The sequence below is a fragment of the Kitasatospora sp. NPDC052896 genome (genome assembly GCF_044547075.1).
Taxonomy (GTDB): domain Bacteria; phylum Actinomycetota; class Actinomycetes; order Streptomycetales; family Streptomycetaceae; genus Kitasatospora.
The window spans coordinates 1-57,671 of record NZ_JBITZU010000029.1; the positions used below are offsets into that span (position 1 = coordinate 1).

Genomic DNA, 57,671 nt, shown 5'->3' on the forward strand with positions numbered 1-57,671 from the left:
GAAGTAACCACACCCCACCACCCCCACCAGCCACACCCACGCTCAACGAGCCGGTGGCCCCCGCCCCCAAGGCACGGGACCACCGGCTCACCCACGCCCCCAAAAGGACCCGGAACCACCGACCCACCCACAGCACCCAGAGGGAACCACCACCCCACGCACCGCCTCCCCCTCCCTCAACGGACGCGAGCGAGCCCGTTCTCACCCCCGCCCACCACCGCCGCCACCCACCAGGGGTCACCGGCCGGTCACCCAAGCGCTTGATCTCCTGTAGGGATACGATTACCGTACGTATGGTTGCCTTGGGCAACCAGCCCAAGGGGGGTGGGGCATACCGAGGTCCCGCCCGACGTGGCGGCCCGTCACCACAGGCCACCACCAAAGAACATGACGATGGCCGGCGAGCACGGGGAGCGCACGCCGACCACAGAAGGGACCGGCCGTCATGCCCGGCGATACCCAGCAGTTCCGCACCTACGTCGAAGACAGCCTCGACGCCCTCGCACAAAACCCCCACCACGAAGCCGTCGTCCACGAGGACCGGCGCATCAGCGCGGGCGAGCTACGCGACCTCGTCTACCAAATGGCCCACGCCATGCTCGCCCAAGGCCTGGGCCGCACCAAGACCGTCACCCTGCTGAGCGGCAACCTGCCCGAAACGATCGCCGCCCGCTACGCCGCCAACCTCATCGGCTGCACCGTCAACCACCTCTACAACAAACTCTCCGCAGAGGTGCAGGCCGCGATCGTCACCGACGTCGAAACCGCCGCACTCATCGTCGACCCACGCCTGGCCGAACGAGCCGCCGAACTCACCGCCCTCGCCCCCGTCCCCACCATCCTCACCCTCGGGAAAGCGAACATCGGCGACGACCTCCTCACCCTGGCCGCCGAACAACCGACCGACCCCATCGCCACCCTCGCCCACCCCGACGACGTCATCAGCATCCGCCACACCGGCGGCACCACCGGCCACCCCAAGGGCATCTGCAGCACCTTCGGCCAAGCCGCAGCCTTCCGCGGCGGTCTCGAAGACTCCGAACAGACCGAACGCCAACTCGTCTGCACCACCCTCGCCCACGCCGCCGGGCACCTCACCGACCACACCCTAGCCGCCGGCGGCACCGTCGTCCTCCTCGAGGACTTCGACCCCGCCCAGGTCCTCGCCACCATCGAACGCGAACACATCACCCGCCTGTTCGTCCTACCCCCGCTCCTCTACCAACTCCTCGACCACCCCACCCTCCCCACCACCAACACCTCCACCCTGCGCACCCTCATCTACGGCGGCTGCCAGGCCTCCCCCGCCCGCCTCACCGACGCGCTCCACCGCCTCGGCCCCGTCCTCTTCCAGTTCTACGGCCAGAACGAAGCCGGCGGCATCAGCACCCTCGCCACCACCGACCACGACCCCACACGCCCCGACCGACTCCGCTCGGCCGGCAAAATCCTCCCCGGCGTCGAAGTCGAAATCCGCGACCCCCAGGACAACGCCCTGCCCACCGGCGAACTCGGCGAAATCTGCGTACGCTCCCAAACCGTCATGCAAGGCTACTGGAAGCAACCCGAACTCACCGCAGAAGTACTCCGCGACGGCTGGCTCCACACCGGCGACCTCGGCCACCTCGACAAGGACGGCTACCTCACCATCGTCGACCGCCTCAAGGACATGATCATCGTCGTCGGCGGCCACGTCTACACCACCGAACTCGAAGACCTCCTCAACACCCACCCCCACATCCAACAGAGCGCCGTCTTCGGCGTCCCCGACACCGACAACATGGAACAAATCCACGCAGTCATCGTCACCAGCCCCAACACCACCATCAACGAACAAGAACTACGCGAAATGGTCCGCCAACAACGCGGAGCCATGTACGAACCCGCCCACATCACCCAAACCCACACCCTCCCCCTCACCGACGCTGGCAAGCCCGACAAGAAACTCCTCCGCCAGCAGACCCAGAACACCCCCACCAACTAAACACCCGCACCAGCACCCACCCACCCCATCGGTGGCCGATGATGCTGCCGGCGTCCGTGGGTGGAGTGGGAACCGGTGCCCGGTGATCGCCCGGCGGATCCAGACCGACAGGCGAAGTGGGGGTAGGACGCCAGGGCCCGACCGATCACGCCGTGTCCGCCGCGGTCGGGTCGTGGCGTCGCCGGGGTGCGTTCAACGAAACGCCCTCGGTGCCGTGCGGACTCGATATCCGCAGCGAGGAGGGCGTCCGCTGGAAAGGGCGTCCGCTCGCCAGCGCGGCGTAATGCCTCCGACTCGACCGGGTGGAACGGCCTACCTCGCGCTCTCCGGTGTCCAGCGAAGCGTCATGTCGGGCAGGTTCTCCATGTTGCGATCGCCATCGTTGGTGTCGAGGACGGTGAAACCGTGGCGCTCGTAGAACGCGCGGGCCTCGATGTTCTGCTGAAAGACGTGCAGGGACACCCCGTCGGGGCTGTGCCGCCTGACCTCGTCGAGCAGTAGCGTGCCGATTCCCCGCCGACGGACATCCGGACGCAGATAGAGGTGCTCGAGCACGTCACCATCGAGGGCCGCATAGCCGGTGATCTCCGCATCTCGCACGGCGACCCAGGTACGACATTGCTCGAGCAGGACGTCCCGGACCCATCGGGTCACCTGCTCGTGATCGCGCTTCTGCGGGGGCAGATAGGGCATGGTCGCCGACCGGGAGGTCATGTGGATCCGCGCGATCACGGCCGCATCGGCGTCCCCCGCGCATCGGATCCGGGTCTTGCCGTCATCACTCACATCGGGAACCTACAAGGCGGACAAGGACTCGGTCCAGCGGCTGTCCCGGCGAAGCCGTGCGAGTCGCGGCACCGGGGAACGGCTCCCGCCTCCCACCGGTCGGGCGCCACACCCAGCCCCGCACCGAGGTCGCGTGCCGGCCGTCGGCGACGTACGCGATCACGTCTGCTGCCCGTTCCGCCGTCACCTGCCCGAGGACAGCACGGACCGGATCCACCCGGCCACACCGCTCCGGCGAACCACCAGCCATCGCACGACCGTTGGCGCGCGACCGCGGCACCGCTTCAAGGGACACGACCTGCTGACACGCCTAGCAGGTCACCAGCGGTCGATGCCCATCACCTTCGCGGCGTCGTGAATCGCGTTGTAGTGCGGGATCGACATGTCGGACTTCTTGTCCTTCGGTGGCAGATGCCTGTCGGCCGCCCGGAACTCGTCACGTGCCTCGGCGAGCAGGCTGGTTCCGTGGCTGACCGGCACGTCGCCCTTCCCGTGGACCGGGTGCGACTTGGCCGCGGTCTGACTTCCGGCCTTGGCCAGGATGCTTCGCGCCTGGTTGTACGCGGCGGCTTTGATCGTCTTCGGGTTCCGCTTCTCCCCCAGCGCACGCGCGCCGGTCGTCAAGGGGGCGTTCTCGGTGACGGCGGGGGTGACCGCCGGGGCCGAGCCTGTCACAGCGGCGTGGGAGGACGTCGGCACAGCTACCGAGAGCAGGGCGACGGCAACGAAGGTACCCAGGGTGGTGGTGATACGTCGAGCGTTCATGATCTGCTCAACGGTCCGGCAGCAGGCAGGTTACGCCGCGTGGCGGTCTTTACCCCGGTGGCCCCCGGCGGCGACCTCGCGCGCAAGTCCGCGGCGCCGATGCGGCATTCCTGTCATGCGGCGGGATCACGTTCCCGGCGGGCACTGATCGCGCTGGTCCGGGCCCAAGTACCGCATCCGGCTCCGCACCGTCGGCTGGATGCCACGTGCGAGGTCGGAGAAGGCGAGGCGGGGCTGCCGGTCGTCACCGTGTGTCGAGGACGGGGTGGCCGTTTTCAGGAGCGTCGCTTCGCAGGAGCGTCGTCATCGTCACCTGTCACAGCCCTCCGGGCTAACCCGAGTGGCCCCTCCTCCGCCTCTCCCGGAGGATCACTCTCATGGACGTGTACGAAATGCGCGCCGAACACGAAGCCGGAGACCCACACGGCAGAATCCTGCACTGGCACATGGTCAGGGACCACAGCAGTCGGGCCATGTGCGGTCACGAGATCGTCCCTGATGCCGCATCGCAGTCCCCGGACACCTGGGGAACCCCGGCCGCGCAGCCCTTCTGCCACTCCTGCGGGGCCGCCTATCTCCGGCAGGTACCGCAGACCACCGGCAGACCACCGTGACGGACCTCAAGGCGCCGTCCCGCGCCCACTGACCCGGGCGGCCGCACCTCGCCGACCTGCCCGAAGTCAGCGCGGACCGGCGGGGCCGCCCCAGCGGCCACGTGCCGATCCGCACCAGGTGTAACCGACTCAGTGCACGACGAACATCTCGAAGTCGTTGCGCCCGTCGGCGAACGTGTGGATCCGACCGGCCGGCGCGGCCCGGTGGGCCGGTGCCGTGACCGCACGGGTTCGCCGGGTCGCCCGGTCGCGCGGCGAGGAAGCCGAAGCACCACACGGAACACCGACGTCGGGTGGGGGTGACAGCCTGGGCTGCCACCCCCACCCGATCCGCAGCTGGGCGCGGTCACTTCGGGCGGCTATCCGGGCTCGGAACGAGGCCCGGCCGCCCACTCCCCCAGTGCCTAGCCGGCCACCTGGTACAGGCCGCGGCCGACGCGCTGGACGCGGGAGGACTTCACGAGGCGCTCCAGCGAGGTCCGCACGGTGTTCATGCCGGCGGTGCTGTCGGCCCGGCCCAGCGCACCGGCGACCTCACGGACCTTCACCGGACCGGCGACCGCCGCCAGGTGCGCCACGATCGCCTCCGACACGCCGGACGCACGCTGCGCCGGAACCGACACCACGGCCTTGGCCTCGACCACGGCGGTCTTGCGAGGCGAGCGAGTGGCCGCCTTGGCCTTCACCGGTGCGGGCTTGTGCGCACGGGTCTTCTTCACCGCCTTCTCCTTCACCGCCTTCTCCGCCGCCCGGACAGCCTTGACGCCCCCGGTCTTCGGTGCGGCGGCCGGCTTCGGTGCGGCGGCCGGCTTCGCCGCCCGGGCCGTGCGGGTGCGGCCGCGCACGGCCTTCGGTGCCGGCTGCTTCTCGACCTCCGTGGCCACGGCAGCGCTCCCGGCGGCGGTTGCCTGCTGGAGGAAGGAGGCGTCCGTGAGCGATCGCAGACTCGTCAGAGCGGCGCGCGCCGCTTCCAACCGCTCGGAGGCCGCGTTCAACTCCGCCTCCAACCGGCGCTGGTCCTTCTCGAGCAGCGGCAGCTCGCTGTCGAGCAGGGCGATGGTCGTCTCGACACCATCGTGGATCCGGGGCTTGGTTGCCATGTGGCCTCACTTCGTCGTGCCGTCACCGCCACCACGGGCGGACAGCGACGGATCTACGGGGCAAATACCGCGCAAGTGTATAGACCGCCATTGATCCCCCGCTCCACCCGGGCGAGACGATGGGCGGCCCGCGAAACGCGGTGGGCCGCCGACGCGGACCGCGCGGCAGGACCTGGGCCCGGAGCTGCCCGATCGGGCAGCCGGCGACGCGGTGCGCTGCCGAAAATAGCAACGGTCCATTGATTCGGATATTCCAGCCGCTCAATGACCCTCCGTCGGCGAAGAAATCCCCCGTCCGCTTCCGGGTCATCCGGTGGTCACCACCAGGGCATCCTTGGTTCATTCTGACCGCCCTCGGAAGGTTGACGATCACCTGGCGCCTCTGGCAGGGTCTCACCCGTGCTGAAAGGAACCACTCCCGCCGAGAATTATCAATTAGATTCCTTTCTCGGTACCGAGTCACGAATGACGACCTTCCCGTTCGTCATCACTCACCCGGAGCGGACCCAGCCACTTCCGTTACACCCGAGCACCGCCGGCCCAACGGTGACGCGCTCTCACTGAGCTTCGTCCGGCCACCGGTCACACGTCATCAGATCGCCGGCACGAGAGAAGACTTCGCCGTCCGGAGCCCGATCTGTCGGGCGGCCCGTCCTTGGCGCCCCCGCGAGTCCGGTGATGCCGCGACCAGGACATCGAGTGACCCGGCCGCCGGTCGGGCGCAGCCGTGCCGCTCGATCCGACCGCGACGGCGTCAACCTCCGGTCGATCTGTGACGGACCCGTTCCACGCGCCCGCCCCTCGGCGGTGGAACCGCCATCTGCTTTCTTCTTTCGCCACCGTGAAGGGATAGTGACGTGATCTTTACGCGCCAGCCGGGAAATTCCATGGGCGTGACCGTGGAGCAGTTCGACGCCGCCGGGGCCACCGCCGAGGACATCGCGTCGCTCAAGGAGCTCGTGTACCGCGAGCGGATCGTCGTCCTGAAGGGTCAGGACATCTCGGCCGCGGAGTTCGTCGAACTCGGCAGGAGGTTCGGGAAGCCCGAGGTCTACTACGAGCCGATGTACCGCCACCCCGAGCACGAGGAGATCTTCGTCTCCTCGAACGTCGCCACCGCCGACGGCCGGGTCGGGGTCCCCAGGACCGGCGAGTTCTGGCACGCCGACTACCAGTTCATGCCGCGCCCGTTCGGCCTGACCATGGTCTACCCCCAGGTGGTCCCCGCCCAGGAGCGCGGGACGTACTACATCGACATGGCCAAGGCCTACCAGCGGCTCTCACCCGAACTGCGGGAGAAGGTGGACGGCACCGTCGCCCGGCACAGCGCCCGACGGTACTTCAAGATCCGTCCCAGCGACGTCTACCGGCCGATCCAGGACGTGCTGGAGGACATCGAGCGCAAGACGCCGCCGGTGAGCCACCCGACGGTCTTCGAGCACCCGGTCACCGGTGAGCCCGTCCTGTACATCAGCGCCGCGTTCACCTACGCCATCGAAGGGCGCGAGGACGACCTGGTGACGGAGCTGCTGACCGAGAGCGGCCAGCTCGACGCGAGCTTCGAGCGCGAGGACATCCACCTCCAGTTCCTGCACAAGGGCGACCTGTTGATCTGGGACAACCGCGCCCTCGTCCACCGGGCCCGCCACGCGGACACCTCGGAGCCCGCCGCCTCGTACCGGATCACCGTGCACGACGAGCACCCCTTTCACCCCGCTCTCGCCGAGCGCCCGGCCACCGTGGCGCCGTGAGGGGGACGGAGATGACGAACAGCGTCGAGGCGCCGCCCCTGCTCGAGCGGGTGCTCCGGCCCTACAAGCCCGACTGCCGGTACCTGCGGACGGCGGAGGTGGTGAGTCCGGGAGACCTCTTCCAACAGGAACCCTTCGTCCAGCGCTACGAGTTCGGGATCGACGAGTCCTGCTACATCGACGACACCGGGCACTTCAACGCGGTGGAGTTCAACATCTGCTTCAACCAGATGTTCTACCTCGCGGCGGCGACGCTGGTGGCCGACAGCACCCCGGGGCCGTTCGCGCACTGGACCCTGGAGCACTTCTGGGAGCGCCAGTTGCCGAAGATCCTCATCACGGACTTCAGCAGCCGATTCCGCCGGCCGATCGGCGCACGGAGCTTCTCGGGTGAGCTCCGGCTGACCAAGGCGGTCCAGCGCGGTGCCCGTGACGCCAAGCCGGGGATGCTGATCCTCTCCACCGAGTGCCGCTTCTGGGACCTGGGCGGAGGGGCCGCCGAGGGGAAGGTCGGGATCGTCGTGCTCGATCCACCGGCCCTGGAACAGCGGTGAGCGGCGTCGTCCGCGGCGCGACCGAGGACACGGCCGCCGACGCCACCGACGACCGCGGGCGCTTGCGGTCGTTGCCGAGGCCGGACCGCCCGACGGCGCTCCTGGAGATCGTCTGCGCGGAGATCCGGACCGCCCTGCTGATGGACGAGGACGAGTACCTCGCCACGGACCAGAGCATGTTCGAGCTCGGACTGAGCTCGTTGCTCGCCGTCGAGGTGCTGGAGCGGCTGGCGGAGCGGCTCGGGTGCACGGTCAGCAGCACCGCGCTGTTCAGCTACCCGACCGTCGCCGGGTTCTCGGACTTCCTGGGCAGCACGGTCATGCCCGACCTCTTCGGGGCCCGGCCCTGACAACAAGCTTCACGGAAAGGATGTGATCTCGGTGTCGAACAGTCTTCCGGACTGGTCCGAGCCGATCGCGATCGTAGGGGTGGGCCTGCGGTTCCCCGGCGACAACGACACCCTGGAGGGGTTCGGGGAGTTCCTGGCCGCCGGGCGATCCGGCACCGGGCCGATTCCGGAGGACCGCTGGGACGTCGCCGCGCTCTTCTCCGCGGACCCCGCCGATCGCGGCAGCGTCCGGACGGCGGGCGGCGGCTTCCTCAGGGACCTGGCCCGGTTCGACGCGAGGTTCTTCAACATCTCGCCGAAGGAGGCCCAGTTCGTCGACCCGCAGCAGCGTCTCGTGCTGGAGTGCGCCTGGTCCGCGCTGGAGCACGCGAACATCGACCCGGCCGCACTGCGGAACGGGGACGGCGGCGTGTACGTCGGCGTCAGCTGTCTGGACTACGTGCTGGAGCTCGGCGGCCTCGCCCTGGACGAACTGGACGCGGCGATCGGCACGGGCACGGCACACAGCGCGGTGTCCGGTCGGCTCTCCTACTTCCTCGGTCTGACCGGCCCGTCGATCAGCGTGGACACGGCCTGCTCCTCGTCACTGGTCGCCCTGCACATGGCTGCCGAGGGCCTGCGGCGCGGGGAGTGCTCGATCGCGCTGTGCGGCGGAGTGAGCGCGATCCACCAGCCGTTCAGCCACATCGTCCTGTCGAACGCGAACATGCTGGCACCGGACGGCCGGTGCAAGACCTTCGCCGAGGCGGCGGACGGCTACGCCCGCAGCGAGGGTTGCGGGATGATGGTGCTCAAGCGCCTGTCCGACGCGCGGCGGGACGGCGACCGGATCCTCGCCGTGGTGCGCGGCAGCGCCATCCGCCAGGACGGCGCGAGCGGCGGACTGGCCGTCCCCAGCGGTACCTCCCAGGCCGCGGTGATGACCGCGGCGCTGGAGCGCGCCGGTCTCGGGCCGTCCGAGGTCCGGTACGTCGAGGCGCACGGCACCGGCACCGCCCTGGGCGACCCGATCGAGATGGGCGCGATCAACGCGGTCTTCGGCGCGGCCCGCAGTCACCACGATCCGCTCAGGGTGGCCTCGGTGAAGACCAACATCGGGCACATGGAAGCGGCCGCCGGTATGGGCGGCATCATGAAGACCCTGCTCCAACTGCGCGAGGGTGCCTTCTACCCCCACCTCAACCTCGACACGCCCTCACCGCACATCCCCTGGCACGCCTATCCGGTGACGGTGCCGCAGACCGCTGCCCCGTGGCCGGACGAGATCCGGCGCGCGGTGGTCAACTCGTTCGGGTTCGCCGGCACGGTGGCCTCGGTGGTACTGGAGCAGGCACCCGAGCCCCAGCGGGCAACGCCGGAGGACGCCGCGCCCGACGGTGCCCACGTGCTGACCGTCTCGGCGAAGACCGACGGCGCGCTGCGTGCCCTGCTGCACGACTACCGCAGGCACGTCGAGGCGCACCCGGAGCTGTCGGTGCGCGACCTCTGCTACACCGCCAACGTCGGCCGGACCGCCCACGACCTGCGCACGGCCGCGGCGGTCCGCTCGCGCGAGGAGCTGCTCCAGGTCCTCGCGCGGGAGGCCGGCGCGCAGCCCACCACCGGTACCAGGCCGGGCCGGATCGGCCGGACCGCCTTCGTCTTCGCCGGCCAGGGAGTGCCGTACGCGGGTGCCGGCGCCGCGCTCCACGAGGCGTTCCCGGTGTTCCGCCGGCACCTGGACGAGTGCGACCGGCTCTTCTCCCAGGAACTCGGGTTCTCGGTCCGGGAGCTGCTGCTGACGCCGGGCCGGGACGAAGCGGCGGACCGGCGGACGCTGCGCGCCCAGCCGGCGCTCTTCTCCTACGAGTACGCGCTGGCCCGGCTCTGGCTGGACCTGGGGGTCCGGCCCTCGGTGATGATCGGGCACAGCCTCGGCGAGCTGTCCGCCGCCGCGGTCGCCGAGGTCCTCCCGCTGCCGGACGCGGTACGGCTGGTGGCGACCCGGGCACGGATCATGCAGAGCGTCGACGCGGCCGGCGGGATGACCGCGGTGATGGCACCGGCCGAGAAGGTGGCCGAGTTCCTGACGGATGCCCCACGGGTGGCGATCGCGGCCGTCAACTCCCCGCACCAGTGCGTCGTCTCCGGTGCCGCCGACGAGCTCGCCGGTGTGGTCGAGGCGCTGCGCGCCGACGGGGTGGTGACCCGCGACCTGGGAGTCTCGCACGCCTTCCACTCGCCGCTGATGGCCGCGGCGGCCGAGGAGTTCCGGGCCGCGATCGCCGGCTTCACCTTCCGGGAGCCGGTCTTCACGCTGGTCTCGACGGTGACCGCGGAGGTGGCGGACCCGGCCGAGCTGGCCTCGCCCGACTACTGGGCCCGGCAGCTGTGTGCTCCGGTCGACTTCGCCGGTGGCCTGCGCACGATCGACCGGAGGGGCGCACACGCCTTCCTGGAGATCGGGCCGGGAGAGACCATGACCGCGCTGGCCAAGCGGTGCGTCCCGCGCGAACGGCACCGTTGGCTGGGCGGTCCCCGGGCCGCGGACCCGGCCGGTGAGGTGCTGCGGGTGCCCGCGGCCCGTGCCTTCGCGGCGGGCCTGACCGTCGACTGGCAGCGCTTCCACGCCGGCCGGCCGGGTCGGCTGGTGGAGCTGCCGGGCTACGCGTTCGAGCGGCGGCACTACTGGGTGCCGACCTCGAAGACCGCGTTCGGCGGTGGTGGCGGGACCCGGATCGGTCACCCCCTGTTGGGACACGAGGTCACCCCGACGGCGGCGGACCCGGCCGGTGTGCGGGAGTTCGCCGCGGCACTCGGCAGTTCCCGGCCGGAGTACCTGCGTGACCACGTGGTGCTGGGACAGGCCGTCTTCCCCGCGGCCGGGTTCGTCGAGCAGTTCCTCGCCGTGCAGCACGCGGTCTTCGGTGCGACGGACCGTCAGCTCTCGGACCTGGTCATCCATGAGCCGCTCTTCCTGGGCCCCGACGCGGTGACCGACGTGCGGACGCGGCTGCGGACGCGGCCGGACGGTCGGGTGTCCGTCGAGGTCGTGAGCCGGGTCGGGGACGACTTCGAACGGCGCCACGTTTCGGCCGAGCTCCGCGTGCCCGACCAGCACCAGGACCCGCTGCGCTCGCTCGCCCGGGAACTGGAGGAGCAGGCGGCGGCGCTCGACCCGGCCGACTGCACCGAAGCCGGGACGGACCAGGTGTACGCGGTCTTCGCCGAGCTCGGCCTGGAGTACGGCCCGGAGTTCCGACGGCTGACCCGGGTGCGTCGGGCGGGCCGGACCGCGGTGGCCGAGCTGCGCGGCGACCCGCGGCCGGGGCCGGGCCACCTCCCGCCGGGGATCCTGGACAGCGCGCTCCAGGCGACCAACGACGGCCACACCTACCTCCCGCTGAGCATCGGGGAGTTGCGGCTGCTGCGCGAACCGCGCGGCGAGGCACTGCGGACCGTCAGCCGGATCACCGCGGTGGGCGCGGGGCACAGCACGGTCACCGCCGACCTCGTGCTCGCCGACGCGCACGGGCCGGTACTCCTGGTCCACGGCCTGACGGCCAAGCGGGTCGAGCACGATCGCTCGGGCGGTCCGGGGCTGTTCCACGAGGCGCGCTGGGTCGAGCGGGAACCGGCGGACGGCCCCACGGACGGCGGACGGGAGGTGGTCGTGGTCGGCACGGCGCCGGGCGCGTGGGACGAGCTGGTGGCCAGCGCGGCCGGCAGGGGTGTCACGCTGACCCGAGCGGACGGGCCCGAGCACGCGGCCCGGCTGCTGCGCGAGCGGCCGGCGGACCTCTGCTGGTTCTGGCAGGGCACGGATCGGCCTCGGGACGCCGGGCCCGACGTGGCGACGCTTCGGGCGGAGTGCGAGCGCAACTACCGTGAGCTGCTGGCCCTCGTGCAGCTGCTCGCGGCCGACGGGACGGCCCCGGCCGAGCGGTTCTGGCTGGTGACCAGCGGTGCCCGGGCGGGCACGCCGGGCACGCCGGTGCCCGCCGCCGCGACGCTGTGGGGCTTCGGCACCACTCTGCGGACCGAGTACCCGGCGTACGGCGTCACCCTGCTGGATCTCGACCCCGCGACCGACCCCCACCAGGTACTGGCCGACGAGTGGTCGGCGCCGGAGGCGGACGAGTCGCAGATCGCCTACCGGTCCGGCCGACGCCGGGTGCGGCGGATCCTGCCGCTCCAGGACGTGCCGGCCCCGGCCGGCGGGGCCGAGCCGGCGGGGCCGGTGCTGGATCCCGAGCACCTCTACCTGATCACCGGAGGCCTGGGCGGGCTGGGTCTGGCGACGGCCGGGAAGCTGGCCGCGGCCGGGGCGCGTCACCTGGTGCTGGTCGGTCGCCGGGAGGTCCCGGCCGAGGCCCGGGCGGCGCTGCGCGGGCTGCTGGGCGAGGGTGTCACCGCCACGCTGGTGCGGGCGGACATCGGCACCGCCGCGGGCGTCGAGCGGATCATGGCGACGCTGCGCGAGACCGGCCGGCCGCTCGGCGGTGTCATCCACGCGGCCGGCGCGCTCGCCGACGTGCCGATCGTGGGGATGTCCTGGGAGCAGTTGGACACGGTGTTCGAGTCCAAGGTCTACGGCAGCCACCTGCTGCACCAGGCCCTGGAAGGCGCCACCGACCTGCGCTTCTTCGTGGGCTTCTCGTCGCTCTCGGTGGTGATCGGGCCGGTGGGACAGGCCAACTACGCGGCGGGCAACGCGTTCCTGGACGAGCTCATGGTCCGGCGTGTCGAGGAAGGCCGGCCCGGCCTGAGCATCAACTGGGGCCCCTGGGCCGAGATCGGCATGGCGGCCGCGCTCAGTGCCGACCGGCTGGTGGCCCTGGAACGCGGCGGGGTGACTCCGCTCGCTCCCGAGGAGGGGACCGAGGCCCTGGTGGCGCTGCTCGACCGAGCCGGCCCGACCGCCATCGTCGGACGGTGCGACTGGGACCTGCTGGCCGCCGGCCGCCCGGGCCGGGAGGGGCTCTACCAGCGCGTCGCCACCGCCGGTCGGGCTCCGGTCCGGCGGACCGACCTGACCGCGCTGAAGGCCCTGCCGCCGGCCGAACGGCTTGTCTCGATCACCGAGTTGGTGCGTGCCGAGGTGGCCAGGCTGCTGCACTTCGAGCGGGTGGAGGAGGTGGGGACGGAGAGCGGCTTCATCGAGCTCGGCCTGGACTCGCTGGTGGCGATGGAACTCAAGAACGCGCTGGAGTCGGTCTTCCAGCGCCCGATGCCGGCGGCGGTGCTCTTCGAATCGCCCTCGGTGCGCGGAGTCACCGAGTACCTCGCCGCCCGCTGGGACGAGGACAGCGCGGACGAGCCGGCCGCCGCCGGCTGAGCCCGGTCCGGACCGCGACGGCCCGCCGGTTCCCCGCGGACCGGTGGGCCGGCCGGAGGCGTCGTGACAGCGGACGGACGACGTCCAGAGCATCGAGAGAAAGGCCTGTTGTGCGCTACTTTCCGGAACTCCGGACGCTGGCGGCGATCCCCTCCTTCCACGCCCGACACCGGCCGGGCGCCCGCGCGTTGGTCGTCCAGGACCGCACGGTCGGCTACGCGGAGCTGCACCGTGCGAGCAACCGGACCGCGCGGGCGCTGCGCACGGCCGGCGTGCTGCCCGGCGGCCGGGTGGCCTACCTGGGACGGGAGTCGGAGCACTACTACGACCTGCTGTTCGGCTGCGCGAAGAGCGGCGCGGTCCTGGTCCCCGTCAACTGGCGGCTGACGGCGGCCGAGGTCGGACACATCCTGCGGGACTCCACGGCGGTCCTGCTGTTCGTCGAGGACGACTTCCGGCAGGTCGCGGCGCAGGCGGCCGAGGGGCTGGCGCGGCCGCCGGAGGTGGTCGCGCTGGACGGCGTGGACGGACCGGGCACCGGGTTCCTGGCCTGGCGCGGCGCCGAGTCGGACGCCGACCTGGACGCGCGCGGCGGCCCGGACGACGAGGTGGTGCAGATCTACACCAGCGGGACCACCGGGCTGCCCAAGGGCGTGGTGCTGGCGAACCGCAGCTTCTTCGCCGTCCGGGACGCCCTGGCGGGAGCGGGGCTGGACTGGATCGACTGGCAGGACGGCGACGTGAGCCTGATCGCGGTGCCCGGGTTCCACATCGGCGGTCTGTGGTGGGCGGTCCAGGGGTTCAGCGCGGGCATCACCAATGTCGCGCTGCGGATGTTCGTGGCCGGCGACGCCCTGGAGGCCGTGCGGTCCCACCGGGTCAGCACCACCTGCATGGTGCCGTCGATGATCCGGATGCTGCTCGCCGAGCCGGGCGCGTCGAGCGCCGACTTCGCCGGCCTACGCAAGATCGTCTACGGTGGCTCACCCATCGCGACCGATCTGTTGGAGCTGTGTCTGAGCACGATCGGTTGCGAGCTCACCCAGATCTACGGGCTGACCGAGACCGGCAACACCGCCGTCTGCCTACCGCCGCGGGAACACGTGTCGGGCAGTCCGCGACTGCTGGCCGCCGGGCGGCCGTACCCGGGATTCGCGGTCAAGGTGGTCGACCACCGGGGCCGGGAGCTCCCGCCCGGAGCGAGCGGCGAGATCTGCGTCCGCACCCCCGGCCACATGATCGGGTACTGGCGGCTGCCCGAGGCCACCGCCGAGGCCCTGGAAGCCGGTTGGGTGCGAACCGGCGACGCCGGGTACCTCGACGCCGACGGCTACCTCTACCTGCGGGACCGGATCAAGGATGTCGTGATCGTCGCCGGCGAGAACGTCTACCCGGCCGAGATCGAGAACGCCCTCGCCGCTCATCCGGCCGTGCTCGACGCGGCGGTGATCGGCAAGCCGCACGAGCGGTGGGGCGAGGCCCTGCACGCCTTCGTCGTCGTCGAGGACCGGACCGCGGTGCGGCCGCGCGAGCTGATGACGTTTCTGCGGCACCGGCTGGCCGACTTCAAGATCCCGGCGAGCTACGAGTTCATCGACCAGGTGCCGCGCAATCCCAGCGGAAAGGTGCTCAGGCGTGAACTGCGCGAGCGCTTCTGGAGTTCGGCGGCCCGCCAGGTCAACTGAACGCGGACCGGACGACCCCGGGAGCAGGTCCGCGCGTCCTGGACGACGCACCGCGGATCGTGCCGGCCGACACCGCCCCGCCGGCCCTGTGCGGGGATCGACGGGCACGGCCCGTCCGCCTCCGGGGCACGGCCCGTCCGCCTCCGGGGCCCGGGCGTCCGGTCGGCGACGCGAGCCGGAACGGCATCGATCCGGGCCGGCGGGCGGGCCGGCCGGTGGATCCCGGCTTCGTAGCGGAGCCACCGGACCACTCATACAATGAGTAGCACCGGCGTACAGGTGTACACGGGCCGGCGACGCCAGGACGGGAAACCCGCCGGCCCGGGGCAGGAGACGCATGGCAGGGGCTGCCGAAGCGGCGCGGGCCGTCATCTTGACCGTGGACGACGACCCCGGAGTGTCCCGTGCCGTCGCCCGTGACCTGCGGCGACGCTACGGCGGGGCGTACCGGGTGGTGCGCGCGGAGTCCGGGGAGTCCGCACTGGACGCCCTGCGCGAGCTGAGGCTGCGGGGCGGCCTCGTGGCGGTGATCCTGGCCGACTACCGCATGCCGCAGATGAACGGCATCGAGTTCCTGGAGCAGGCCCTCGACGTGTATCCCGGCGCGCGGCGGGTGCTCCTCACCGCGTACGCGGACACCAGTGCGGCGATCGACGCGATCAACGTGGTCGACCTCGACCACTACCTCCTCAAGCCCTGGGACCCGCCGGAGGAGAAGCTCTATCCGGTCGTGGACGGTCTGCTGGAGACCTGGCGGCCCACCGATCGTCGGCCGGTGGCCATCACCAAGGTCGTCGGAAGCCGTTGGTCGGCCCGCTCGTCGGGCGTCCGGGAGTTCCTGGCCCGCAACGAGGTGCCGTACCGCTGGTACTCGTCCGACGAACCGGAGGGCCGGCAGCTGCTCTGTGCCGCCGGCCAGGACGGTTTGCGGCTCCCGTTGGTGATCACTCCGGACGGCACGGCACTGGTCGAGCCCGACGACCAGGACCTCGCCGCCCGGGTCGGCCTGGCGACGACTCCGTCGGCCCGGTTCTACGACCTCGCGATCATCGGGGGCGGTCCGGCCGGTCTGGGAGCGGCCGTGTACGGGGCGTCCGAGGGTCTGCGCACCGTCCTCGTGGAACGCTCCGCGACCGGGGGCCAGGCGGGCCAGAGCTCACGGATCGAGAACTACCTCGGCTTTCCGGACGGCGTCTCCGGGGCGCAGCTCACCGACCGGGCCCGGCGCCAGGCGGCGAAGTTCGGTGCCGAGGTGCTGACCGCGCGCGAGGTCACCGGGCTGGAGATCAACGGCGCGTCGCGCGTCGTCCGGTTCTCGGACGGCGCCACGGTCGCCGCGCACTCCGTGATCCTCGCGACCGGCGTGTCGTACCGGCAGCTCGAGGCGCCCGGCGTGGCCGAGCTGACCGGGTGCGGGGTGTTCTACGGCTCGGCGCTGACCGAGGCGGCCGCGTGTCAGGGCCACGACGTGTACATCGTCGGCGGGGCGAACTCCGCCGGCCAGGCCGCGCTCTACCTGGCCCGGGGCGCCAAGTCGGTCACCATCCTGGTGCGCGGACCCTCCCTGTCCGCCTCGATGTCCTACTACCTCGTCCAACAGGTCAAGGCCACGCCCACGATCTCGGTGCGCACCAACACGGTCGTCGAGGCCGCCCACGGGACGCGCCAACTGGAGCAGCTCACCCTGCGCGACACGGTGACCGGGGAGACGGAACTCGTCGACGCCCAGTGGATGTTCGTGTTCATCGGCGCGGCCCCGCTGACCGACTGGCTGGAGGGCACGGTGCTGCGGGACCGGCGCGGCTTCATCCTGACCGGTCCCGATCTGACCGCGGACGGGCGCCCGCCGCCCGATTGGGAGCTGGACCGGCCGCCGTACCACTTGGAGACCAACGTGCCCGGCGTCTTCGTGGCGGGAGACGCGCGCGCGGAGTCCGCCAAGCGTGTCGCGTCCGCCGTCGGGGAGGGAGCCATGGCCGTCATGCTCGTGCACCGGTACCTGGAACAGTCGTGAACGGGCGACCGATGCCGTGCCGGCAACAGGAGATCGGCACGCTGTTCCTGTTCGAGAAGCTGGCCCCCGACCAGATCGCGCGGCTGTGCCGCGACGGCCGGGTGGAGACCTTCGAACCCGGGCCCGTGTACCAGGAGGGTGACCCGGCCACCTGCTTCTACGTGCTGCTCGAAGGGGCCCTCGTCCTGTCACGCAGGATCGGCAACCTCGACGTGGAGGTCAACCGGAGCTCCAGCCGCGGTGTCTACGCGGGAGCCTTCCAGGCCTACCTGGGCGACCGCGTGGAGCAGGTCTACAACAACTCCCTGCGTGTCGTCGAGCCTTCGCGGTTCTTCGTGCTTCCCGCGGAGACCTTCGCCGCGATCATGCGCGAGTGGTTCCCGATGGCCGTGCACCTGCTGGAGGGGCTCTTCTTCGGCACCAAGAACACCCAGGAGGCCGTCGGCCAGCGAGAACGGCTGCTGGCTCTCGGGTCGCTGTCCGCGGGGCTGACCCACGAGCTCAACAACCCCGCCGCGGCGGCGGTGCGAGCGACGTCGGCGCTCCGGGAGCGGGTCGCCGGCATGCGCCACAAGCTCGGTGCGATCGCGACCGGTCCGTACCGGCGCGACAGCCTGGAGGCACTCATCGAGGTCCAGGAACGCACGGCCGAGCGCGTCGCCAAGGCCGCCGGCAACCTGAGTCCGCTCGAGGCCTCGGACCGGGAGGACGCCCTCGCCGACTGGCTGGAGGACCAGGGCATCGCGGACGGCTGGCAGATGGCGCCGACGTTCGTCCAGGCGGGCCTCGACACCGACTGGCTCGACCGGGTCGCGGCAGCCGTGGACGAGGGCGCCCTGGAAGGCGCCGTGCGATGGCTGAGCTACACGGTCGAGACCGAACTCCTGATGAACGAGATCGAGGACTCGACCGCCCGCATCTCGGCCCTCGTCACCGCGGCCAAACAGTACTCCCAACTCGACCGGGCGCCCTACCAGGTCGCCGACGTGAACGAACTGCTGGACAGCACGCTGCTGATGCTCTCCGGGAAGATCGGCCCCCACATCACCGTCGTCAAGGAGTACGACCGCACGCTGCCGAAGATCCCGGCCTACCCCGGCGAACTCAACCAGGTCTGGACGAACCTGATCGACAACGCCGTTTCGGCGATGAGGAGCATGGACACCCAAGGCACGTTGACGGTGCGCACCGCGCGGGACGACGGCCATCTCCTCGTCGAGTTCGGCGACACGGGGCCCGGGGTGCCCGCGGAGATCCGCGACCGCATCTTCGACCCGTTCTTCACCACGAAACCGGTGGGTGAGGGTACCGGCCTCGGCCTGGACATCTCGTGGCGCATCGTCGTCAACAAGCACCACGGTGACCTTCGGGTGCGCTCCGTCCCCGGCGACACCCGGTTCCAGGTGCGCCTCCCGCTGACCTCCACCGACTCCAACGCCCCCCAGGAGCCGTCATGAGTTCCCGGAACGGAATCGACCCCTCGGTCCCGCCGAGCGGTACCGGATGCCCCGAGTGCGACGCTGTCGACGGGTGGTGGTTCCACCTGCGACGCTGCGCGCTCTGCGGCCACATCGGCTGTTGCGACGACTCGCCGTCGAAACACGCGACCGCCCATGCCGAAGCCACCGGGCACCCGGTGATCCGCAGCTTCGAACCGGGCGAGAGCTGGTTCTGGAACTACGAGACCTCCGAGATGTACGCGTCGGGCCCGCGGCTGGCACCACCGGAGAGCCACCCCGCCGATCAGCCGACCCCCGGCCCCGCGGGGCGGGTACCGGCGGACTGGGCCGATCGCCTGGGTTAGCACCGCAACCGTGTTCGCTCCGCGATCGCGGTCGACGGCATCGTCGGGAACGCCCCAGCGGCCCGGGCGCTCCGCGACGGGGAGGCGTTCGTCGAGCAGGACCGGACCGGCGCACCGGCTCCGGGCGTCCACGGCACGGAGAACGGCGACGGTGGTGCCCACGACCCCGGAAGGCGATGCTGTAAGCCCATTGCGGCCCGCGCGATCGGACAGGAGGCAGTCGTGGACTTCGGACTGAAGGATCGGGTGTACATCGTCACCGGTGGCACCCGGGGGCTGGGCAGGGCCGCCGCCCGCGAACTGGTGGCGGACGGCGCGAGGGTGGTCGTCAGCGGTCGCAGCGAGCAGTCGGTGGCCACGGCTGAGGCGGAACTCGGCGGTCCGGGACGGGTGGTCGGTGTGGTGGCCGACAACGCCGACACCGACACCCCGGCCCGGCTGATCGGCGCGGCCCGCGACGCCTTCGAACGGCTGGACGGGGTGCTCATCAGCGTCGGCGGGCCGCCGGCGGGTACCTCGGACGACATCGACGACGACCAGTGGCGCACCGCCTTCGAGTCGGTCTTCCTCGGTGCGGTTCGGCTGTCCCGCGCCGTCGCGGCGGAGCTGGACGACGGAGGTGTCATCGGCTTCGTCCTCTCCAGCTCCGTGTACGAGCCGATTCCCGGCCTCGCGATCTCCAACGCCTTGCGGCCGGGCCTGGCCGGCTACGCGAAGAACCTCTCGAACGAGCTGGGTCCCCGGGGCATCCGCGTCGTCGGCCTCGTGCCCGCTCACATCGAGACCGACCGGGTGCGCGAACTCGACGCGCGGGCCGGCGACGCCGACGCCGCCCGCGCCCGTGCGACCGCCGACGTTCCCCTCCGCCGCTACGGAACCCCCGACGAGTTCGGCCGGAGCGCCGCTTTCCTGCTGTCGCCCGCCGCGTCGTACCTGACGGGCGTGATGCTGTCGATCGACGGGGGCGTGCGCAGGGGCTTCTAGGCGTTTGGGAATCCTGATGAAGACTGGCACTTGCCATCCATGCTTCCGGATCCTGGCGCCTACTCGTTTCGTAGCAGGACGTGGGCGCGGTCAGGTTAGGAAGATGGAGGCTCGCTCATCCAGTTCCTGGGCTGCGGAGACGCCGCGGCTCTTGAACTGGGCCAGGTTCTTGCGCATCTCCAGCACCGCGCGACGCGTCCGGACCGACTGGACGCCCGCCATACTGTCGAGCGCCCGGTTCCACGTGTCGCACGCCTGCTCGATGCCGCCGTCGGCCAGCTCCATCTTGGCCTGGGCGACCAGGTCGAGGGCCTTGATGCGGGCGTACGTCGTGGCCGGCCTGGTGGCTGCGGCTGCCGCGTAGTTCTCGGCGGCGCCCTTGCGGTCGCCGAGTCGGGCGAAGACCTTCGCGGAACGGGAGTTCACGGTGGCGCTGGCTGGGCCCCAGGAGCGGGCCCAGTACGGCATGTCGTCCAGGTCGGCGGTCTCCAGCAGGTCACGGGCCCGCTGGACCGCCAGCACGGCGGGGCGTCGCTGGTTGGTGGCGGCCAGGCCGTGGGCGTGGGTGATGGTGAACAGGGCCTCGGTGCCGGCATCCACCCGGCCGGCAACCCAGGTCAGCGCGGTGTCGGACAGTGCGAAGGTCTTGGAAGGGTGACGGAGCTTCATGCCCTGCTGGGCGAGGGTCCGCAGCACGAAGGCGTCGTGGCCCACGATCCCGGACTCGACGGCGAGGGCGTACGACTGGTGGTAGTAGCGCTGGGCGAGGCCCTGCTCTCCGGCGTCGTACGCCTTCCAACCGGCCAGGTGCACGCCGACGGCTGCCGCCGAGAGCATCTGCTGCCGGTCCTCGTGGGTGCGGAAGCTGCCCCGGCACAGCGCGGCCACGTCGGATCGCAGGTACTGGATCAGGGCGGAGCGTCCGTGTTGGCCGCCGTGGCGCTCGTCGATCTCGGTGAACATGCTGATCATGTCGCGGACGGCGACGACTTCGGCGGCACCGGCCACCGAGCCGCTGCGGACGGCAGCGGTGCGTTCGGCGCTCTCACGGACGTACTCCAGCGGCAGGTGGATCGCGGCGATCGAGTACGCCGAGGCAGCCAGGAACTTGCGACGGTCCAAATCAGCTCTCCATACCCGTGCGAGGACCCCCACCGGATCGGGGCCGATGGACAGCCCGAGGCCCGGGTCGGATTGTTCCACCGACCGTAGCCCGAGCTCGGTGGGGGTGTAGGGCCGTCCCGTCCTGCGGAACAGGGCCTCGCAGATGAAGGCCGGCGTGTCGCCCTCCGGGTCGGACCCCCGCAGCCACTTGTGAACCGTCGAGGGGTTCGTCCGCAGGTGCACGCCGACTTCGGCCGCCACCCGGACCACGCCTCGGGCGAGGGCCTCGAACGTCATCTCGGCGTCGACGATGGCTGCTTCGAGCTGGTGGTTCGTCACGGGCTGTGCCATGGCCTGTCCCTTCCTCGGCACCAGGGGGCGGTAAACACGGTAAAGAGAACCGGGCCTTCGCAGCAGGGTCTTGAGCGAAGGAAGGCCAGTTGACTTGGTGTCAGTCACTCGGAGTCGCGAGCCGTCACCGGTTCGGGGCAGCCGGGTGACTGTCTCTGACCGCTGCTGCCCGGATAGCCTCCGCTGTCCGAGGTTGGCAGCCTGGCGACCAGGAGCGAGCGACCCGTGACCCCGAATGTGTTGACCAGAGCAGAACGGCCCGTACGGCTCGCGGAAGCATCGCTGCCGTACCAGCTTCAGTCCGCCTCCGTGGCCCGCCGGTTGCTGCGCGACAAGCTCGCTGACTCGGACCTGGTCCACCTCGCCGACGATGCCGAGCTGGTTCTCACCGAACTGGTCTCCAACGCCGCGAAGACCGGCTGCCTGACCACGATGCAGGTCAGCGTCGCCCAGGTGACCAACCGAGTGGGCCGAGTCGTGCGCATCGCCGTACGGGACGGCTCCCGCACCCTGCCGGTCCTGGTCACCCCTGGCACGGGCGACGAGTCCGGCCGAGGGTTGATCTTGGTGGACCGCTTGGCTGTCGTCTGGGGCGTCGAGCTGGACGCCCGTGGCAAGACGGTGTGGGCCGACCTCTCCGTGGAGCGGGTGTGAGCGGCCGGCGCAGGGGCGAACACCGCGATCCCGTCGGTGCCGGCTTGACCGTGCTGTGGGCGCTCGACCACGCCGTTGTGCTCGGTCTCCTGCCGGTCTTGATCCAGCACGACGACGCGCCTGCCATGGACCGGGACTCGACCTCCGAGTCGGCTCCGGACACGCCGCCCGCCGCCTGACTCCTCGCTCTCCCAGGCCCCGACCGGAGAAGACCGATCCCCGGCCGGATCGCCCCATCACTCCAAGACGTACTGAGCACCCTCGTGGAGGAACCTCGTGTCTATCTCCCCTGAGCACGCCCCCACCCCGCCCACCACGATCGCCTTCAGCGGTCCCGACAACGTCGGCAAGACCAAGCAGATCGGGATCCTGGCCCGCCGCATCGGCCCGGCCGCCCGCACGACCGGCCCGCTCGACGACCACGACCCGCGCTGGAGCGGCATCAAGGCCATGGGCATGGGCACTTGGTGGTTCGAGCGCGGCCCCATCGAGGAGGTCGCCGACGTGCTGGCCAGCTCCTATCTGGAGCGCTCCCGCACGGCTGCTGCTGCTCCGGTGCGCCTGGTGGACCGGGGGATCCCGATGCTGGAGGCCTCCCTCGCCGCCACCATCGCGGTGCGCGAGCACACCGGTACCGAGCTGGCCGCTGACCGGGCCCGCGAGCTGCTGGCGCCCTTCGCCGCCGACCTGCGGGCAGCCGAAGCCATCGAGCACGGCATCGTGCTCCTGCACGACGACGACCCGGTGATCGGCACCGCCCGCAGCCTGTCCCACGAGCGGAGCGTCACCCCGACCTACGCGGGCTACCAGCGCCACCTGCACCAGCAGATCTACCGGCTGGTGCGCGAGGACAGGTGGGCGGAGATCATCGTGATCGGTGAGCGCCAGGTGATGGCCGTCCAGGACGAGATCCGGCGACGACTGCACCCGTTCACTCCCCTCGTGCCGCGGCGCGCCCTGCCCGGGGTGCGGGTGGTCGCGCTCGGCGGCATGTCGGAGAGCGGCAAGAGCACCGCGGGCGAGTACCTGCGGCTGCACCACGGCTACGGGCGCCTCAAGATCGGCCACCTGATCGAGGACGCCGCCAACCGGGCCGGCATCACCGACCCCTACGAGATCCCGGCCGTGGTGCGCGCCGAACTTTTGGTCGACGGCCTCGACCGGTTCTGCGCGGCCCACCACTTCCTCAACCGGGTGACCATCGAGTCCCTGCACGACCAGGAGGCGACCGCCGAGCTGCGGCGGATGCTCGGCAGCCAGTTGGCCATCGTCTACCTCGACACCGCCCCCGGCATCCGCGCCGAACGCGGCACCGCCGGACCCGAGGACGTGGTGCAGCGCGACACCGTCAAGGCCAGGCGCGGAGCCGCCGAGGTCGTCGCGCTCGCACACGAGGTGATCGACAACAACGGCAGCCGGCTGCACCTGGAACGGCGCCTGGACGGCATCGCGCTCGCCCACCGCTGGCTGCTGCGCGAGCCGAGCACCGCGCCGGTCAACGCCCTGGGCCTACCCGTCCACCTGGAGTCCTACCTGTCCGCGCTGCTGGGCATCACTACCGTCCAGCAGCCGCCGCTGATCGACCTCCTCGCGGTCACCGGCAGCGGAGCACGCGGAAAGTACCAGCACGGCTGGTCCGACCTGGACGTGTTCGTGGTCGCCGGCCAGGACAGCATCCCGTGCCTACGACAGGCCCTCGCCCGGTTGGAGGCCGACCTCGGCGGCGTCAAACTCGGCCTCACCGTGCTGACCCAGGACGAGTGCCGCACCGGCGCGGTCACCTCCCGCCTACTGCACGTCCTCGCCCTCATCGGCTCCGGCTCACTCGTCCCGCTGTGGTGCCGCCCAGGACTCGCGCTGCCCGCCCCCGACGCGGCCACCGACGTGGCCGCGAGCGTCGAGGCAGGCGTGCAGGCCGCCATCGAGATCCGCCGCCAGCTACTCAAGGGAGCCCCCGACCTACGGGCGCTGTACAAGATCACCGCACTGCTGGCCAAGGTGATGCTCCGGTTCGAGGGCACCGAGTGCGCCTCCGATGACGACGCGCTCGCTGTCCTCCTCGAACGCCGTCCCAGCGGGCACACCGACCTGCGCCACCAGGCGCGTGAGGACCGGGACGCGGCAGTGGAGCTGGCCAACACCGTCCTCGGCCACTGGCTGGCCACCCTCGCCCTGCCCACGAGCCGCACATGAGCACCCCGACGAGGCCGGTGCCGGTCTTCCGTAAGGTCCTCGACCCCGCCACCGCCGACGCCGAGGTCCGCGGGTGGCAGGCCGCCGCCCACGCACTGCCAGTCCCCGAGCTGCTGGGCCGCGTTCAGCTGTCCGGCAAGCACCTGGTCGCCTACGAGGACGTGTTCGCCAGCGGCCGGTGCACCATGCTGCTGGGCGACCTCATCGCCACCGCCGAGCGCGCCCCGAGCGCCGTGCCCCGGGTCACCACCCTGATCGACGCCGTGTGCGACAGCCTGCTGGACGCGGTGGCCGCCAGCGGCCGGCGAGCGCCGTTGGCAGCCTGTGTGCCCGGCCTCTACCTGGATCGCATCCAACCCGGCGGCCGGATCGACACCTGGTACCTGTCCGGCCGCCTGACCCTCCCCGCCCCGCGCACCGACGACCCACTGCCGCTGAGCGCCCTCACCGGCCACACCTTCGTGGTCAACGGCACCCCGCTGCGACTCGACCTTCCCACCGCAGTCCGAGAAGCCCGGGAAGCCCTCCACCCCGGCCACCACTGGCTCACCGCCCTCACCCAGGGGGACCCGACCGAGCCGAACATCGCCGACCCACTGTGCTGGCTCGACTTCGAGTACGCCGGCCGCAACGCCCTTGCCGGGGATATCGCTGTCCTGCTCTGGTACCTGCTGGGCATGGGCGGTTGGCTGGTGCCGACCTACCAGCCCGACGTCTACGCCCGCACCCTGCCGCTGCACCTATCGCCCGTCGCCACCCCGCACCTCCAGCACGCCGAACATGACGAGCGCCACCGCCGCCTGGAGATCAGGTACGCCTGGCCGGTCGGCCTCGGGCGCCAGGCGGCGATCACCCGCCTGCTGCAACGAATTCGAGCCGACCTCGCCCCGGCCGCCGGCCTCAACCCGGACCGCTTCCTCGCCCAGATCCGGCACTTCCTTACCTTGCGGATCCTCGGCGTCATCCCGCCCACTCGCCTCACCGGCCCCGACCTGCTCCTGCTGCTGGCCAAGCTCGCCGAGGCCCAGCACCCCGAGACGGTCAGCACGGTCTTCACCCACACCGACCCCCTGCCTGCCACCGGACCCGATGATTGGACCGACGATGACCACGCCCCTGCTTGAACTCCCCATCGCCGCACTGCCGCTCCAGGGCCGCGTGGCCTTGGTCACCGGCGGAGCCACCGGCATCGGAGCCGCGATCAGCCGCGCCCTGGCCGCCGCCGGAGCCGCCGTAGCCGTCAACCACCTCGCCCAGATCAACCGGGCCCGCACGGTGCTCGGCGACATCCGCCGTGAGGGCCGCACCGGCATCGAGGTCAGCGCCGACCTCACCGACCCGGACGCCGTGGCCATGCTGACCAGCCAGGTCGAATCCGAACTCGGCCCGATCGGGATCCTCGTCAACAACGCCGGCGCCTACCCCCGCATCCCATGGGACCAGCTCGGCGAGGATGACTGGGCCCGCGCCATCGAGGCCAACCTGACCATTCACTACCGGACTTGCCGTGCCGTCACCTCGGCCATGGCCGAACGTCGGTGGGGTCGCATCGTCAACATCGGCAGCGTCAACGCCCGCGCCGGACGCCCGGGACTGGCCGCCTACAGCACCGCCAAGGCCGGCCTGCTCGGCCTCACCAGGTCGCTGGCCAGGGAACTTGGACCGGCAGGGATCTGCGTGAACACTGTTCTGCCCGGGGCCATCCAGGTCGAGGCGGAGAACGACCTGCCCGCCCACCACCGTGCCCGACCGGAGGACCAGATCCGCCGCCAGTGCGTCCCGCGCCGAGGCCGACCCGAGGACGTCGCCGCCGCGGTCACGTTCCTCGCCAGCCCCAGCGCGTCCTTCGTCACCGGCCAGTCGTTGCACGTCGACGGGGGATGGCTCCTCCACTGACCAGCATCGCCACACCGCACAGGAAGCAGGCCACCATGATCAGGCGAGTCCGAGCCGTTCTCGTCACTCCGACCAACACCACGCTGCTGATCAAGCGCATCCGCCCCGGCATCGCCCCGTACTGGGTCATCGTCGGCGGCAAGGTCGACCCGACCGACGCCAGCCCCGAGGACGCCCTGCTCCGCGAAGTCCACGAGGAGATCGCCGGCGAGGCCCAGATCGTCAGCCTCCTCCACACCATCGAAACCGACGACGAGCGCCAGGACTTCTACCTCGCCACCATCGAGAGCTGGAACTTCGAGGACCGCACCGGCCCCGAGTTCAGCCAGGAGGGCCGGGGCGAGTACCTCCTGGAGGAGATCCCCCTCACTGCCGAGGCGCTCGACGTGATCAACCTCCTGCCCCAGGAGATCGCCACCGTCCTCCGAGGAGCCGTTGAGGGTGGAGAACTCCTCGCCACCCGGTGATCCGACACGGCAGCGGTCAGCCGGGCACCAGAAGGTGTCTGGCTGACCGCGTATGTTCTGCGGATGGATACCGCGTGTTGCCGCCTTGGCCAACATGGGCCAGGCCAGCGAGCGTCGGCAGCCAGCTGGTACCAGGACCTGCTGTGAAAGTGCTGGTCACAGCCACCCGAGTGCGTCGAAGGCAGTTTTCGACGGTCGTTGGCTGCAGTTCTGCGAACGGCTGGCGCTGATGATTGTCGGTGCTCGTGGTTAGGGTGACGATCACGAGTCTGGCAGCAGTGATGATTACCGTGGATTGTGCGGAACCGCAGGAGCTGGTCCAGTGGTGGGCCACGGCGTTGGGAGGCGAGATCGCCCAGGACCACGGCGACTTCGTCATCGTCAGAGCGCTGCCGCTGGCACTGGGTTTCCAGCGTGTGACCGAAGAGCGGCGGGGCAAGAACCGTGTACACGTCGACTTCGCTGCCGCGCCCGGCACGGGCCTGGCGGGAGAGGTGGAACGGCTGGTCGCTCTGGGTGCGAGCGTCGTCGGCGAGCACAGCAGTCCGGGCCTCACCTGGACTGTGCTGCAGGACCCGGCCGGCAACGAGTTCTGCGTCCACTGAGGAGCATTGCCACCGTGCTGGTCACAGCCACTCGTTGATGACTGCTACCAGCACGGTCGCCTCATAGCTGACAGCGAGCTTGTCATACCTCGTGGCCACAGCTCGATGGCGCTTGAGACGATTGATCCCGCACTCCACCGCGTGGCGCTCCTTGTAGTCGTCCTTGTCGAACTTCGGCGGGCGCCCGCCACGGGAGCCGAGCTTCCTGCGGTTGCGGAGTTGGTGGGCTTCCTCTGGGTTGGTGCATTCGATCCTGCATCGGCGCAGGTAGGAGCGATTTGCCCGGGAGCCGTAGGCTTTGTCGGCGCGGACCCTGTCGGGTGTGGTGCGGGGCCGTCCGGGGCCGGTGCGGGGCACGCGAATGCGTTCGAGAACGGGCTGGAACTGCGGGCTGTCGTGCCGGTGCCCGGCGGTGATCAGCAGTGACAATAGCTTCTGCCTCTGCTCGGTCGCAAAGTGGATCTTTGTAGTCAGACCGCCGCGGGAGCGTCCGAGCCCGTGATCGTCCGGCTAGGTGTCGATCCCGCCGGGAGGCTCGCGCTGCAGATCCCCTTTTTTCGCGCGCCAGCGGCGTGCTGGTGGGCGCGGCAGACGGTCGAGTCCACACTCACGTCCCAAGTGATCAGGCCCTGCGCGTCGGCCTGGACCTGCAGCTGTTCCAGGATCCGCTTCCAGGTGCCGTCGCGCTGCCACCGGCGGAACAAGTCGTAGCTCCGGTCCCAAGGGCCGTACCGCTCAGGGACGTCCCGCCACGGCGTGCCCGCCCGGGTCCGCCACCGTATCCCGTCGATCAGCTGCCGACGCGTCCACGTCCGCGGCCTCCCCGTCTTCCTCCCCACTGGCAGCAACGGCTCCGGTCGAGCCCACTGCCGGCCTGTCAGATCCCCTCGCGCCACACCATGATCGCCTCAAGTCAAGATCCACTTTCGCAACAGACCCTAGAAGACTGACGACGATGTCGGGTTCCGGCCCCGCCGAGAGCGGCGGGGCCGGCCTGTTGCCCGTGGTGTTGGGGAGACGGACCGGGGGACGATGATCCGTTCCGCAATGTTCACTCAAATACTGTCTCCCATCGTTGACTTGATCGAATACCAGCCGTACGTTCGGGCGGGCGTGGTCCACGGGGCTCGTGGACGCGATGATCGGAGGGGTGCGTGGGCGTGGTCGAGACCGTGCAGGGTGGCGAGTCCACCCGGTTCACCGTTCTCGGACTGCTGGCCATCGCGGACCGTCGGGAGACCGCGGTGCTCCAGCCCTCCAAACCGGCGACGCTGCTTGCCGCACTGCTGGTCCGCCCCAACTCGGTGGTGTCGGTCGAGGCGTTGCAGCGCGCCATCTGGGGCGAGGAGACCCCGGCGACGGCGAAGGCGGCGCTGCACTCCTGTGTCCTGCGGCTGCGCAGGCTCTTCGCCAAGTACGGCGTCTCCGGCAGCACCATCGAGGCGCTGCCCGGCGGATACCGGATGGCCGCCGACGCCGCCACCCTCGACCTGCTGGAGTTCCGCGAGCTGCTCGGACGGGCGGACCGGGCCGCCGACTGCGAAGCTGAACTCCCGTTGCTCCGCTCGGCGTTGACGCTCTGGCAGCCTCCCGTCCTCGGCAACGTCCACTCCGACGCGCTGCACCACGAGGAGGTGCCCCGGCTCGCCGAGGAGTGGCTCAGAACCGCCGAACGGATCTACGACATCGAACTCGCCCTGGGGCACTGTCGCGAGGTACTGGCCGAACTCTGGTCGGTCGCCAGATCGCACCCGGTACACGAGCGCTTCTGGGAGCAGCTCATCGAGGCCCTGTACCGGACCGGCCGTCGCGCGGAGGCGCTCGCCGAGTACCGCCGGGTTCGCGACCACCTGCTCGACGAGCTCGGAGTCGACCCGGGACCCGCCCTGCAACGTCTGCAGATCGCCGTCCTGCGTGGTGAACCGCTGCCGGACGGGACATCCGCCGCCGGTCTCCGGCGCGCCGCCCCGATCGGGCGGGGGCTCGCGTTCGACCCCGGCCCCGATTCCGCCCCGGCCACCGATCCCGTCACGTCCACGACGGCCGGATCCGCCACCGGGGAACTGGTGCTGGCGAGCCTGGTACAGGCCGGACTCCTGGCGGAGGGGCCCCCCGGGCACTACCGCATGCACGAGCTGCTCCAGGCCTTCACCCGTGCGGCATCGGGCAGTTGGGCCCGCGCGCCGGTGGAGTCTCGCACCACCAGGACCAGTGGCTCCGCCGACGGAGCCCCCGCCCTGCGGCAGTCAGCCGCCCCGTTGCGTACCACCGAGGTGTGAGGGACATGGCCCCGTACGAGGAGATCGCCGACAGCCGGCCGCGGATCCGGCGCGACGTGCTGTACACCCGGACACCCACCGGGGTGCTCTTCCACAACGCCCACGGCGGATTCAGCCTCACCACCAAGGACGCGTACCGCTTCGCCTCCCTGATCGTGCCGCACCTCAACGGACGGCACAGCGTGGCGGAGCTCTGCCAGGGACTCGGCGAGACGCAACGCAGCATGGTCACCGAGCTGGTCCGCGCCCTCTACCACCGCGGATTCGCCCGCGACGCGGGGCCCGAACCCGACCCCGGTCCGCTGCTCTCCCCCGAGGTCACCACACGCTTCGGCCCGCAGATCGCGTACGTCGACCACTACGTGGGCGAGGCCGCGGAACGCTTCCGGCGCTTCCGGGAGAGCCGGGTCGCCGTCGTCGGCGAGGACGAACTCGCCCGCTGGTGCGTCCTCAGCCTGATCCGCAACGGCTGTGCGACGGTCGGCGTGCTGCCCGGCCTGGCCGAGCTCGACGGCTTCGCGGAGATCGAAGCCGAGACGGCCGCCGTCGCCGGGGCCGGCTGCCCGGTGACCGTCAGCACCCTGCCGACCGGTTCCCCGGACGCTCCCCCACGGGCCGGTGCCGCGGACCTCGGCCCGGGCTGGGCGGAGCTCGACGGGTTCGACGTGGTGCTGGTGACCGGACCGGCCGCCCCACGACGGACCGTCCGCCTGCTGGACGCGGGGGTTCCGGCCGGTCGCCGGCTGCTGCCGGCCTGGACGATCGGCGGCAGCGCGGTGATCGGTCCGCTGATGTCCCAGGACCGTGCCGGCTGCTGGGTGTGCGCGGCGCTGCGCCTGGGCGCCAACGCCTTCCCGGACCACGCGGCCGAACTGTGGAGCGCCCTCGCCCCGCTCGCGCCGCTGACCGCGGGCGATCCGGCACCCAGCCGCCCGCTCGCCGCGATGCTCGGCAACCTGCTCGGCTACGAGGTCTTCCGGCTCACCACCGGTGCGCTGCCGGCCGAGACCGACGGCCGCCTGCTCGTGCAGGACCTGGACTCGCTGGACGTCGTCGGCGAGCCGCTGCTGCCGCACCCGCGCTGCCCGCGCTGCGCCGCGCCGTCGGCCGCCGGCGAACCCGACCCGGTCGCCGCCGTGGACGTCACCGGCATCGAGCTCGCGGCAGCGGACCCGGCCGACCTGCCGCCGGCCGACGGCGCGGCGGAAGAGGAGGCGGCCGAGGCGGCCCTGGCCGAGCTGGACGCCCGCGCGGTCCTGGTCGGCCGCCACGCCGGGGTGTTCGGCAGCTTCGCCGACGACGCCTGGCAGCAGACCCCGCTGAAGGTCAGCACGGTGAGCCTGCACCTCGGCCCCGGCGCACGCCGGGAGATCTCGGCCTCCGACCTGCACCACGTGGCGGGGGCGCGGTTGCGCGCGCTGTACCGGGCGGCCGAGGTCTACACCGAGCACGTGGTCCCGCCCGCCGTGGCCGGTCGCGGCGCGGACGGGCGGAGGATCCGTCCGGAGTCGCTGAGCACCGCCAGCGGCCTGCCGGCCGGTGCGGTCCCGGACTGGTGCCCGGCGACCTCGTTGCTGACCGGCGAGCGGTTGCTGGTACCCGCCGCCGCGCTGCGCACCTTCGGTCCGCACAACCGAGACCGGGCCTTCGAGGCCACCGCAGCCGGTACCGGCGCGGGTGGCTCGCTCGCCGAGGCGACCGCGCGCGGCCTGCGCACCGCGCTCGGGTACGACGCGCTGCGCGCCGCGCTGCGCGGCAGGACCGAGCCGGCCGCCGTACCGGCGGAGCTGCTCCGGCGGGACGTCGAACTCACCTTCCTCGCCCGCTCGGCCGAGAACCTCGGCCTGGCGCTGGAACTGCTCCGGCTCGGCGACGAGGACGAGCCGCTGCCGGTGGTGCTGGCGCGGGCCACCGACCCGGGGACGGACCGGTACCGCTGGACGCTCGGCAGCGGCCTCGGCCTTCGGCAGGCCGTGCTGGAGGCGGTACGGGACCTCCTCGGCGCGGCCCAGCTGGACCGCGACCCGGCCGCCGGCACCGCCCCGGCCCCCGGTACGGACCCGGTCCCCGGCGCGCCGGCCGATCCGGGCGACCCGCTGATCGGCGACCTGGACCCGGCCGTGCTGACCGTCGCCGGCGGTACGACGGCCGGCCCTGGTGCCGACCTCGACTGGCCACAGGTGCTGAAGCGGCTCCGGGCCGACGGGAGGGACGTCCTGGTGGCCCCGACCGGCTCGGCCGATCTGCGCGCGGGCCGGGTCGAGGTGGTCAAGGTCCTGCTCGCCGACGGGTCGTCGGATGCGTGCTGACGTCCGCCCCGGCCCGTCCGGCCCGGTCGGCACGGCCTACGCCGGCCCGTGGGCGGAGGCCCTCGGCGCGCTGGCGCACGAGCTGACGGCACGTCAGGTTCCCCCGGTCGAGCTGGCGGTGCTCGGCGTCCGGGACGAACTCGCGGTGGACGGGAGCGCACCGGGCGCGGGCCGGGCCGGGTCCGTGCACCTCTACGGTCACCACGCGATCGTCGGCCCGGGCGACCCGACCGGGACCGGCGGGTCGGCGTCGCCCTGCCCGCGCTGTCTGGCCCGGCGCTGGCAGGCGGTCCGCTCGGGGCCGCTGCGCGACGCGCTGGAACTGGGCGGCGACACCAGGGCGGTGGGCAGCCCGCCGTGGGCGGTGCCGTTCCTCGCCGACGCGCTGGCCGCGCTGCTGGCGGCCCGCGCGGAACGCGGCCGGAGCCCGGGGGCCGGGGGTGAGGGCGGAGGTGCGGAGCGATCGCGTGCCATCCACCTCCTCGACCTGGAGACGCTGCGGGTCAGCGGCTTTCCGCTGCTCCCGGACGCGGAGTGCCCCCGGTGCGACCTGCGCACCGAGGACAGTGCCGAGTCCGCCAGGATCGAGCCGGTGAGCAGGCCGAAACGGGCGCGCGAGGTCTTCCGGCAGCGCGCGATCGAGGAGTACCGGCTGTCACCGGCGGCGTTCGTCAATCCCGTGGCCGGGATGCTGGGCCCCTCGGTGGTCCCCGATCTGGTGTCCACCTCGACCTCCACCACGGTCGGCTGCTTCACCATGCGCTCCGGCGACTACCTGCGGGAGTGCTTCTGGGGCGGCCACACCGCCGCCTACCGGACCAGCACCGAGGTCGGTCTGCTGGAGGGGCTGGAGCGGTTCGCCGGGATGCGGGCGCGCGGCAAGCGGACCACGGTGGTCGCCGCGTTCGACGAGCTCGGCGACCGGGCGCTCGATCCCCGGGTCTGCGGTCTCTACCCGGCGGAGTTCCACCGGCGCGAGCCGGGTGTCCGGCCGTTCTCGCCGACCCGGCCGATCCCGTGGGTCTGGGGCTGGTCGCTGCGCGACGACCGGGCCGTGCTGGTCCCCGAGATCCTGACGTACTACCACGCGCCCGGCGGGGTGGAGAATCGTTTCGTCCAGGAGAGCTCCAACGGCTGCGCCTCCGGCGGCTGCCTGGAGGAGGCGATCTACCACGGGCTGATGGAGGCGATCGAGCGGGACGCCTTCCTGCTCGCCTGGTACGGCAGGCTCACGCTGCCCGAACTCGACGCCGCCACCAGCGCCAGGCCCGAAACCCGGGCAGTGGTGGACCGGTTGGAGATGTACGGCTACCGGGCGCGCTTCTTCGACACCCGGATCGGCTTCCCGATCCCGGTGGTGACCGCCGTCGCGGAGCGGATCGACGGCGGGCCGGGCCGGCTCTGCTTCGGCGCCGGCGCGAGCCTGGACCCGGAGACGGCGCTCTGGGCCGGACTGTGCGAGATCGCCACCGACGCGGTCAACCTGCGCCGCCGCACCGCCCGGGAGGAGCGGAGACTGCGGGCGATGGCCGAGGACTTCGACCAGGTGCGGGTGCTGCACGACCATCCGCTGCTGTACGGACTGCCCGAGATGGCCCGGTACGCCGACTTCCTGCTGCGGGACGGCGGCGCGCCGGCCCCGCTGCGCCGGCTCGCCGCCGGGTCGCTCGGGCCGTCCGACGACCTCCGCGAGGACCTGCGGCGCTGCGTCGCCGCGGTGACCGCGGCCGGTTTCGACGTCGTCGTGGTCGACCAGACCATGCCCGAGCAGCGCGGGCTGGGCCTGAGTACCGTCAGCGTGCTCGTTCCCGGTCTGCTGCCGATCGACTTCGGCTGGCGCCGCCAGCGGGCCCTGACCATGCCCCGGCTGCGGACCGCGCCCCGCGAGGCCGGTCTGCGCGAGCGCGACCTGCGGGCGGACGAGCTCAACCCCGCGCCGCACCCCTTCCCTTGAGTTCCCTTGACTTCACCCCCGGGCCTTTCCCGAGGCCCCGCGCAGTCGGAACACGAGACGTACCAGAGAGGATCGACCATGGGCTACGCCCACGAGTACGCGGCCGCGGTGCTGTGGCGGGGCCGGGCCCCGATGGAACCCGCGGACTTCGTGCCGGACTGGGCCGACCGCCCCAGGAAGGACAAGTACTTCCCCGGCGCGCCGCACTTCCCGCTGCCGGACCGCGCACCCGACGCTTCCGCGAGCGTCCAGCGCGGCCTGTTCGGACCGGGTGGCGAGGGCGGGTTCACCCTCCCGCTGCTCGGCGGCATGCTCAGGGACTCCTACGGGCTGACCGGACGCCGGCTCGCCGTGCAGGCCAACTCGGACCTCGGCTCGCTGCCGCTCTACCCGCATGCCAACTGGTCACGCGGCACCGCCTCCGGCGGCGGCCTGTACCCGATCGGCGTCCACTGGGTCTGCGGGGCCGGTGGTCCCCTCCTCCCCGGCGTCTACCACTACGCGACACCGCACCACTCGATGCGGCGGCTGCTGACGGGCGACGTGACCACCGAAGTGCGGGCGGCCCTGGGCGTCTTCGGGGCGGAGAGCGACCAGTTCCTGGTGCTCACGATCAAGTTCTGGCAGAACGCCTTCAAGTACAACAGCTTCTCGTACCACGCGGTCACCATGGACGTGGGCGCGCTGCTGGAGACCTGGCGGATCTGGGCCGGCGCCCAGGGCCTGCACCTCGGCGCCGCGCTCTGGTTCGACGAGGAGCGCCTCGGCCGTCTGCTCGGCCTGCGGCCGGACCAGGAGGGCGTGTTCGCCGTCGTCCCGTTGCGCTGGGCACGGCCGCCCGGCGCGAGCGGGCCCGGGACACCCCGGGACGTCCCCGGCACGGCACGGGTGCGGGCGATCGACCAGGAGCGCTCGCGGACGGTCCGCACCTTCGAGACCGTGCGGCGCCTCCACGCGGCCACCCTCGACGGCGCCGCGGACCGTCCGGCGACCGGCCTCCTGGACGCGGCACTGCACGCGCCGACCGGGCCGGAGCGAGCCCACGGTGAGCCGGTCCCACTGCCGGCACCACGACCGCTGGCCCTGGGCGTCCGGGCAGCACTGCGGACCAGACGCAGCAGCTTCGGACGGTTCACCGCGAACCCACCGATGACCGCCGCCCAGCTGTCGACCGCCCTCGCCGCGGCCGCCGCGGCGGGCCGCCTGCGCACCTGTGCGGAGAGCCCCGGCGAGGCCTCGCTGACCCGGCTCCACGTCCTCGTCAACCACGTTGCCGGGGTGCCCGCCGGGGCCTACGCGTACCAGCCGTTGGACGGCTCACTGCGACCGGTCCGGCCCGGCCCGCAGGGTTGGTTCCTGCAGCGGAACTACTTCCTGGGCAACTACAACCTGGAGCAGGCCGGCGCGGTGATCACGGTCACGGCGCCCACCCCGGCCGTGCTGGACGCCGTCGGCGACCGGGGCCTGCGGCTGGTGAACGCCGCCGTCGGCGCGAGCGCGCAGGCCCTCTACACGGCGGCCCCGGCGGCCGGGCTGGCCTGCGGGGTGGCGCTCGGCTTCGACGGCGTCTCCTACGCCGAGTGGCTCGGTCTGGCGGACGGCGAACTGCCGTTGCTGATCATGATGGTCGGGCAGGAGCACCGCAGCCCGGCCGACTTCGACCACACGATCGCCTGAACCGGTGGAGGAACGGTTGACCAGCACGGAAATCCCCCGGCCCCGGACCGATCCGCACCTGGGCCTCGGGCCACGCTTCATGCTGCGGGTCGCCGGGCTCCCCGTCGAGGCGGTACACGGCCTGCGCTCACCGGAGGCGTTCGGCTGGGCCGAGCGACTGCTGGCGGAGGAGGAGCGGCTCACCGAACTCGGCGCCCGGCTCAGTGAGCCGCTCTCGGAACTGGTGCGGACCGCCCCGGACGCCGGGCAGCGGCGCCGGCTGCTCGCCGTGCGCCGGCAGGTGTTCAACAACCGGCTGCCCGACGCGCCCGCCGAGGACCTCACCCTGGTCGAGGGGCTGGCAGCCGAGGTCGGCGCGTCGCTGTCGCGGTGGCTGCGCGCCCGCCGCTCCCTGGCCGACCTGCGGTCCGCCGGGGAGGCCGCCTTCGAGCGCGAACTGGTCCGCACCCGGGCCGAGTTGCGTCGCCTGTCCGGGCTCGACGAGCTGCGCCTGGGCCTGCTGCTCGCCTCGCCGTCCCTGGAGGGCCGGCTGGACGACCGGCTCGGCCCGCCGGGCGCGCCCCCGGACCGGCGCGGCCGCAAGATGGAACGGTCGCTGCTGTCCTACCTGTACCGGACGGCCTGCAAGACCAGCCCGTTCAGCACCTTCACACCGGTCGCGGCCGGTACCTTCGAGGCGGCGGCGGACGGTACCGACCCGACCGGACTCTTCCTCGGCGCCGGGCGCGGCAGCCACCCCCGGCTGAACGTCGTGGTGCTGGCCCGGCTCGCCGAACTCATCGCCGCCGACCCGCTGCGCCGACGCGACCTGCCGGTGGCGCTCGCCTCCGGTTGGGAGTTGACCGAGGACCGGGTCCGCTACGTGCGGCGCTCGGTGACCGCCGGCGACGACAACGCCCCGGTGAGCTTCGACGCGGCCCGGGACCGGCTGTTCTTCCTCCGCCTCAGCGGAGTCCTGGAGCGGCTGCTGGACCTCTTCCGGAGCCGGCCGCTGATCCGTCACGGCGACCTCGTGGCCGCGCTCCACACCGACACCGACGCGAGCGCCGAGGACGCCGAGCGCTATCTCGCCGCCCTGCTGGACATCGGCATCCTGCAACTCCCCACCCTCGCCACGGACGTGCACACCGCCGACCCGCTGCGTTCCTTCCAGGACGCGCTGCGCGCCCTGGAGCGGCCGTGGGCCGGGCGGATCGCCGACCGCCTGGCGGCACCACACGCGGCGATCGCGCGCTACCCCGAGGGCGACGTCCCGACCCGGCGGGCGCTGCTCACCGAGATCCGTAGTGAACTGGCGTCCATCCAAGGAGAGTTGGGTGGAACGCAGGTGGCACCCCCGCAGACCCTGCTCTACGAGGACGTCGCCGCGGGCGAGTTGACCGCCGACCCGACCGCCTGGGCGGAGCTGGCGGCCCGGCCACTGCGCTCCCTCGCCCGGATCCTGCCGGTCTTCGACCTCGCCCTGGCCCAACGGCTCACCCTGAAGGGCTTCTTCCTCGCCCGGCACGGCCGGGGCGGGCGCTGCGAGGACCTGCTCCAGCTGGTGCACGACTTCCACGAGGACATCTTCAACCAGTACCTCCAGTTCACCGCGCTCAAGCCGGCCCAGGGCGCGGACGACGGCTACCCGCCGGAGGAGAACTGGCTGGACCTGCCGGAACTCACCGCCCTCGACCGCTCGCGGGCCGAACTGTCCCGGCGGATGGGTGAGTTGTCGCAAGGACTGGCCGAGGACGCCGAGGAGCTGGCGCTCGACGAGGCCGACCTCGCCGCCGTCGCCGCCGAACTCGCCCCGCTGGGCGACGGGTTCGCGGCGCACAGCCACTTCGTCCAACTGGCCCGCGGGGCCGGCGATCCGCTGGTGGTGCTCAACCACTCCTACGGTGGCCTCTGCTTCCCCTTCACCCGCTTCACCCACTGCTTCGAGGACGCCGACGGCGGCGGGCTGCCCGCCGCGCTGCGCACCACGCTGCGCGACGCCCAGCCGGAGGGCGCGGTCTTCGCCGAGGTGACCGCCGGCTCGGCGACCACCAACCTCAACCTGCACGCCCGGCTGACCGACTACGAGCTGGTCTGTCCCGGCGAGACCAGCACCGCGCCCGCCTCCGCCCGGATCCACCTCGACGACCTGTACGTCGAGCACGATCCCGCCGCCGACCGGCTGGTGCTGCGCTCGCGACGGCTGGACGTCGAGGTGGTACCGCTCTACCTCGGCTACCTCGTCCCGATGGTGCTGCCCGAGATCCCGCGCAGCCTGCTGCTCTTCTCGCCGACCTCGCGGGTGACCCCGGAACTGTGGCGCGGCGTGCCCGCGGGGCCCGCCACCCGGGGCGTCACCCGGCGCCCGAGGGTGCGCCACGGCAGCCTCGTCCTGCACCGGCGCAGCTGGACCGCCGAAGCCTCGGCGCTAACCGAACTCCAGCCCGGAGAAAACGAGTCGGAGCGCTTCCTGCAGTGGCAGCGCTGGCGGCGCCGGCACGCTCTGCCCACCGAGGTCTTCGTCCGGGTGCACCCCGAGCGCCCGGAGACCGGCTCCCGGCTCGGCACCGCCAAACCGCAGTACGTCGACTTCGCCAGCCCGCTCTCGCTGCTGGCGCTGGACGGGCTGCTGGCCGGCGGTCCGGCCCGGCTCGTGCTGGAGGAGATGCTGCCGGGCGAGGACGCCCTGCACGTGCGCTCCGCCCACGGCCGCCACGTCGCCGAACTGGCCCTGGAGATCGTTCCCCGCGCGGGGGCCGCCGCGCCCGAGCAGCGGCGAGGAGAGCCGAACCTTGACTGACCGACCGAGCGACCCGACCACGCCCGAGGCCACCCCCGGCGACTGGCTGGCCCTGCACGTCTTCTACGCCGCCAGCCCGCGCCCGCTGCTGCTCCAGTGCGTCCGGCCGCTGGTCGCGGAGCTGACCGCCGAGGGCCTGCTCGCCGGGTACTTCTTCATCAACTACTGGTTGGAGGGTCCACATCTGCGCCTGCGCCTGCGTCCCTCCTCCCCCGCCGTGGCCGACCGGGTGCGCGAGCGCGCCGAGGCGGCGGTGGCGCACTTCCTGCGCCACCGCCCGGCTCTCTACGAGGTGAAGGACAGCTTCTTCGCCGAGCTCTACAACACCCTCTTCGAGCTGGAGTACCGCGAGGAGGACCGCGAGCGCCTGCTCGGCCCGGACGGCCGCATGCGGCTGCGGGAGAACAACACCTTCAGCGTCGAACCGTACGAGCCCGAGTACGGCAAGTACGGCGGCCCGGCCGGGGTCGCGCTCGCCGAGTGGCACTTCCAGCGCTCCAGCGATCTGGTCGTCGAGGCCACCCGGACGATGAACCTGCACCTGCGCACGGTGGTGCTGGGGCTCGCCGCCCAGCTGATGATGACCATGTCCGCCTGCCTCATGCCCGAACAGGACGCCCTGCTGGCCTTCCTCGACCGCTACCACGCCTTCTGGAACCGGGCGTTCGAGGGCACCGACTACACCGCCCAGCGGGGCTACGACCGGGCCTACCGCAGCACCGGCGACAGCCTGCCGGGCCGCTTCCGGACGATCCGCGTGGCAGTCGCGGCCGAGTCCCCGGACCGGCTGCCGAGCCTGCTGCGCGGCTGGGCCGAGCACTGCCTGGAACTGCGCGAGCGGGCGACCGACCTGGCCCGCGGGGGCGAGCTGGTCTTCCGCTCCTGGGACGGCAGCCGCGACCTCACCGTCACCGACCCCGCGCAGGCGCTGCCGATGCTGCTCGCCCCGTACGCGCACATGACCAACAACCGCCTCTCGGTGACCGTGCGCGACGAGGCGTACCTCTCCTACATCCTGGCCCGCGCCCTGCGCGAGCCGCAGCCCGCGGTGACGCCGTGAGCGGACACCACCTGCTCGGCCTGCGCCCGAAGGTCCGCCCCGAGCTTCGGATCAGCCGGCCGCTGTGGCGCGGCGCCGTCCCCGTCCACCTGGTGTGGGACCCGGCGAGCCACCGCCGGCTGGAGGTCGGGGCGAAGGAACACTTCATCATCGCCCGGCTGGACGGCACCCGGTCACTGGCCGAGATCGGCGAGCAGTACGCCCAGCGGTTCCGGGCCCGGCTCGGTGAGCCGCAGTGGCAGCAGATGCTGGGTCTGCTCTACGCCCGGGGACTGCTGGCCGACGCCCCGCCGACCGCGCCGCAGGCGCCGCCCGAGCAGAACCCCTCGACCGTGCTGGCCGGCCGGGTGCGGCTGGTCGCCGACGCACCCGCCCTGCTGGAGCGGCTGTACCGGGCGAGCGGTCCCGCCCGCCAACGCTGGTTCCTGGCCGCCCTGTCGACGCTGGTGGCGGCACTGCTCGCGGGAGTCGTCGGCCACCTCGGCACCCTCACCGACGAGACCGCCCGGCTCACCCGCCAGCCCGTCGCGCTGCTGGCGGTCGGCACCCTGCTCTGGGCGAGCCTCGCGCTGCACGAACTCGCCCACGGACTGGTCGGTCGGGCCTTCGGCGGACGGGTCACCGAGATCGGCCTGCGCTGGCGGCTCCCGATGACCTACCTGTACTGCGAGGTGGAGGACGTGCGGTTCTTCGCCCGCCGCCGCGAGCAGATCGCCACCGCCACGGCCGGGGCCCTGATGAACCTGGTCTTCCTGCTGCCCTGGTACCCCGTCTGGGCGCTGCTGCCCGCACACGCCCAGGCCAGGCCCTTCCTGGGCGGCCTGCTGCTGCTCGGCACGGCACTCGCGCTGGCCAACCTCGTCCCGTTGCCCCCGCTCGACGGCTACAAGGCGCTCGGACACACCCTCGACTGCCTCCAACTGGCCACCGAGAGCCGCCGGTTCACCGTCCTGCTGGCTGGCGCCACGCTGCGCCGGGAGTTCGCCGCCGTCCGTGCCTACCCCGTACGGCTGCGCCTGGTCTACGGCGGCTACGCGCTCGGCTGCGCGGCCCTGGCCGTCGCCGCGCTCGCCGCCGTCGGCCCAGTGAGCGGCCGGCTGCTGCCGGTCCGGCTCGGGCCGGTCGCCGGGTACGCGCCCGCGCTGGCGGCCGCGGCGGCGCTGGCGCTGTGGGTGGTGGGCCGGCTGGCCCGGGCATACCGCAAGCGGCCGGTGAACTGATGTCAGCAAGGAGAGAGAACAACTGATGAGTACAGGTGACAGCCCGTCGGACCCGGCGGTCGCGCTCGACGGCGTGCGCAAGCGGTACGGCAGGGTGCAGGCGCTCGACGGCGTCTCACTGACCGTGGCCCGCGGCGAGTTCTTCGGCATCCTCGGACCCAACGGCGCCGGCAAGACCACGCTGGTCGAGGTCGTGGAGGGGCTGCGGCAACCCGACGCCGGCAGCGTCCACGTGCTGGGAGAGCAACCCTGGCCCCGGAGGACCGCACTGCTGCGGCGACTCGGCATCCAGACCCAGACCTCGGCCTTCTTCACCCGGCTGACCGCGCTGGAGCACCTGGAGACCGTCGCCGCCCTCTACCGCCTGGAGCCGGCCGCCGCCCGACGCGCCCTCGCCCTGGTGGACCTCGAGGAGCAGGCCGACCGCCGGGTGGACCAGCTCTCCGGCGGCCAGCGCCAGCGCCTCGCGCTGGCCACCGCGCTCATCCACGAACCGGAACTGATCTTCCTGGACGAGCCGACCGCCGCCCTCGACCCGGCCGCCCGGCGCTCGCTGTGGGAGGTGCTGCGGGCCCTGAAGGGGGACGGCCGGACCATCGTCTACACCACCCACCACCTGGACGAGGCCGAGGCGCTGTGCGACCGGGTGGCGATCATCGCCCGGGGTTCCGTGCTCGCGGTGGACAGCCCCGGGAGCCTGGTCAGGTCGCTGGCCGCCCCCACCCGGCTGTTCGTCCCGGCCCACCGGATCACGGTCGAGGACGCGCGGCGGCTGGCCGGGGTCGACCAGGCGACCGTCGAGGCGGGCGAGGTGGTGATCTCGACCAGGTCCGCCAACCGGGTGCTGGTGGCGCTCGGCGACCTGGTCGGCCTGGACGAGATCCAGACCCGCACCGCGACCCTCGAGGACGCCTACCTGGAACTGACCGGAACGGAGCACCGTCCGTGAACGCCTACACCGCCGTGACCAGGGCCAGTTACCTCGCCTACGTCCGCGACCGCACCTCGGTGATCTTCACCTTCGCCTTCCCCCTGGTCTTCCTGGTCGTCTTCGGGCTGATCTTCCACGGCCAGTCCGTCAACGGCGGCCTGTCGTACATCAACTACATCGCCCCCGGCGTGCTCTCCTGGGGGATCGGCAACGCGGCGCTGTTCGGGGTCGCCTTCACCCTGATGCACTGGCGCCGCGACGACCTGCTGCGGCTCATCTGGCGCACCCCCACTCCGCTGGCCACCGTGCTCGGCGCCCGCTACGCGGTGGCCCTCGGCACCGGCCTGGTCCAGGCGGTGCTGTTCACCGTCGTGGCGCTGGCCGGCTTCGGCCTGGTGATCGCCGGCTCCTGGCCACTCGCCCTGCCGGTGCTGGTGCTCGGCGTCACCGCCTTCGCCGCCCTCGGCCTGGTGGTCGGCACGCTGGCCAGCACCGCCGAGGCGGTGGCCGCGATCGCCAACTGCGTGATGGTCCCGATGGCCTTCCTGTCCGGCGCGTTCTACCCCATCGACCTGATGCCCGGCTGGTTGCGGCACCTCTCCCGGGCCCTGCCGCTGCGGTACTTCGACGAAGGGGTCACCGACGCCCTCGGCGGGCGCGGCGGGTTCGGCCGGCCCGCCCTGGACTGCGCCGCGCTGGCCGCCTTCGCCCTGCTCTTCGCCCTGCTGGCCGGCAGGACCTTCCGCTGGAGCAACCGCACATGACCACTCCCGTCGCGGCTGCCCCGGCGGCCCCCTTCGAGGCGGCCCGGGCGCTGCTGGAGCGCCGCCTGGCCGAACGCGCCGCGGCCTGCGACGCGGCGGCACCCCTGGTCGTCGTTCTCGGCGGCACCGATCTGCTGCGCGCCGAGCCCGCCGCCCGGGCACGGTACCGGGCCCGGGCCACCGTCCACCTCACCGCGCAGGCCGTCCTGGTCGGTCCCTGGGGCGGGGCCCCCGACGCGCCGCCGGCCTGCGGCACCTGCCTGGCCGTCCGCTGGCAGCGGCTGCGCAGCCGCACCGAACGCGAGGCCCTGGAGACCGGCCTCGCCACCACCGTGGTGGGCTCCGACTGGCCGGTGCTGCCGGAGTACGCCGTCGACGCCCTCTGGGCCCTGCACCGGCTCACCACCACCCGGGGTGGGAAGTCGATCCGGCCGACCTCCCATCCCACGGTCCGGCCGAGCGCGGCCGACGCCGCGCTGCCCCAGGTCTCCCGGCTCGACCTGGAGACGCTCCGGGTGCAGACCGTGCCGCTGCTCGCCGAGCCGCTCTGCCCGTCCTGCGCGGCCGCGCCCGACACTCCCGCGCCGACCGGGGAACCGGTGCTCCGACTCACCCACCGCCCCAAGCCGGCCGCGGACATCCACCGCCTGCGCCCGGCGGGTTCCCACCCGTTGCCCACCGCCGCGCTGGCCAACCCGGTCTGCGGGGTGCTCGGCGCGGGCACCTGGTCCGACGTCACCTCGCCGACCACGGCGCCGGTGGCCGGCAGCGTCTTCATGCGCGGCTACGCCGGACTCACCGACGTCACCTGGAGCGGCCAGGCCAACTCCTTCCGCACCAGCCGCGCACTGGCCTTCCTGGAGGGCCTGGAGCGCTACGCCGGCACCCACCGGCGCAGCACCGCACCGCTGCTGACCGACTCCTACCACAACCTGGCCGACCGCGCGCTGGACCCACGTGCCTGCGGCCTGTACGCACCGCGGACCTACCGCGAGGACCCGATGCTCAGCCCCTTCGACCCCGACCGCCCGATCCCGTGGGTCCAGGGCCACTCGCTACGCGACGACCGCCCGATCCTCGTCCCCGCCCGGCTCTGCCACTACAGCGCGGGGGTGCCGGCTGACAACTTCGTCTTCGAGTGCTCCAACGGCTGCGCCATCGGCAGCTGCCTGGAGGAGGCGATCCTCTTCGGCCTGCTCGAACTCATCGAGCGGGACGCCTTCCTGCTCGGCTGGTACGGCAACGCGGCGCTGCCCGAGATCGACCTCGCCCGCTGCGCCGGCCCGGGCCTGCGGGCGATGCTGGACCGCGCCACCCTGCAGGGGTACCAGGTGCACGCCTTCGACAACCGGGTGGACCTGGCCGTCCCGGTGGTGACCGCGCTCGCGGTGCGGGGCGACGGCGGGCCCGGGACGCTGGCCTTCGCGGCGGCCGCGGGCTTCGACCCGGAGCACACCGTCGAGTCCGCGGTCGCCGAGATCCTCACCTACCTCCCGCACCTGCCCGGCCAGGTGCGCGAGCGGCCGGCGGAACTGGCCGCCATGGCCGAGGACTTCGACCTCGTCCGCCGACTGCCCGACCACGCGGCCCTGTTCGGCCTGCCGCGGATGGCCCGGTACGCCGGCAGCTACCTGGAGCGGCGGGCGCCCGCCCGGCCCGCCACCGAGCTCTACGCCGACTGGGCCGAGCAGCGCCCGCGCTCCACCGACCTGCTCGACGACCTGCTGTTCTGCCGCGACGAGTTGGTCAGGGCCGGGCACGACGTGATCGTCGTCGACCAGACCTCGCCCGAGCAACGGAGGCTGGGCCTGCGCACGGTGTGCACGGTGGTGCCGGGCCTGCTGCCGATCGACTTCGGTTGGACCCGGCAACGTGCCCTGCGACTGCCCCGGTTGCGCACCGCCCTGCGGCGCGGCGGTCTGCGCACCACCGACCTGGCGGATCACGAGCTGCGCCTGGTCCCCCACCCGTTCCCGTGACGGCCGTTGGGCCGCCGCCCGGGCGGCGGCCCAACGGTGCGCAACCCGTCGGATCAGGCGGTGCAGCTGGTGGTGCTGGTGGTGCTGGAGCAGGTGCTGGTCGACGAGCAGCTGGTCGACGAGCCCAGCATGACCTCGCTGGTGTCCGAGTAGTCGCTGATCTCGAAGGTCTCCGACTCCAGGTTCAGGATCTCCTCGGCGAGCGAGGCAAGGGACGTGTCGGCGGACATGGGAACTCCTTCCGGCGGTGGGGAACGGCCCGGCCGTGGCGGCCGGACCGGTGTGGCGGAGCGGGCGGCGCTGGTGCGAACGCGCCTTCTCCCCGGGCCAGTTCTACCGCGCGGCGCTGGCAGCCCCGGGTGCGCTCCGCTGACACCTCACTGACCGCCCGACCCGCGCGCCCGACCCGCGCCCGACCAGTCCGCCCGACGTGTCCCGAGGAGTTCCGCCCGATGACCCCTGCCGTCCCCACCGCCGTCGCCCTCGCCCGGGCCGCCGAGTTCTACCTGGACCTGCACCGCCATCCGGAGCTCGCGGGGGCCGAGGAACGCACCGCGGCCCGCTTCGCCGACCGGCTGGCCACCGCCGGGTACCAGGTGACCCGGGGCATCGGCGGCCACGGCGTGGCCGCCGTGCTGCGCAACGGGGACGGACCGGTGGTGCTGCTCCGCGCGGAGCTGGACGCCCTGCCGGTGGCGGAGCGGACCGGCCTGCCGTACGCCAGCACGGCGACGGCCAGGACGGTCGACGGCCGGACCGTCCCGGTGATGCACGCCTGTGGCCACGACGTCCACCTGGCCTGCGCCGCCGCGGCCGCGGCCGCCCTGGCCGAGGCGCGCGCGGGCTGGCGCGGCACCGTGCTGGTGGTCGGTCAGCCGGCCGAGGAGACCCTGGCCGGCGCCCGGGCCATGCTGGCGGACGGCCTCTACCGCCGCTTCGAGCCGCCCTCGGTGGTGCTCGCCCAGCACACCGCGCCGCTCCCGGCCGGGATGGTCGCCCACGGGCGCGGTCCGGTGATGGCCGGCAGCCGGACCCTGCGGGTGGTGATCCACGGCCGGGGCGGGCACGCCGCCGCACCCCGGCTGGCGGTGAACCCGGTGGTGGCCGCGGCCGCCGTCGTGCTGCGGCTGCGGACGATCGAGTCCCGGGAGACCGGCCCGGCCGAGCAGGTGGTGGTCACCGTGGGTTCCCTGGAGGCGGGCGGCCAGGGCAACGTGATCCCCGACCGGGCCACCCTGACGGTGACCCTGCGGGGCTTCACCGAACAGGTCCTGGAGCGGGCCGCGGCGGCCGTGCGGGGGATCGTCCGGAGCGAGGCCGAGGCCGCGGGCACTCCCCGCGAGCCGGAGGTCGAGGAGCTGTCCCGCTCGGGTGTCAACGCGCCCGATCCCGTGCTGTCGCAGGCCCTCCGCGCGGCACACCAGGAGCTGTTCGGACCGGAGCGGGTCGCCGACTGGCCGCCGTCCCCGGCCACCGAGGACTTCCCCCTGTTCGGGGAGCCAGGGGTGGGCCTGCACGGGGTGACGGGCATCCGGACCGCGTACTGGATGCTCGGGATGGTCGGTCCCGAGCAGTGGGCGGCGACCCAGGGTGCCGGAGCGGCGGAGAAGATGGCCGCGCTACCGGCCAACCACTCGCCCGAGTTCCGTCCCCACGTCCGCCTCACCCTCCAGACCGGCATCGCCGCGCTGTTCTCGGCGGCCACCGCCTGTCTGGGACGGCGGTGACGGCACCCGCGCCCACGCTCGGCCCGACCGAGCCGGTGCCGTCGAGGGCGGGGCTGATCACGCGGGGTGCGGGTGTGTTCCGGCCCGGGGCGGTCGGCGGGCGCCGCCCCGGGCCGGAGGATCGAGGTCCTGCTCAGCAGGACTGGGTGGCCACCAGCGCGTCGTACGCGTCGTGGTCGTACTGGTAACCCTTGGCGTTCGGGCCGTCGCTGCTCGGGTCACCGTGGTCGTCGACCAGGATGCCGTCCTGGTTGAGCGCGTAACTGACGTAGCCGTGCTGGAGCTTGTAGATCAGGTCCAGGCTGCCCACGTGGTACTGCGGCGCCGCTGTGGCGGCCGAGCAGCTGAAGTCGCCGAGCGCCGTCATGGCCAGGCGGCTGCCGGTGACGTTCATCCAGCCCTCGAAGACGTACAGGGCCGAGCTGCGCAGGCCGTTGGAGTCGGTGGAGTCGAACTCGTGGCCCATGCCGAACTGTCCCTGTTCCGGGCTGGTGGTGTTGTCGGCGATGTGTGCGCTGCCGTTGGAGCTGCTCACCGTCCTGTCGAAGGTGTCGGACGCCAGCTGGTTCCACAGACCCATCAGGTCACTGCTGTGGTGTCCCTGGTAGACGAACGCGGGCCGGATGGCGGCGTTGGCGGCGCTGCCGACCGTGCTGAAGCAGCCGCCCGCGTTGGTCAGGCCGGCCGCGTCGAGCCGGGAGACCTCGGTCGCGTCGTCGAAGTTCGCCAGCATCGAGTCCCAGGTCGCGGCGCCGAAGAACTGGATCGCCGCGATCTCCACGTCCACGTAGCCATCCTGGTAGTTGGGGTTGTTGGTCTTGGCGAAGTTGCCGAAGCCGCAGATGCCCGAGGAGAAGTCGTTGGCGTCGTTGTAGGCGTAGTTCCCGCCGTAGCCCATGGCCGCTTCGAGCAGCGCGACCTTGTTCTGTTCGGTGCTGGTCAACTCGCGCCAGGCCGGGCCGTTCCTGAGCAGCAGCAGGGCCTCGGCGACCGGGGCGTGCGACCAGCCTTCGAGGCCGCCGTCCGCGTCGGGCTCGTTGCCGCCCGCGATCAGGTTGCGGACCTGGGCCAACAACGCGCTGTCCACCGTGGTCCCGTTGCCGGCCTTGCTGCCCGGGCTCACCTTGTCGACCAGGGCGAGGTACTCCAACACCTTGGCCGCACCGATGTCGGTCGGATTGGTGCCCGGACGCGGTGTGTCGGAGGTCGGTGCCGCGAAGGCGATCAGCGGCGCCGCCACGGCGGAGTCGATGTCGGCCTGGGTGAAGGTGGGACCGCCCCCGGAGGAGCCGGTGACGGTCAGGGTGTAGCCGGCGGTGTGGCTGCCGGAGGCGGCTGTGCCGGTGATGGTGATCGGGTAACTTCCGGCCGGAGTACCCGAACTGGTCGCGATCGACAGCGTCGAGGAGCCGCCGGCGGTGACCGAGGCCGGACTGAGGGAGACGGTCGCACCACTCGGCGCGCCCGAGGCGGTGAGCGCGACCGGCTGGGTACCACCGGAGGTCACGGCGGTGCTGACGGTCGTACGCGCGCTGGAGCCCGCCGGCACCGAGCCGGCGGCCGGGCTGGCGGAGAGGGAGAAGTCGTTGCCCGGGACCGTGCCGCCCGAGACGTCGAGGGCGGTGTCGTCGACGACGAAGCTGGTGGTGCCGCCGTCGGCGTCGGTCTCGGTACCGGTGAAGCGCAGCGTGACGGTCTGGCCGGCGTAGCCGGAGACGTCGACGGTGTGCTGTGCGTAGCCGCTGTTCCGGTCCAGGTTGGAGTAACCGGCCAGCGTGGTCAGTACGTTGCCGCTGCCGTCGAGCAGCTGGACGCTCAGGGTGTCCGGCTCGGCGGTGCTGGTGGACTCGGTGCTGTCGACGTGCAGCCAGTAGGAGAGGGTGGCGGTGCAGGCCGCCGGGATGGTGGCGGTCTGCGACACGGTGTCGGTGCCGGCCTTGCTGTTGCCGTCCAGCCAGGCGTCCCAACTCCCGCTGTGTGCCGGCTCGTCGGCGGTGTCGTTGTTGATCGGCGCGGAGCCGGTGCTGGAGGTCTGGGTCCACGGCGCCGCGTTCGTTCCGTTCTCGAAGCCCGGGTTGCCGAGCAGCTGCGCCGAGGTGCAAGTACCGCCGGTCGAGCTGCCGACCGTGAGCGCGTACCTGGCGGTGTGACTGCCGGAGGCGGCGGTGCCGGTGATGGTGATCGGATAACTACCGGCCGGGACCGTGGAGTTGGTCGCGATCGACAGCGTCGAGGAGCCGCCCGCGCGCACCGAGGCCGGGCTGAACGAGGCCGTCGCCCCCGACGGCAGGCCCGACGCCGTCAGGGCCACCGACTGCGCACTGCCCGAGGTCACCGCGGTGCGGACGGTCACGCTCGCGCTGGAACCCGCCGCCACCGAGCCGGCCGCCGGCGCGGCCGACACCGAGAAGTCGTTGCCCGGCGCGCTGGTGGCGCTCGGGCTCCAGTAGTCGCCGGCCATCACGAGGTAGACCAGCATCTTGATGGTCTCGCCGTAGTACCCGTCGCCGAAGGGGTTGGTGCCGAGCTGCTTCCAGATCGCGTCGGTCCACGCCTGGTCACCGGAGGCCATCGCGGCCGGGCCGACCGCGTCGCCGGCCTCCTCGGCCTGGTCGCTGGTCGAGTACGGCGTGCAGTCGAGGTTGGTGTGCGGATAGACGTTCTGCGGGTTGCCGCCCGACTCGCCCTTCAGGCAGGCGCTCTCCTTCCGCGCGAGCGCGTACTCGGTCGCCGCGGTCGAGCTGTCGTTGAGCAACGCGTCGGTGCCCAGGTGCCAGGGAACCCGGATGGAGTTGTAGCCGACGATGTTGTCGGGCTGGTCCTCCTGGTAGTCGGCGGGCGCCGGCTCGGGGCTGCTGGCGTCCGCGTTCACCACGAAGTCGGAGAGCAGACCGGCGCTGGAGGAGTAGGCGCCGGTGAACTCGTTGTCCAACGCCTCGGAGCGCTGGATCACCTTGTTCCAGTCGTGCGCGGTGTCGTAGGCGGCGAACGCGCGCAGGTGGTCGATCATCTGGTCGGACGGCCGGGTGTCGGTGTTCGGCCCGTCGCCCTCGCACTTCAGGTGGCCGTCGGGGGCGACGTCGTGGGCGTAGACGTCGGCCAGCCAGGCCTTGGCGTCGGCGGTGTAGCCGCCCCACTGCCGGTCGGCGAGGATCAGGCCGTAGCCGATGTCGAGGTCGCCGTCGGTGGCCGCGTCCGGGGTACCGCTGCTGTAGTACTCGCAGGTCCTGCCGTCCAACTGCCACTGCATCAGGCCGTACTGGTCCTCGTGGTCCTTGACCAGCTGCCAGAGGCCGTCGAACTCGCTCCGCGCGTCCGGATCGTAACCGGCCATCAGGGGGACGATGTTCATCCCGTAGCCCTGCCCCTCGGAGACCGGGCCGTTGTCGCGGGCGTCGCTGTCGCCCTTGGTCGAGACGTAGTACTCGTTCGAAGCGCAGCCGTGGACCAGGTAGCTGGACTTCCAGGAGTCGTACTGCTTCTCCACGGCCGCGTCCCTGGCCGCCTGCGAAGCGGAGGGCATCACGCCGACCTGGTAGGTCACATGGGTCGGGAACGGGTGCGCGGGGGCGGTGGCGGCGCGGGCGGGGGGCGCCGTCGCCAGCGCGGTCACGGAGAGCCCGATCAGGCACCCCGTCACCACGGAGGCGAGCGGCCTCTTCCATCGGTTTCGCACGCGGAACTCCTTCAAGGGGATCCGGCCCCGCCGCCCTTGGGGGGAGAGCGGCGGGTGGGCAGGTCGATCCGGTGCCGCGGGAGAGGCCGCGCGGGGGAAGGAACCCCGGCTGGAACACACGACTCCCGGACCCGGGGATCGGTTCGGAGTTGAGTGATAGTTAGGAAAGCTTCCTTACGTGTCACTGTCAAGAGCCGGGGTCGGCCGCCCTCCGATTCCAGGACTCCCCCAGCACCGCCGCCCAGACCGCCCCCGGCGGCCGTCCGCCGGCTCCCCCGCGGACCGATCCCCGACCCGAGCCTCGCCTAATTGGACTTTCAGATACCAATTGCTAGGGTCCAGGTGTGCGACTGACCAAGGCAACCGACATCGCCCTCCGCATCGCCATGCGACTGGCGGTCCTGGAGGACCAGACCCCCACCACCCGCGAGGTGGCCGCGGCCGTCGGCGTCCCGTACACCCACGCGGCCAAGGTGGTCGGCCGCCTCCAGCACCTGGGCGTCCTGGAGGCCCGCCGGGGCAGCGGCGGCGGGCTGACCCTCACCCGGGCCGGGCTGACCGGCTCACTCGGCCAGCTGGTCCGGGACCTGGAAGGCGTCGGCGACGTGGTGGGCTGCGAGGACGACCCGCCCTGCCCGCTGCGCGCCGCCTGCCGACTGCGCGGCGCGCTGCGCACGGCACAGGAGGCCTTCTTCAGCTCACTGGACCCACTCTCGATCCAGGACCTGGTCGGCCCGCCGACCGGCCCGGTGCTGCTCGCCCTCGGCCCGCGCCCGGTCGACTAGGAGCCCTTTCGCCGCCCCGTCCACGGGGCGGCCAGTCACGCCCGCAAATACGAATCTGAAATACCAGTTAGGAGCTCGACCATGCTGTCGGAGCAATCGGTGGCTACCGTCCGGGCAACCCTTCCCGCGGTCGGTGGCGCGATCGGGGAGATCACCCCGCTCTTCTACCGCAAGCTGTTCGCCGCCCACCCGGAGCTGCTGCGCGACCTCTTCAACCGTGGCAACCAGGCCAACGGCAGCCAGCAGCAGGCGCTGGCCGGCTCGATCGCCGCCTTCGCCACCGCACTGGTCGAACACCCCGAGCAGCGCCCGGACGCCATGCTCGGCCGGATCGCGCACAAGCACGCCTCCCTCGACATCCGCCCCGCGCAGTACCCGATCGTGCGCGAGCACCTCTTCGCCGCGATCGCCGAGGTGCTCGGCGCGGCGGTGACACCCGAGGTCGCGGCCGCGTGGGACGAGGTCTACTGGCTGATGGCCAACGCCCTGATCGCCATCGAGACCCGACTGTCCCAGCAGGCCGGCACCGCCGACGGCACGTCCTGGCGCGAGTACCGGGTCACCGAACGCCGTCGGGAGACCGACGAGGTGGTGACCTTCGTGGTCCGCCCGGTGGACGGCGGGCCGCTGCCCGCCCAGCGCCCCGGGCAGTACGTCTCGGTCCAGGTCGAACTGCCCGACGGGGCACGGCAGATACGCCAGTACAGCCTCTCCGGGCAGGAGGACGGCGCACTCCGCTTCACCGTCAAGCGGGTGGCCGGCGACGGCGGCCCGGCGGGCGAGGTCTCCAACCACCTGCACGAGCGGGCCGACCTCGACACGGTGCTGCGGCTCAGCGCGCCGTTCGGCGACGTGTACCTGGACGAAGCCGGCCAGAGCCCGATCCTGCTGGTCTCGGCCGGCATCGGGTGCACGCCGATGATCGGCATGCTGAGCCACCTGGCCGCCACCGGGTCGACCCGCCGGGTGATCACGGCGCACGCCGACCGCAGCGAGGACACCCACGCCTTCCGCGCCGACCTGCACCAGCTCACCGCCAAGCTGCCGGACGCCGCCGCGCACGTCTGGTACGAGCAGCCGCCCGCAGACTGGCCCACCGAGCGCACCGGCCTCCTCGACCTCGGCACCGTGGCGCTGCCCGCCGACGCCACGGCCTACCTCTGCGGCCCCCTGCCGTTCCTGCGCGCCGCCCGCACCCAACTGCTCGCCGCCGGCCTGCCGGCCGCCGCCATCCACTACGAGGTCTTCGGCCCGGACCTGTGGCTCGACCGGGAGTGACGGCGGGCCGGACGCCCTGCCCGGGCCTCGGCCGCCAGGAAGAATTCATATAGATGACTCGGAGGAGTCAACTCGGCAGGCCAGGGTCTGGGCCCTGGACTACCACTACTCCCTCCTCCACCTCACCGACGTCCACGTCATTCCCGAGGGCCTGCTGCACGGCTCGGCCGACTCGCGGGCCGCGCTGACCGCCGCGCTCGACGCGGCCGTCGCCTCGGGGCGGGACTTCGACGCGATCGTCCTCTCCGGTGGCATCACCGACGGCGGCGACGAGGCCTCGTACCGGATCGTCGCCGAGGCGGTGACCGCCGCCGCCGAGAAGCTCGGCGCGCAGGTCGTTCACGCGGCCGGCAACCACGACGAGCGCGGCGCGCTGCGGGCCGGGCTGCTCGGCCTGGAGCCCAGCACCGAGCCCTACGACCACGTCACGACGGTCGGCGGTCTGCGCGTCATCACGCTGGACACCTCCGTGCCCGGCAAGCCCCACGGCGAGCTGGAGGACGGCCAGCTCGACTGGCTCGCCGCCCGGCTGGCCGAGCCGGCCGAGCACGGCACCGTGCTGGTGCTGCACCACCCGCCGCTCGGCGGCCTGACCCCGGGCTTCGAGGACCCGCGCCTGGCGCGGCACCTGGACCTGCGCGAGCCGGAGCGGCTGGCCGAGGTCGTGGCGGGCAGCGACGTGCGGCTGATCCTGGCCGGCCACACCCACAGCGCGGCCGCCGGCCAGTTCGCCGGCGTGCCGGTCCGGGTGGGCCCGGGCGGGCACTCACTCGTAGCGGGTGGTGAGCGCCACCAGGTCGCCCCGGCAACGCCGGACGACGTGACAGAGGGGCTCCCCGTCGCAGACCAGGAGCCCCTCGCGCACCAGTACGGCCGCCCCCGGCTCGACCTGGAGCACCTCCTGGTCGACCGGTCCCGCGATGTCGGCGGAGACCGTGTGGCTGCGGTAGCGGTAGTCGTAACCGAGCCGGCCCAGCGCCCCCAGGACCCCCTCGGCCGGGTCGTAGGCGAAATCCGACAGCCGGGGCGGCAGCGCGTAGCGGCTGGCGACGCACGGCACCTCGTCCGTCCGCAGCAGTGTCGCGACCTCGTAGACCTCGGGGTCCGGCAGGCCCAGCCGCCGGGCCGCGCCCGGGTCCTGCCGCAGACCGGCGGAACGGAACTCCTCGCCGCTCGCGAAGTGCACGGCGAGTTCGTCGATCACGCCCGGCCGGTGCAGCCGGGTCACCGGGTCCACCGTCACCTCCAGCTTGCGCTGGAGCGGTCGCACGTAGCTGCCGCTGCCGTGCCGGGTCTCGACCAGGCCGCTGGTGCGCAGCTCGACCATGGCCTGCCGGGCCGTCAGCCGGTGCACACCGTACTGCTCGGCGAGGGCCTCCTCGGTGGGCAGCCGCGAGCCGGGTGGCAGGTCACCGGAGTCGATCCGCCGCCCCAGCTCACGGGCTATCGCGCGGTAGCGGGCTTCTCGTGGCACAACGCCACTCTACGGCCATGCGCGCGGACGGCGGAGATCTTCGCGGTTCACCCGATCGGCGGCGGAGATTGTTCCCGATCCGTTCACCCGGCCGTCCCCGAGCAGGACTGACCCCGCACGACGGAAAAGTCATATAGATGACTTCATGACACTGCTGAACTTCCGAGACGTCGCCTCCACCGTCGGGCCCCGGCTCCGCCCCGGCCTGCTCTACCGCTCCGCCCAGCCGGCCGCGCTCACCGCCGCCGACCTGGCCGCCGCCCCCGGGCTGCGTTCCGTCATCGACCTGCGCAGCCCGCAGGAGCGGACCGAGCGGGACTGGGCCGTGGCCGAGGAGCTCGGCGCCACCGTGGTCAACCTGGCCGGCGAGGGCTCGCCGAGCGACGTGTCCAAGCTCCCCGCCGGCGTGACCCTGGGCCAGCTGTACGTCCTGATGCTCGATCACCGCGCCGCGTGGTTCGCCGCCGTGGTCGCCGAGATCGCCGACGGGCTGCCCGCCCTGGTCAACTGCGCGGCGGGCAAGGACCGCACCGGGATCACCGTCGCGCTGGTCCTGGACCTGGTCGGGATCGGGCACGAGGAGATCGTGCGGGACTACACCGCCACGGCCGCCGCGATGCCCGAGGTGCTGGCGATGCTCGGCCTGGCCGGCGGCGGCCGATCCAACGGCGGATCCGAGCACCGGTACGACGTGGCGGCCGCCGAGGTGAGCGGCCTGCTGGACGCCCCGGAGCAGGCGATCCGCGCCTTCCTCCAGGCCCTGACCGAGCGCGGCGGGGCCGAGGCCGTGCTCGGCGGACACGGCCTGACCCCCGAGCACGTCGAGCGGCTCCGCGCCGCTCTGACGGCCTGAGCGAGCCGGCGCCCCGCTGTGACCACCCCCTCCATCACCACGCCCGCCACCACCGTCGCCCCCCGCGCTCTGCGGAGTGCTCACACTGGTGGCCGTGGTGCCGCTCTGCCTGCTCCTGCCCGACCGGCGGCCCGACGGCACCGAGCGCGACCGGGTCAGCGCACGCTCGCTGACCACCGCCCTGCTGGTGCTGCCGCGCGCGGCGCACCTCACACGGGGCGAGGGCGAGGGTGGGCCTCGTGCTCGCGGCGGGGGGCTGACGGCGGCGGCCGTGTCGACGCCCGTTCCTGACGCGCTGTGGGAGGATCTGCGCGCCGCGGGCCTGCTGCCGGCGGACGTGCCGGTCCCCGGGCCGGTTCCGAGGACGGAGAGGCCAGGAGTGCCGATGCGGACGGAGGGCCCATGCGGGTAGCCCTGTTCATCACCTGCTTCAACGACACGCTCTTCCCCGAGACCGGCAGGGCCGTGGTGCGGCTGCTGGAACGGCTCGGCCACCGGGTCGACTTCCCGCTCGGGCAGACCTGCTGCGGGCAGCCGCAGTTCAACACCGGCTACCGCCCGGAGGCACTGCCGCTGGTCCGCCGTTTCGCCGCGGCCTTCGCCGGCTACGACGCGGTGGTCACCCCGTCCGGCTCCTGCGCCGGGATGGTGCGGGAGAACCACCCGCTGCTCGCCGCCGCCGACCCGGGGCTGCGGCGGGCGGTCGAGCGGGTCGCCCCGAAGGTGTACGAGCTGTCGGAGTTCCTGGTGGACGTGCTCGGGGTCACCGACGTCGGCGCGTACTACCCGCACCGGGTCAGCTACCACCCCACCTGCCACTCGCTGCGGATGCTGCGGGTGGGAGAGCGCCCGCTGCGGCTGCTGCGCGCTGTCCGGGGCATCGAGCTGGTCGAGCTGCCGGCGGCCGAGGAGTGCTGCGGCTTCGGCGGCACCTTCGCGGTGAAGAACCCCGACGTCTCGGCCGCGATGCTGGCCGACAAGATGCGGCACGTGCTGGACACCCGCGCCGAGGTGCTCACGGCCGGCGACAACTCCTGCCTGCTGCACATCGGCGGCGGGCTGAGCAGGCTGCGGACCGGCGTCCGCACCGTCCACCTGGCGGAGGTCCTGGCCGCCACCGAGGGAGGTGCGTGATGAGCGACGGCCTGGTCTGGCTCGGCACGCCGGCCTTCCCCGAGGCGGCCCGGGAGGCACTCGCCGACACCCGGCTGCGCCGCAACCTGCGCAAGGCGACCACGACCATCCGGGAGAAGCGGCTGCGGGTCGCGGGCGAACTCGACGACTGGGAGCGGTTGCGGGACAGCGCCGCCGCCCTCAAGCTCCGCACACTGCGCCATCTCGACCGCTACCTGGAACAGTTGGAGTCCTCGGTCACCGCCGCCGGCGGCACCGTGCACTGGGCGGCGGACGCGGCCGAGGCCAACCGGATCGTCGCCGACCTGGTCAGGGCCACCGGCGAGCGCGAGGTGGTCAAGGTCAAGTCGATGGCCACCCAGGAGATCGGGCTGAACGAGGCGCTGGCCGCCGAGGGCATCGCCGCGTACGAGACCGATCTCGCCGAGCTGATCGTGCAGTTGGCCGAGGACCGACCATCGCACATCCTGGTACCGGCGATCCACCTGGGTCGTGCCGAGATCCGCGAGGTCTTCCGCACCAGGATGGCCGACGCGCCCGCCGAACTGACCGATGAACCAAGGGCGTTGGCCGAGGCTGCCCGGCTGCACCTGCGCCAGAGGTTCCTCCGCGCCAAGGTCGCGATCTCCGGCGCCAACTTCGCGGTGGCCGAGACCGGAACCGTGCTGGTGGTGGAGTCCGAAGGCAACGGCCGGATGTGCCTGACCCTGCCGGAGACCCTGATCACCGTGATGGGCATCGAGAAGGTGGTGCCCGGCTTCGCCGACCTGGAGGTCTTCCTCCAGCTGCTGCCGCGCTCCTCGACCGGCGAGCGGATGAACCCGTACACCTCGGCCTGGACGGGGGTGCGCGAGGGCGACGGACCGTCGGCCTTCCATCTCGTCCTGCTGGACAACGGCCGCACCGCGACGCTCGCCGACCAGGTCGGCCGGCAGACGCTCGGCTGCATCCGCTGCTCGGCCTGTCTGAACGTCTGCCCGGTCTACGAGCGCACCGGCGGCCACGCGTACGGCTCGGTCTACCCCGGGCCGATCGGCGCCGTGCTGACCCCGCAGCTGGCGGGCATCGGGCGGGCGGACTCGCTGCCCTTCGCCTCCACCCTCTGCGGCGCCTGCTACGACGCCTGCCCGGTGAAGATCAACATCCCGGAGGTGCTGGTGCACCTGCGGGCGAAGGTGGTGGACGCCAAGCGCGGGCGGACCGTCCCGACCATGGAGTCCCTGCTGATGCGGGCCGCGACCGAGGTGCTGGCCTCACCCGGGCGGTTCGCCGTGGCACAGCGGGCCGGCGCGCTCGGCGGACGGCTGCTCGGGCCGCACGGCCGGATCGGGCGGCTGCCCGGTCCGCTGCACCGCTGGTCCGACACCCGGGACCTGCCGGTGCCGCCGGCCGAGTCCTTCCGCGCCTGGTGGCAGCGGAACCACCCGGAGGAAGAGCAGAGTTGAACAGTCGCGAAGAGCTGCTGACCCGGATCCGCAGCGCGCTCGCGGACGTGCCGGCCGACGAGCGGCCCGAGGACGTCCCGGTGCCGCGCGACTACCGGCGCAGCCATGCCGGGGTCGACGTGGTCGGCCGCTTCGCCGAGCGGGTGGCCGACTACCGGGCCACCGTGCGCCGCACCAGCGAGCGTGAACTGCCAGGACTGCTGGGTGAGTTGCTGACCGCACGCGGCTCAACCGAGCTGGTGGTGCCGGACGGCTTCCCGGCCGACTGGCTGCCGCCCGGCCCGTTCGCCGTCCTGACCGACTCACCCGCTCTGACCATCGGTCAACTCGACGCGGTTGACGCCGTGCTGTCGACGGCCGCGCTCGGCATCGCGGAGACCGGCACCCTGGTGCTGGACGCCGGACCGGGGCAGGGCCGCCGCGCGCTGACCCTGGTACCGGACCACCACCTGTGCGTGCTGCGCGCCGAGCAGGTGGTCGGCGACCTGCCCGAGGCGCTCGAACTGCTCGATCCCACACGACCGTTGACCTTCATCTCCGGGCCCTCGGCCACCAGTGACATCGAACTGGAACGCGTCGAGGGCGTGCACGGGCCCCGCGCCCTCGACGTGGTCATCGTCACCACGGACACCCCGGAGGAGCGACCGCGCGGATAGCCCCGTACACCCGACCACCGTCCCCGCACCTCGACCTTCCTGCTCGTCCTCGTCCTGATCAGGACCTTCGAGCACGACGGCGGCAGGTGGAACCAGGCCCGGCGCTACATGGCCGCGCCCGGCACCCGGGGGCGGCCCGGCTCTCCGCGATCCGCCGGGACTGCCACGGGACGGCCTCACTCCAGGTCGAGCCACATCGTGACGTCGTCCCGGGCGTCGTCCGGGGCGACCCGGATCGCCCTGGGGACCCGGCCGACCTCGGTGTAGCCGCAGCGCCCGTAGAACGCCTCCAGGCCGTTCCCGCCGCGCAGCGTCAGGCGCAGTGCCTTCAGGCCCCAGCCCCGGGCGATCCGTTCCGCCTCCGCCATCAGCCGGACGCCGTAGCCCCGGCCCTGGCAGTCGGGTCGCACCATGACCAGCTTCAGCAGCCGCCAGTGGTCCGCCGGCGGGAAGCGGGGGTCCTCGAAGAACAGGACGCCGGCCAGCCGACCGGTCGCCGCCTCGCGGGCGACCAGCAGCCGGTCGGCGCCGTCCGGGCCGAGGCCCGCGAAGTGCCTCTCCGCGGCGGCGCGCACCTCGGCCGCCGCCACCGGTGGCACGAAGCCGACGGCGCCACCCGCGTTGCTGACGTCGGTCCAGAGGCGGACGATCTCCTCGCGCAGGTCGAGATCGAGACCGGGATCGAGGGTGAGGAGCAGTGTCATAGGCGCACA

The 57,671-nt window shown here is 72.4% G+C and carries 44 protein-coding genes and 1 pseudogene; 36 read left to right on the forward strand and 9 right to left on the reverse strand.

Annotated features, from left to right (window positions below):
* Nucleotides 1–445: 445 nt before the first annotated feature.
* Nucleotides 446–1,984 (forward strand): AMP-binding protein, encoded by a 1,539-nt coding sequence (locus ACIGXM_RS32960; protein ID WP_396567450.1) that lies wholly within the window; start codon nt 446–448, stop codon nt 1,982–1,984.
* Nucleotides 1,985–2,296: 312 nt separating this feature from the next.
* Here the strand turns inward: ACIGXM_RS32960 and ACIGXM_RS32965 are convergent, their stop codons facing one another.
* The 3 genes from ACIGXM_RS32965 to ACIGXM_RS32975 form a co-directional block, all read right to left on the reverse strand.
* A complete protein-coding gene (locus tag ACIGXM_RS32965) occupies nt 2,297–2,770 on the reverse strand; it encodes a GNAT family N-acetyltransferase (protein WP_396567452.1) in 474 nt (157 codons plus the stop codon).
* A gap of 318 nt (nt 2,771–3,088) precedes the next feature.
* Nucleotides 3,089–3,535 (reverse strand): hypothetical protein, encoded by a 447-nt coding sequence (locus ACIGXM_RS32970; protein ID WP_396567454.1) that lies wholly within the window; start codon nt 3,533–3,535, stop codon nt 3,089–3,091.
* Nucleotides 3,536–4,553: 1,018 nt separating this feature from the next.
* The gene (locus ACIGXM_RS32975; protein WP_396567456.1) at nt 4,554–5,249 is read right to left on the reverse strand and encodes a hypothetical protein; all 696 of its coding nucleotides are present in this window, start codon (nt 5,247–5,249) and stop codon (nt 4,554–4,556) included.
* A gap of 887 nt (nt 5,250–6,136) precedes the next feature.
* Here ACIGXM_RS32975 and ACIGXM_RS32980 point away from each other — a divergent pair.
* The 9 genes from ACIGXM_RS32980 to ACIGXM_RS33020 all read left to right on the forward strand — a co-directional run bounded on the left by ACIGXM_RS32980 (nt 6,137) and on the right by ACIGXM_RS33020 (nt 19,708).
* The gene (locus tag ACIGXM_RS32980) at nt 6,137–7,000 is read left to right on the forward strand and encodes a TauD/TfdA dioxygenase family protein (protein WP_396567458.1); all 864 of its coding nucleotides are present in this window, start codon (nt 6,137–6,139) and stop codon (nt 6,998–7,000) included.
* A gap of 11 nt (nt 7,001–7,011) precedes the next feature.
* Nucleotides 7,012–7,554 carry an FcoT family thioesterase gene (locus ACIGXM_RS32985; RefSeq protein WP_396567460.1) on the forward strand — a complete coding sequence of 181 codons (543 nt, stop codon included), beginning with the start codon at nt 7,012–7,014 and terminating at the stop codon, nt 7,552–7,554.
* The gene (locus ACIGXM_RS32990; protein WP_396567462.1) at nt 7,551–7,904 is read left to right on the forward strand and encodes an acyl carrier protein; all 354 of its coding nucleotides are present in this window, start codon (nt 7,551–7,553) and stop codon (nt 7,902–7,904) included. The genes ACIGXM_RS32985 and ACIGXM_RS32990 overlap by 4 nt, the downstream gene beginning before the upstream one ends.
* A gap of 31 nt (nt 7,905–7,935) precedes the next feature.
* Nucleotides 7,936–13,221 (forward strand): SDR family NAD(P)-dependent oxidoreductase, encoded by a 5,286-nt coding sequence (locus ACIGXM_RS32995; RefSeq protein WP_396567464.1) that lies wholly within the window; start codon nt 7,936–7,938, stop codon nt 13,219–13,221.
* Between the two features lie 110 nt (nt 13,222–13,331).
* Nucleotides 13,332–14,906: a long-chain-fatty-acid--CoA ligase gene (locus ACIGXM_RS33000; protein WP_396567466.1), complete on the forward strand. Its 1,575-nt coding sequence runs from the start codon at nt 13,332–13,334 to the stop codon at nt 14,904–14,906.
* A 337-nt stretch (nt 14,907–15,243) separates the two neighbouring features.
* Complete coding sequence (locus ACIGXM_RS33005) at nt 15,244–16,920, forward strand: FAD-dependent oxidoreductase (RefSeq protein WP_396567468.1); 1,677 nt, start codon at nt 15,244–15,246, stop codon at nt 16,918–16,920.
* A complete protein-coding gene (locus ACIGXM_RS33010) occupies nt 16,917–18,377 on the forward strand; it encodes an ATP-binding protein (RefSeq protein ID WP_396567470.1) in 1,461 nt (486 codons plus the stop codon). The genes ACIGXM_RS33005 and ACIGXM_RS33010 overlap by 4 nt, the downstream gene beginning before the upstream one ends.
* Complete coding sequence (locus tag ACIGXM_RS33015; RefSeq protein ID WP_396567472.1) at nt 18,374–18,724, forward strand: UBP-type zinc finger domain-containing protein; 351 nt, start codon at nt 18,374–18,376, stop codon at nt 18,722–18,724. The genes ACIGXM_RS33010 and ACIGXM_RS33015 overlap by 4 nt, the downstream gene beginning before the upstream one ends.
* A gap of 222 nt (nt 18,725–18,946) precedes the next feature.
* Nucleotides 18,947–19,708, forward strand: coding sequence for an SDR family oxidoreductase (locus ACIGXM_RS33020; RefSeq protein WP_396567474.1), 762 nt, complete (start codon nt 18,947–18,949; stop codon nt 19,706–19,708).
* Nucleotides 19,709–19,798: 90 nt separating this feature from the next.
* Here the strand turns inward: ACIGXM_RS33020 and ACIGXM_RS33025 are convergent, their stop codons facing one another.
* Entirely contained in the window at nt 19,799–21,163 is a 1,365-nt protein-coding gene (locus ACIGXM_RS33025; protein ID WP_396567476.1) for a hypothetical protein, read from the reverse strand.
* A 225-nt stretch (nt 21,164–21,388) separates the two neighbouring features.
* Here ACIGXM_RS33025 and ACIGXM_RS33030 point away from each other — a divergent pair, with 225 nt between their 5' ends.
* From ACIGXM_RS33030 to ACIGXM_RS33060, 7 genes are all read left to right on the forward strand, one after another.
* Nucleotides 21,389–21,817 carry an ATP-binding protein gene (locus ACIGXM_RS33030; RefSeq protein WP_396567478.1) on the forward strand — a complete coding sequence of 143 codons (429 nt, stop codon included), beginning with the start codon at nt 21,389–21,391 and terminating at the stop codon, nt 21,815–21,817.
* Nucleotides 21,814–21,996, forward strand: coding sequence for a hypothetical protein (locus ACIGXM_RS33035; protein ID WP_396567480.1), 183 nt, complete (start codon nt 21,814–21,816; stop codon nt 21,994–21,996). Before ACIGXM_RS33030 ends, ACIGXM_RS33035 begins: the two co-directional genes overlap by 4 nt.
* A 97-nt stretch (nt 21,997–22,093) precedes the next feature.
* Nucleotides 22,094–24,010: a nucleotidyltransferase domain-containing protein gene (locus ACIGXM_RS33040; protein ID WP_396567482.1), complete on the forward strand. Its 1,917-nt coding sequence runs from the start codon at nt 22,094–22,096 to the stop codon at nt 24,008–24,010.
* Entirely contained in the window at nt 24,007–25,134 is a 1,128-nt protein-coding gene (locus ACIGXM_RS33045) for a hypothetical protein (protein ID WP_396567484.1), read from the forward strand. Before ACIGXM_RS33040 ends, ACIGXM_RS33045 begins: the two co-directional genes overlap by 4 nt.
* Nucleotides 25,115–25,906, forward strand: a complete 792-nt coding sequence (locus tag ACIGXM_RS33050; RefSeq protein ID WP_396567486.1) for an SDR family NAD(P)-dependent oxidoreductase — start codon at nt 25,115–25,117, stop codon at nt 25,904–25,906. The genes ACIGXM_RS33045 and ACIGXM_RS33050 overlap by 20 nt, the downstream gene beginning before the upstream one ends.
* Nucleotides 25,907–25,941: 35 nt before the next feature.
* Entirely contained in the window at nt 25,942–26,373 is a 432-nt protein-coding gene (locus ACIGXM_RS33055; RefSeq protein ID WP_396567488.1) for an NUDIX domain-containing protein, read from the forward strand.
* A 281-nt stretch (nt 26,374–26,654) separates the two neighbouring features.
* Nucleotides 26,655–26,978 carry a VOC family protein gene (locus ACIGXM_RS33060; protein WP_396567582.1) on the forward strand — a complete coding sequence of 108 codons (324 nt, stop codon included), beginning with the start codon at nt 26,655–26,657 and terminating at the stop codon, nt 26,976–26,978.
* Nucleotides 26,979–26,999: 21 nt separating this feature from the next.
* Here ACIGXM_RS33060 and ACIGXM_RS33065 read toward each other — a convergent pair.
* Nucleotides 27,000–27,874 (reverse strand): IS5 family transposase gene (locus ACIGXM_RS33065; protein ID WP_396567490.1). Its coding sequence is split into 2 segments (ribosomal slippage): nt 27,000–27,484 and nt 27,484–27,874, totalling 876 coding nucleotides; the frame shifts between segments, so codons are not numbered across the junction.
* A 264-nt stretch (nt 27,875–28,138) separates the two neighbouring features.
* On the opposite strand from ACIGXM_RS33065, the gene ACIGXM_RS33070 reads away from it, so the two are divergent.
* From ACIGXM_RS33070 to ACIGXM_RS33115, 10 genes are all read left to right on the forward strand, one after another.
* Nucleotides 28,139–29,257: a BTAD domain-containing putative transcriptional regulator gene (locus ACIGXM_RS33070; RefSeq protein WP_396567492.1), complete on the forward strand. Its 1,119-nt coding sequence runs from the start codon at nt 28,139–28,141 to the stop codon at nt 29,255–29,257.
* Nucleotides 29,258–29,262: 5 nt separating this feature from the next.
* A complete protein-coding gene (locus ACIGXM_RS33075) occupies nt 29,263–31,566 on the forward strand; it encodes a TOMM precursor leader peptide-binding protein (protein WP_396567494.1) in 2,304 nt (767 codons plus the stop codon).
* Complete coding sequence (locus ACIGXM_RS33080) at nt 31,556–33,520, forward strand: TOMM precursor leader peptide-binding protein (protein ID WP_396567496.1); 1,965 nt, start codon at nt 31,556–31,558, stop codon at nt 33,518–33,520. Before ACIGXM_RS33075 ends, ACIGXM_RS33080 begins: the two co-directional genes overlap by 11 nt.
* A gap of 78 nt (nt 33,521–33,598) precedes the next feature.
* Nucleotides 33,599–35,197, forward strand: coding sequence for a nitroreductase family protein (locus ACIGXM_RS33085; RefSeq protein ID WP_396567498.1), 1,599 nt, complete (start codon nt 33,599–33,601; stop codon nt 35,195–35,197).
* Between the two features lie 79 nt (nt 35,198–35,276).
* A complete protein-coding gene (locus ACIGXM_RS33090) occupies nt 35,277–37,976 on the forward strand; it encodes a lantibiotic dehydratase (protein ID WP_396567584.1) in 2,700 nt (899 codons plus the stop codon).
* On the forward strand, nt 37,969–39,036 hold the full coding sequence (locus ACIGXM_RS33095; RefSeq protein ID WP_396567500.1) for a lantibiotic dehydratase C-terminal domain-containing protein: 1,068 nt from the start codon (nt 37,969–37,971) through the stop codon (nt 39,034–39,036). Before ACIGXM_RS33090 ends, ACIGXM_RS33095 begins: the two co-directional genes overlap by 8 nt.
* Nucleotides 39,033–40,256 (forward strand): peptidase M50, encoded by a 1,224-nt coding sequence (locus tag ACIGXM_RS33100; protein WP_396567502.1) that lies wholly within the window; start codon nt 39,033–39,035, stop codon nt 40,254–40,256. The genes ACIGXM_RS33095 and ACIGXM_RS33100 overlap by 4 nt, the downstream gene beginning before the upstream one ends.
* 25 nt (nt 40,257–40,281) lie before the next feature.
* Nucleotides 40,282–41,205, forward strand: coding sequence for an ABC transporter ATP-binding protein (locus tag ACIGXM_RS33105; protein ID WP_396567504.1), 924 nt, complete (start codon nt 40,282–40,284; stop codon nt 41,203–41,205).
* Nucleotides 41,202–41,951, forward strand: a complete 750-nt coding sequence (locus tag ACIGXM_RS33110) for an ABC transporter permease (RefSeq protein ID WP_396567506.1) — start codon at nt 41,202–41,204, stop codon at nt 41,949–41,951. The genes ACIGXM_RS33105 and ACIGXM_RS33110 overlap by 4 nt, the downstream gene beginning before the upstream one ends.
* On the forward strand, nt 41,948–43,930 hold the full coding sequence (locus ACIGXM_RS33115; RefSeq protein WP_396567508.1) for a TOMM precursor leader peptide-binding protein: 1,983 nt from the start codon (nt 41,948–41,950) through the stop codon (nt 43,928–43,930). The genes ACIGXM_RS33110 and ACIGXM_RS33115 overlap by 4 nt, the downstream gene beginning before the upstream one ends.
* Before the next feature lie 53 nt (nt 43,931–43,983).
* Here ACIGXM_RS33115 and ACIGXM_RS33120 read toward each other — a convergent pair whose 3' ends face one another.
* Nucleotides 43,984–44,160: a thiazolylpeptide-type bacteriocin gene (locus tag ACIGXM_RS33120; protein WP_396567510.1), complete on the reverse strand. Its 177-nt coding sequence runs from the start codon at nt 44,158–44,160 to the stop codon at nt 43,984–43,986.
* A 222-nt stretch (nt 44,161–44,382) separates the two neighbouring features.
* Here ACIGXM_RS33120 and ACIGXM_RS33125 point away from each other — a divergent pair, with 222 nt between their 5' ends.
* Nucleotides 44,383–45,657 carry an amidohydrolase gene (locus ACIGXM_RS33125; protein ID WP_396567512.1) on the forward strand — a complete coding sequence of 425 codons (1,275 nt, stop codon included), beginning with the start codon at nt 44,383–44,385 and terminating at the stop codon, nt 45,655–45,657.
* A 133-nt stretch (nt 45,658–45,790) separates the two neighbouring features.
* Here the strand turns inward: ACIGXM_RS33125 and ACIGXM_RS33130 are convergent, their stop codons facing one another.
* The gene (locus ACIGXM_RS33130; protein WP_396567514.1) at nt 45,791–49,333 is read right to left on the reverse strand and encodes a glycosyl hydrolase family 8; all 3,543 of its coding nucleotides are present in this window, start codon (nt 49,331–49,333) and stop codon (nt 45,791–45,793) included.
* Between the two features lie 344 nt (nt 49,334–49,677).
* On the opposite strand from ACIGXM_RS33130, the gene ACIGXM_RS33135 reads away from it, so the two are divergent.
* The 3 genes and pseudogenes from ACIGXM_RS33135 to ACIGXM_RS33145 form a co-directional block, all read left to right on the forward strand.
* Entirely contained in the window at nt 49,678–50,118 is a 441-nt protein-coding gene (locus tag ACIGXM_RS33135; RefSeq protein ID WP_396567515.1) for an RrF2 family transcriptional regulator, read from the forward strand.
* An 81-nt stretch (nt 50,119–50,199) separates the two neighbouring features.
* Nucleotides 50,200–51,396 (forward strand): globin domain-containing protein, encoded by a 1,197-nt coding sequence (locus tag ACIGXM_RS33140; RefSeq protein WP_396567517.1) that lies wholly within the window; start codon nt 50,200–50,202, stop codon nt 51,394–51,396.
* Nucleotides 51,397–51,550: 154 nt separating this feature from the next.
* A pseudogene (locus ACIGXM_RS33145) lies at nt 51,551–52,048 on the forward strand (metallophosphoesterase); the annotation flags it as partial.
* 114 nt (nt 52,049–52,162) lie between these two features.
* Here the strand turns inward: ACIGXM_RS33145 and ACIGXM_RS33150 are convergent.
* Complete coding sequence (locus ACIGXM_RS33150; protein WP_396567519.1) at nt 52,163–52,870, reverse strand: GntR family transcriptional regulator; 708 nt, start codon at nt 52,868–52,870, stop codon at nt 52,163–52,165.
* 145 nt (nt 52,871–53,015) lie between these two features.
* On the opposite strand from ACIGXM_RS33150, the gene ACIGXM_RS33155 reads away from it, so the two are divergent.
* The 5 genes from ACIGXM_RS33155 to ACIGXM_RS33175 all read left to right on the forward strand — a co-directional run bounded on the left by ACIGXM_RS33155 (nt 53,016) and on the right by ACIGXM_RS33175 (nt 56,958).
* The gene (locus tag ACIGXM_RS33155) at nt 53,016–53,723 is read left to right on the forward strand and encodes a tyrosine-protein phosphatase (RefSeq protein ID WP_396567520.1); all 708 of its coding nucleotides are present in this window, start codon (nt 53,016–53,018) and stop codon (nt 53,721–53,723) included.
* A 76-nt stretch (nt 53,724–53,799) separates the two neighbouring features.
* Entirely contained in the window at nt 53,800–54,135 is a 336-nt protein-coding gene (locus tag ACIGXM_RS33160; RefSeq protein ID WP_396567522.1) for a hypothetical protein, read from the forward strand.
* The gene (locus tag ACIGXM_RS33165; RefSeq protein ID WP_396567524.1) at nt 54,126–54,857 is read left to right on the forward strand and encodes a (Fe-S)-binding protein; all 732 of its coding nucleotides are present in this window, start codon (nt 54,126–54,128) and stop codon (nt 54,855–54,857) included. The genes ACIGXM_RS33160 and ACIGXM_RS33165 overlap by 10 nt, the downstream gene beginning before the upstream one ends.
* Complete coding sequence (locus ACIGXM_RS33170; protein ID WP_396567526.1) at nt 54,857–56,302, forward strand: LutB/LldF family L-lactate oxidation iron-sulfur protein; 1,446 nt, start codon at nt 54,857–54,859, stop codon at nt 56,300–56,302. Before ACIGXM_RS33165 ends, ACIGXM_RS33170 begins: the two co-directional genes overlap by 1 nt.
* Entirely contained in the window at nt 56,299–56,958 is a 660-nt protein-coding gene (locus ACIGXM_RS33175) for a lactate utilization protein C (protein WP_396567528.1), read from the forward strand. The genes ACIGXM_RS33170 and ACIGXM_RS33175 overlap by 4 nt, the downstream gene beginning before the upstream one ends.
* A gap of 176 nt (nt 56,959–57,134) precedes the next feature.
* On the opposite strand, the gene ACIGXM_RS33180 is transcribed toward ACIGXM_RS33175, so the two are convergent.
* Nucleotides 57,135–57,662 (reverse strand): GNAT family N-acetyltransferase, encoded by a 528-nt coding sequence (locus ACIGXM_RS33180; RefSeq protein WP_396567530.1) that lies wholly within the window; start codon nt 57,660–57,662, stop codon nt 57,135–57,137.
* Nucleotides 57,663–57,671 lie beyond the last annotated feature (9 nt).

Excerpts from the sequence above, each read along its gene's own strand:
- ACIGXM_RS32960 (WP_396567450.1), top strand. The coding sequence starts at position 446 with ATGCCCGGCGATACCCAGCAGTTCCGCACCTACGTCGAAGACAGCCTC.
- ACIGXM_RS32970 (WP_396567454.1), bottom strand. The coding sequence starts at position 3,535 with ATGAACGCTCGACGTATCACCACCACCCTGGGTACCTTCGTTGCCGTC.
- ACIGXM_RS32975 (WP_396567456.1), bottom strand. The coding sequence starts at position 5,249 with ATGGCAACCAAGCCCCGGATCCACGATGGTGTCGAGACGACCATCGCC.
- ACIGXM_RS32980 (WP_396567458.1), top strand. The coding sequence starts at position 6,137 with ATGGGCGTGACCGTGGAGCAGTTCGACGCCGCCGGGGCCACCGCCGAG.
- ACIGXM_RS32985 (WP_396567460.1), top strand. The coding sequence starts at position 7,012 with ATGACGAACAGCGTCGAGGCGCCGCCCCTGCTCGAGCGGGTGCTCCGG.
- ACIGXM_RS33005 (WP_396567468.1), top strand. The coding sequence starts at position 15,244 with ATGGCAGGGGCTGCCGAAGCGGCGCGGGCCGTCATCTTGACCGTGGAC.
- ACIGXM_RS33015 (WP_396567472.1), top strand. The coding sequence starts at position 18,374 with ATGAGTTCCCGGAACGGAATCGACCCCTCGGTCCCGCCGAGCGGTACC.
- ACIGXM_RS33025 (WP_396567476.1), bottom strand. The coding sequence starts at position 21,163 with ATGGCACAGCCCGTGACGAACCACCAGCTCGAAGCAGCCATCGTCGAC.
- ACIGXM_RS33045 (WP_396567484.1), top strand. The coding sequence starts at position 24,007 with ATGAGCACCCCGACGAGGCCGGTGCCGGTCTTCCGTAAGGTCCTCGAC.
- ACIGXM_RS33050 (WP_396567486.1), top strand. The coding sequence starts at position 25,115 with ATGACCACGCCCCTGCTTGAACTCCCCATCGCCGCACTGCCGCTCCAG.
- ACIGXM_RS33055 (WP_396567488.1), top strand. The coding sequence starts at position 25,942 with ATGATCAGGCGAGTCCGAGCCGTTCTCGTCACTCCGACCAACACCACG.
- ACIGXM_RS33060 (WP_396567582.1), top strand. The coding sequence starts at position 26,655 with ATGATTACCGTGGATTGTGCGGAACCGCAGGAGCTGGTCCAGTGGTGG.
- ACIGXM_RS33075 (WP_396567494.1), top strand. The coding sequence starts at position 29,263 with ATGGCCCCGTACGAGGAGATCGCCGACAGCCGGCCGCGGATCCGGCGC.
- ACIGXM_RS33080 (WP_396567496.1), top strand. The coding sequence starts at position 31,556 with ATGCGTGCTGACGTCCGCCCCGGCCCGTCCGGCCCGGTCGGCACGGCC.
- ACIGXM_RS33085 (WP_396567498.1), top strand. The coding sequence starts at position 33,599 with ATGGGCTACGCCCACGAGTACGCGGCCGCGGTGCTGTGGCGGGGCCGG.
- ACIGXM_RS33090 (WP_396567584.1), top strand. The coding sequence starts at position 35,277 with ATGCTGCGGGTCGCCGGGCTCCCCGTCGAGGCGGTACACGGCCTGCGC.
- ACIGXM_RS33105 (WP_396567504.1), top strand. The coding sequence starts at position 40,282 with ATGAGTACAGGTGACAGCCCGTCGGACCCGGCGGTCGCGCTCGACGGC.
- ACIGXM_RS33115 (WP_396567508.1), top strand. The coding sequence starts at position 41,948 with ATGACCACTCCCGTCGCGGCTGCCCCGGCGGCCCCCTTCGAGGCGGCC.
- ACIGXM_RS33120 (WP_396567510.1), bottom strand. The coding sequence starts at position 44,160 with ATGTCCGCCGACACGTCCCTTGCCTCGCTCGCCGAGGAGATCCTGAAC.
- ACIGXM_RS33125 (WP_396567512.1), top strand. The coding sequence starts at position 44,383 with ATGACCCCTGCCGTCCCCACCGCCGTCGCCCTCGCCCGGGCCGCCGAG.
- ACIGXM_RS33140 (WP_396567517.1), top strand. The coding sequence starts at position 50,200 with ATGCTGTCGGAGCAATCGGTGGCTACCGTCCGGGCAACCCTTCCCGCG.
- ACIGXM_RS33155 (WP_396567520.1), top strand. The coding sequence starts at position 53,016 with ATGACACTGCTGAACTTCCGAGACGTCGCCTCCACCGTCGGGCCCCGG.
- ACIGXM_RS33165 (WP_396567524.1), top strand. The coding sequence starts at position 54,126 with ATGCGGGTAGCCCTGTTCATCACCTGCTTCAACGACACGCTCTTCCCC.
- ACIGXM_RS33170 (WP_396567526.1), top strand. The coding sequence starts at position 54,857 with ATGAGCGACGGCCTGGTCTGGCTCGGCACGCCGGCCTTCCCCGAGGCG.
- ACIGXM_RS33180 (WP_396567530.1), bottom strand. The coding sequence starts at position 57,662 with ATGACACTGCTCCTCACCCTCGATCCCGGTCTCGATCTCGACCTGCGC.